The 57,671-nt window shown below is 47.5% G+C and carries 58 protein-coding genes (2 of these 58 cut by a window edge); 20 read left to right on the top strand and 38 right to left on the bottom strand.

What is annotated here, in order from left to right; all coding sequences use genetic code 11:
• Nucleotides 1-1,998, top strand: the 3' portion of a protein-coding gene (gene metG, locus AWU56_RS04065; RefSeq protein ID WP_286681824.1) for a methionine--tRNA ligase. The gene continues 45 nt to the left of window position 1, outside the view; 1,998 of the gene's 2,043 nt are visible here — the last part of the coding sequence; its start codon lies off the left edge, out of view; its stop codon occupies nt 1,996-1,998.
• Nucleotides 1,999-2,007: 9 nt separating this feature from the next.
• Here the strand turns inward: metG and AWU56_RS04060 are convergent, their stop codons facing one another.
• On the bottom strand, nt 2,008-2,292 hold the full coding sequence (locus AWU56_RS04060) for a PilZ domain-containing protein (protein WP_286681823.1): 285 nt from the start codon (nt 2,290-2,292) through the stop codon (nt 2,008-2,010).
• Nucleotides 2,293-2,385: 93 nt separating this feature from the next.
• On the opposite strand from AWU56_RS04060, the gene hspQ reads away from it, so the two are divergent.
• Together hspQ and AWU56_RS04050 are read left to right on the top strand one after the other, a co-directional pair.
• Entirely contained in the window at nt 2,386-2,709 is a 324-nt protein-coding gene (hspQ, locus tag AWU56_RS04055; protein WP_286681822.1) for a heat shock protein HspQ, read from the top strand.
• Nucleotides 2,710-2,774: 65 nt separating this feature from the next.
• Complete coding sequence (locus AWU56_RS04050) at nt 2,775-3,143, top strand: histidine triad nucleotide-binding protein (protein ID WP_006956003.1); 369 nt, start codon at nt 2,775-2,777, stop codon at nt 3,141-3,143.
• Nucleotide 3,144: 1 nt separating this feature from the next.
• Here AWU56_RS04050 and AWU56_RS04045 read toward each other — a convergent pair whose 3' ends face one another.
• Complete coding sequence (locus tag AWU56_RS04045) at nt 3,145-3,627, bottom strand: hypothetical protein (protein ID WP_286681821.1); 483 nt, start codon at nt 3,625-3,627, stop codon at nt 3,145-3,147.
• A gap of 3 nt (nt 3,628-3,630) precedes the next feature.
• The gene (ggt, locus tag AWU56_RS04040) at nt 3,631-5,430 is read right to left on the bottom strand and encodes a gamma-glutamyltransferase (RefSeq protein ID WP_286681820.1); all 1,800 of its coding nucleotides are present in this window, start codon (nt 5,428-5,430) and stop codon (nt 3,631-3,633) included.
• Between the two features lie 70 nt (nt 5,431-5,500).
• Between ggt and rrtA the strand changes: the two genes are divergently transcribed.
• Nucleotides 5,501-6,085 (top strand): rhombosortase, encoded by a 585-nt coding sequence (gene rrtA, locus AWU56_RS04035; protein ID WP_006956006.1) that lies wholly within the window; start codon nt 5,501-5,503, stop codon nt 6,083-6,085.
• Here rrtA and AWU56_RS04030 read toward each other — a convergent pair.
• From AWU56_RS04030 to pspA, 14 genes are all read right to left on the bottom strand, one after another.
• A complete protein-coding gene (locus tag AWU56_RS04030) occupies nt 6,082-8,577 on the bottom strand; it encodes a S9 family peptidase (protein WP_286681819.1) in 2,496 nt (831 codons plus the stop codon). The genes rrtA and AWU56_RS04030 overlap by 4 nt on opposite strands.
• An 11-nt stretch (nt 8,578-8,588) precedes the next feature.
• Nucleotides 8,589-9,227 carry a maleylacetoacetate isomerase gene (gene maiA / locus AWU56_RS04025; RefSeq protein ID WP_040488041.1) on the bottom strand — a complete coding sequence of 213 codons (639 nt, stop codon included), beginning with the start codon at nt 9,225-9,227 and terminating at the stop codon, nt 8,589-8,591.
• A gap of 2 nt (nt 9,228-9,229) precedes the next feature.
• Nucleotides 9,230-10,252, bottom strand: coding sequence for a fumarylacetoacetate hydrolase family protein (locus tag AWU56_RS04020; protein ID WP_006956009.1), 1,023 nt, complete (start codon nt 10,250-10,252; stop codon nt 9,230-9,232).
• A gap of 6 nt (nt 10,253-10,258) precedes the next feature.
• The gene (locus tag AWU56_RS04015) at nt 10,259-11,389 is read right to left on the bottom strand and encodes a homogentisate 1,2-dioxygenase (protein ID WP_286681818.1); all 1,131 of its coding nucleotides are present in this window, start codon (nt 11,387-11,389) and stop codon (nt 10,259-10,261) included.
• Nucleotides 11,382-12,455 carry a 4-hydroxyphenylpyruvate dioxygenase gene (hppD, locus tag AWU56_RS04010; RefSeq protein ID WP_286681817.1) on the bottom strand — a complete coding sequence of 358 codons (1,074 nt, stop codon included), beginning with the start codon at nt 12,453-12,455 and terminating at the stop codon, nt 11,382-11,384. Before hppD ends, AWU56_RS04015 begins: the two co-directional genes overlap by 8 nt.
• Before the next feature lie 252 nt (nt 12,456-12,707).
• Entirely contained in the window at nt 12,708-14,267 is a 1,560-nt protein-coding gene (gene tyrR / locus AWU56_RS04005; RefSeq protein WP_286681816.1) for a transcriptional regulator TyrR, read from the bottom strand.
• 128 nt (nt 14,268-14,395) lie between these two features.
• Entirely contained in the window at nt 14,396-14,734 is a 339-nt protein-coding gene (locus AWU56_RS04000; RefSeq protein ID WP_006956013.1) for a 4a-hydroxytetrahydrobiopterin dehydratase, read from the bottom strand.
• 20 nt (nt 14,735-14,754) lie between these two features.
• Nucleotides 14,755-15,549, bottom strand: a complete 795-nt coding sequence (phhA, locus tag AWU56_RS03995; RefSeq protein WP_286681815.1) for a phenylalanine 4-monooxygenase — start codon at nt 15,547-15,549, stop codon at nt 14,755-14,757.
• A 60-nt stretch (nt 15,550-15,609) separates the two neighbouring features.
• On the bottom strand, nt 15,610-16,833 hold the full coding sequence (gene megL, locus AWU56_RS03990; protein ID WP_286681814.1) for a methionine gamma-lyase: 1,224 nt from the start codon (nt 16,831-16,833) through the stop codon (nt 15,610-15,612).
• A 157-nt stretch (nt 16,834-16,990) separates the two neighbouring features.
• Complete coding sequence (locus AWU56_RS03985; RefSeq protein ID WP_286681813.1) at nt 16,991-17,968, bottom strand: TIGR01620 family protein; 978 nt, start codon at nt 17,966-17,968, stop codon at nt 16,991-16,993.
• Entirely contained in the window at nt 17,965-19,329 is a 1,365-nt protein-coding gene (locus AWU56_RS03980) for a YcjX family protein (protein WP_286681812.1), read from the bottom strand. Before AWU56_RS03980 ends, AWU56_RS03985 begins: the two co-directional genes overlap by 4 nt.
• The gene (gene pspC / locus AWU56_RS03975; RefSeq protein ID WP_006956018.1) at nt 19,326-19,709 is read right to left on the bottom strand and encodes an envelope stress response membrane protein PspC; all 384 of its coding nucleotides are present in this window, start codon (nt 19,707-19,709) and stop codon (nt 19,326-19,328) included. The genes AWU56_RS03980 and pspC overlap by 4 nt, the downstream gene beginning before the upstream one ends.
• Nucleotides 19,706-19,939, bottom strand: coding sequence for an envelope stress response membrane protein PspB (pspB, locus tag AWU56_RS03970; RefSeq protein WP_006956019.1), 234 nt, complete (start codon nt 19,937-19,939; stop codon nt 19,706-19,708). The genes pspC and pspB overlap by 4 nt, the downstream gene beginning before the upstream one ends.
• A 23-nt stretch (nt 19,940-19,962) precedes the next feature.
• Nucleotides 19,963-20,640, bottom strand: a complete 678-nt coding sequence (gene pspA / locus AWU56_RS03965) for a phage shock protein PspA (RefSeq protein WP_006956020.1) — start codon at nt 20,638-20,640, stop codon at nt 19,963-19,965.
• A gap of 204 nt (nt 20,641-20,844) precedes the next feature.
• Here pspA and pspF point away from each other — a divergent pair, with 204 nt between their 5' ends.
• The 7 genes from pspF to putP are packed head-to-tail and all read left to right on the top strand — an operon-like array spanning nt 20,845 to nt 28,803.
• Nucleotides 20,845-21,927: a phage shock protein operon transcriptional activator gene (gene pspF / locus AWU56_RS03960; protein WP_006956021.1), complete on the top strand. Its 1,083-nt coding sequence runs from the start codon at nt 20,845-20,847 to the stop codon at nt 21,925-21,927.
• 4 nt (nt 21,928-21,931) lie between these two features.
• Nucleotides 21,932-23,554: an ABC transporter substrate-binding protein gene (locus AWU56_RS03955; RefSeq protein WP_006956022.1), complete on the top strand. Its 1,623-nt coding sequence runs from the start codon at nt 21,932-21,934 to the stop codon at nt 23,552-23,554.
• Entirely contained in the window at nt 23,551-24,579 is a 1,029-nt protein-coding gene (locus AWU56_RS03950) for an ABC transporter permease (RefSeq protein WP_006956023.1), read from the top strand. The genes AWU56_RS03955 and AWU56_RS03950 overlap by 4 nt, the downstream gene beginning before the upstream one ends.
• Nucleotides 24,566-25,459, top strand: coding sequence for an ABC transporter permease subunit (locus tag AWU56_RS03945; protein ID WP_286681811.1), 894 nt, complete (start codon nt 24,566-24,568; stop codon nt 25,457-25,459). The genes AWU56_RS03950 and AWU56_RS03945 overlap by 14 nt, the downstream gene beginning before the upstream one ends.
• A gap of 1 nt (nt 25,460) precedes the next feature.
• Nucleotides 25,461-26,453, top strand: a complete 993-nt coding sequence (locus AWU56_RS03940) for an oligopeptide/dipeptide ABC transporter ATP-binding protein (protein WP_006956025.1) — start codon at nt 25,461-25,463, stop codon at nt 26,451-26,453.
• The gene (locus AWU56_RS03935) at nt 26,450-27,262 is read left to right on the top strand and encodes an ATP-binding cassette domain-containing protein (RefSeq protein WP_006956026.1); all 813 of its coding nucleotides are present in this window, start codon (nt 26,450-26,452) and stop codon (nt 27,260-27,262) included. Before AWU56_RS03940 ends, AWU56_RS03935 begins: the two co-directional genes overlap by 4 nt.
• 17 nt (nt 27,263-27,279) lie before the next feature.
• Entirely contained in the window at nt 27,280-28,803 is a 1,524-nt protein-coding gene (gene putP, locus AWU56_RS03930) for a sodium/proline symporter PutP (protein WP_006956027.1), read from the top strand.
• Nucleotides 28,804-28,883: 80 nt separating this feature from the next.
• Here putP and rssA read toward each other — a convergent pair whose 3' ends face one another.
• Nucleotides 28,884-29,858, bottom strand: coding sequence for a patatin-like phospholipase RssA (rssA, locus tag AWU56_RS03925; RefSeq protein ID WP_006956028.1), 975 nt, complete (start codon nt 29,856-29,858; stop codon nt 28,884-28,886).
• 87 nt (nt 29,859-29,945) lie between these two features.
• Here rssA and AWU56_RS03920 point away from each other — a divergent pair, with 87 nt between their 5' ends.
• Entirely contained in the window at nt 29,946-31,160 is a 1,215-nt protein-coding gene (locus AWU56_RS03920; RefSeq protein ID WP_286681810.1) for an EAL and HDOD domain-containing protein, read from the top strand.
• Nucleotides 31,161-31,173: 13 nt separating this feature from the next.
• The gene (locus tag AWU56_RS03915; protein WP_272978054.1) at nt 31,174-32,493 is read left to right on the top strand and encodes an anti-phage deoxyguanosine triphosphatase; all 1,320 of its coding nucleotides are present in this window, start codon (nt 31,174-31,176) and stop codon (nt 32,491-32,493) included.
• 67 nt (nt 32,494-32,560) lie between these two features.
• On the opposite strand, the gene recA is transcribed toward AWU56_RS03915, so the two are convergent.
• Both recA and AWU56_RS03905 read right to left on the bottom strand, forming a co-directional pair.
• Nucleotides 32,561-33,643 (bottom strand): recombinase RecA, encoded by a 1,083-nt coding sequence (recA, locus tag AWU56_RS03910; RefSeq protein WP_006956031.1) that lies wholly within the window; start codon nt 33,641-33,643, stop codon nt 32,561-32,563.
• A 63-nt stretch (nt 33,644-33,706) separates the two neighbouring features.
• Nucleotides 33,707-34,210, bottom strand: a complete 504-nt coding sequence (locus AWU56_RS03905; protein ID WP_006956032.1) for a CinA family protein — start codon at nt 34,208-34,210, stop codon at nt 33,707-33,709.
• A 35-nt stretch (nt 34,211-34,245) separates the two neighbouring features.
• Between AWU56_RS03905 and mutS the strand changes: the two genes are divergently transcribed.
• Nucleotides 34,246-36,807, top strand: coding sequence for a DNA mismatch repair protein MutS (gene mutS, locus AWU56_RS03900; protein ID WP_286681809.1), 2,562 nt, complete (start codon nt 34,246-34,248; stop codon nt 36,805-36,807).
• On the opposite strand, the gene rpoS is transcribed toward mutS, so the two are convergent.
• The 9 genes from rpoS to ftsB form a co-directional block, all read right to left on the bottom strand.
• Nucleotides 36,804-37,805, bottom strand: coding sequence for an RNA polymerase sigma factor RpoS (rpoS, locus tag AWU56_RS03895; RefSeq protein WP_006956034.1), 1,002 nt, complete (start codon nt 37,803-37,805; stop codon nt 36,804-36,806). The two genes, mutS and rpoS, sit on opposite strands and share 4 nt — an antisense overlap.
• A gap of 70 nt (nt 37,806-37,875) precedes the next feature.
• Nucleotides 37,876-38,769, bottom strand: coding sequence for a peptidoglycan DD-metalloendopeptidase family protein (locus tag AWU56_RS03890; protein ID WP_286681808.1), 894 nt, complete (start codon nt 38,767-38,769; stop codon nt 37,876-37,878).
• A gap of 13 nt (nt 38,770-38,782) precedes the next feature.
• On the bottom strand, nt 38,783-39,370 hold the full coding sequence (locus AWU56_RS03885) for a YqaA family protein (protein ID WP_286681807.1): 588 nt from the start codon (nt 39,368-39,370) through the stop codon (nt 38,783-38,785).
• The gene (locus AWU56_RS03880) at nt 39,367-40,005 is read right to left on the bottom strand and encodes a protein-L-isoaspartate(D-aspartate) O-methyltransferase (RefSeq protein ID WP_006956037.1); all 639 of its coding nucleotides are present in this window, start codon (nt 40,003-40,005) and stop codon (nt 39,367-39,369) included. Before AWU56_RS03880 ends, AWU56_RS03885 begins: the two co-directional genes overlap by 4 nt.
• The gene (gene surE / locus AWU56_RS03875) at nt 39,995-40,756 is read right to left on the bottom strand and encodes a 5'/3'-nucleotidase SurE (protein ID WP_286681806.1); all 762 of its coding nucleotides are present in this window, start codon (nt 40,754-40,756) and stop codon (nt 39,995-39,997) included. The genes AWU56_RS03880 and surE overlap by 11 nt, the downstream gene beginning before the upstream one ends.
• Nucleotides 40,734-41,795: a tRNA pseudouridine(13) synthase TruD gene (gene truD / locus AWU56_RS03870; protein ID WP_286681805.1), complete on the bottom strand. Its 1,062-nt coding sequence runs from the start codon at nt 41,793-41,795 to the stop codon at nt 40,734-40,736. Before truD ends, surE begins: the two co-directional genes overlap by 23 nt.
• Entirely contained in the window at nt 41,792-42,277 is a 486-nt protein-coding gene (gene ispF / locus AWU56_RS03865) for a 2-C-methyl-D-erythritol 2,4-cyclodiphosphate synthase (RefSeq protein ID WP_286681875.1), read from the bottom strand. Before ispF ends, truD begins: the two co-directional genes overlap by 4 nt.
• Nucleotides 42,277-42,993: a 2-C-methyl-D-erythritol 4-phosphate cytidylyltransferase gene (gene ispD / locus AWU56_RS03860; protein ID WP_286681804.1), complete on the bottom strand. Its 717-nt coding sequence runs from the start codon at nt 42,991-42,993 to the stop codon at nt 42,277-42,279. The genes ispF and ispD overlap by 1 nt, the downstream gene beginning before the upstream one ends.
• Complete coding sequence (ftsB, locus tag AWU56_RS03855; RefSeq protein ID WP_006956042.1) at nt 42,983-43,270, bottom strand: cell division protein FtsB; 288 nt, start codon at nt 43,268-43,270, stop codon at nt 42,983-42,985. The genes ispD and ftsB overlap by 11 nt, the downstream gene beginning before the upstream one ends.
• Nucleotides 43,271-43,347: 77 nt before the next feature.
• Here ftsB and AWU56_RS03850 point away from each other — a divergent pair, with 77 nt between their 5' ends.
• The 3 genes from AWU56_RS03850 to AWU56_RS03840 are packed head-to-tail and all read left to right on the top strand — an operon-like array spanning nt 43,348 to nt 45,424.
• Nucleotides 43,348-44,076 carry a sulfite exporter TauE/SafE family protein gene (locus AWU56_RS03850; RefSeq protein ID WP_286681803.1) on the top strand — a complete coding sequence of 243 codons (729 nt, stop codon included), beginning with the start codon at nt 43,348-43,350 and terminating at the stop codon, nt 44,074-44,076.
• Between the two features lie 6 nt (nt 44,077-44,082).
• On the top strand, nt 44,083-44,370 hold the full coding sequence (locus AWU56_RS03845; protein ID WP_286681802.1) for a hypothetical protein: 288 nt from the start codon (nt 44,083-44,085) through the stop codon (nt 44,368-44,370).
• A gap of 58 nt (nt 44,371-44,428) precedes the next feature.
• Entirely contained in the window at nt 44,429-45,424 is a 996-nt protein-coding gene (locus AWU56_RS03840) for a branched-chain amino acid aminotransferase (protein WP_286681801.1), read from the top strand.
• Here AWU56_RS03840 and AWU56_RS03835 read toward each other — a convergent pair.
• Entirely contained in the window at nt 45,421-45,957 is a 537-nt protein-coding gene (locus AWU56_RS03835) for a GNAT family N-acetyltransferase (protein ID WP_286681800.1), read from the bottom strand. The two genes, AWU56_RS03840 and AWU56_RS03835, sit on opposite strands and share 4 nt — an antisense overlap.
• A gap of 99 nt (nt 45,958-46,056) precedes the next feature.
• Here AWU56_RS03835 and AWU56_RS03830 point away from each other — a divergent pair, with 99 nt between their 5' ends.
• Complete coding sequence (locus AWU56_RS03830) at nt 46,057-46,332, top strand: autorepressor SdpR family transcription factor (RefSeq protein WP_006956050.1); 276 nt, start codon at nt 46,057-46,059, stop codon at nt 46,330-46,332.
• Nucleotides 46,329-46,991 (top strand): SdpI family protein, encoded by a 663-nt coding sequence (locus AWU56_RS03825; protein WP_286681799.1) that lies wholly within the window; start codon nt 46,329-46,331, stop codon nt 46,989-46,991. Before AWU56_RS03830 ends, AWU56_RS03825 begins: the two co-directional genes overlap by 4 nt.
• Here AWU56_RS03825 and AWU56_RS03820 read toward each other — a convergent pair.
• Both AWU56_RS03820 and AWU56_RS03815 read right to left on the bottom strand, forming a co-directional pair.
• Nucleotides 46,988-48,319: a sensor domain-containing diguanylate cyclase gene (locus tag AWU56_RS03820; protein WP_286681798.1), complete on the bottom strand. Its 1,332-nt coding sequence runs from the start codon at nt 48,317-48,319 to the stop codon at nt 46,988-46,990. The two genes, AWU56_RS03825 and AWU56_RS03820, sit on opposite strands and share 4 nt — an antisense overlap.
• Nucleotides 48,320-48,386: 67 nt before the next feature.
• Nucleotides 48,387-49,043 (bottom strand): Fe2+-dependent dioxygenase, encoded by a 657-nt coding sequence (locus tag AWU56_RS03815; RefSeq protein WP_006956057.1) that lies wholly within the window; start codon nt 49,041-49,043, stop codon nt 48,387-48,389.
• Nucleotides 49,044-49,126: 83 nt separating this feature from the next.
• On the opposite strand from AWU56_RS03815, the gene AWU56_RS03810 reads away from it, so the two are divergent.
• Nucleotides 49,127-49,936 (top strand): 4-helix bundle domain-containing protein, encoded by an 810-nt coding sequence (locus AWU56_RS03810; RefSeq protein ID WP_286681797.1) that lies wholly within the window; start codon nt 49,127-49,129, stop codon nt 49,934-49,936.
• Here the strand turns inward: AWU56_RS03810 and AWU56_RS03805 are convergent.
• From AWU56_RS03805 to rlmD, 6 genes are all read right to left on the bottom strand, one after another.
• Complete coding sequence (locus AWU56_RS03805; protein ID WP_286681796.1) at nt 49,933-50,607, bottom strand: hypothetical protein; 675 nt, start codon at nt 50,605-50,607, stop codon at nt 49,933-49,935. The two genes, AWU56_RS03810 and AWU56_RS03805, sit on opposite strands and share 4 nt — an antisense overlap.
• Nucleotides 50,561-51,853, bottom strand: coding sequence for a phosphopyruvate hydratase (eno, locus tag AWU56_RS03800; protein WP_272978067.1), 1,293 nt, complete (start codon nt 51,851-51,853; stop codon nt 50,561-50,563). The genes AWU56_RS03805 and eno overlap by 47 nt, the downstream gene beginning before the upstream one ends.
• Nucleotides 51,854-51,870: 17 nt before the next feature.
• The gene (gene pyrG, locus AWU56_RS03795; RefSeq protein ID WP_286681795.1) at nt 51,871-53,508 is read right to left on the bottom strand and encodes a CTP synthase; all 1,638 of its coding nucleotides are present in this window, start codon (nt 53,506-53,508) and stop codon (nt 51,871-51,873) included.
• A gap of 89 nt (nt 53,509-53,597) precedes the next feature.
• Nucleotides 53,598-54,377: a nucleoside triphosphate pyrophosphohydrolase gene (gene mazG / locus AWU56_RS03790; RefSeq protein WP_286681794.1), complete on the bottom strand. Its 780-nt coding sequence runs from the start codon at nt 54,375-54,377 to the stop codon at nt 53,598-53,600.
• 5 nt (nt 54,378-54,382) lie between these two features.
• Complete coding sequence (gene relA / locus AWU56_RS03785) at nt 54,383-56,554, bottom strand: GTP diphosphokinase (RefSeq protein ID WP_286681793.1); 2,172 nt, start codon at nt 56,552-56,554, stop codon at nt 54,383-54,385.
• 4 nt (nt 56,555-56,558) lie between these two features.
• A protein-coding gene (rlmD, locus tag AWU56_RS03780) for a 23S rRNA (uracil(1939)-C(5))-methyltransferase RlmD (RefSeq protein WP_286681792.1) crosses the window boundary here: on the bottom strand, nt 56,559-57,671 show its 3' portion. 228 nt of this gene lie beyond the right edge of the window; 1,113 of the gene's 1,341 nt are visible here — the last part of the coding sequence; the start codon falls outside the window, past its right edge — the gene reads right to left on this strand; it ends in the stop codon at nt 56,559-56,561.

Here is a 57,671-nt window from a genome sequence, read left to right as displayed (position 1 = left end):
TACGCGAACGGTCCAATTCATATTGGTCATCTTTTAGGCTATATCCAAGCGGACATTTGGGTTCGTTTTCAAAAACTCCGGGGTCATGAATGCCACTATATGTGCGCTGATGACGCACACGGCACGCCGATTATGCTCAAAGCGCAACAGCTAGGTATCACGCCAGAGCAGATGATAGGCGATATGCAACGTTCGCATGAAACAGATTTTGCGGGTTTTAATATCGGCTTTGACGACTATTACACAACCCACAGTGAAGAGAACAAAGCGTTAGCAGAAACTATTTACCAACGTCTTGATGACGCCGGTCATATCAAGACTGAAGTAATTGAGCAGCTGTACGACCCTGAGAAGAAAATGTTCTTACCCGATCGCTTCGTAAAGGGTGACTGTCCAGAATGCGGTGCTGAAGATCAGTATGGCGATAATTGTGACGTTTGCGGTGCGACATATGCTCCAACAGACCTCAAGAATCCGCGTTCTGTGGTGTCTGGTGCGACACCCGAGTTACGCCAATCAGAACATTACTTTTTCGACTTGCCTGCGTTTGGCGACATGCTGAAAAGCTGGACGCGTTCTGGTTCACTACAGGGTGAAATGGCGAATAAGTTAAACGAATGGTTTGAACAAGGTCTGCAGCGTTGGGATATATCGCGCGATGCGCCTTACTTTGGTTTCAAAATTCCAGGCACCGAAGATAAATACTTTTATGTCTGGCTAGATGCGCCCATTGGCTATATGAGTAGTTTTAAGCACTACTGTGATACAACCGGGAACGCCAACTGGGACGACTACTGGCAAGCTGATAGCACCGCAGAAGTGTATCACTTTATTGGCAAGGACATTATTTACTTCCATAGCTTATTCTGGCCAGCGATGCTAAAAGGTGCTCAGTTCCGTCAACCGACTAACGTTTGGGCGCACGGCTTTATCACCGTCAACGGTACTAAAATGTCCAAGTCTAAGGGGACCTTCATCAAAGCAAGAACCTACTTAGACCATTTAAACCCAGAATACTTGCGTTATTACTTTGCAGCCAAATTGACGAGTCGCATTGACGACTTAGATCTTAACTTGACTGATTTCGCCCAGCGAGTGAACTCCGACTTAGTCGGCAAAGTGATTAATATCGCCAGTCGCTGTGCCGGCTTTATTACCAAAAAATTCGATGGGAAGCTTTCGGCGTCGGTCGCTGACTCCGCTCTATTGGAAGATTTCCAAAATGCGGGTACTGAGATTGCTGAACTCTATGAACAGCGCGAATTCTCTAAAGCAATGCGTGAGATCATGACGCTGGCTGATCGCGCAAATCAGTACATTGCCGATAAAGAACCGTGGCAGCTGATTAAAAATCCTGATGCGGCCAGTGAAGTGCATGATATTTGTTCACTTGGTATCAATTTATTCCGCATCTTGATGGTTTATTTAACACCGGTAGTACCTGAACTATCCAAGTCGGTTCAGCATTTCTTAAATGACCAATTTTCGTGGGATAGCCACAAACAAGTGTTAACCAACCATCCTATTGATAAATTTAAGGCGTTAATGCAGCGCGTAGAAATGAAGGATATTGAGCAGATGTTAGAAGACTCAAAAGAGCAACAAGCGGCGAACGAATCGCCAGCAGTTCACGCCGAGCCCAATGACGAGCTCACCAAAGAACCTATTGCAGAAACCATTAATTTTGATGAGTTCGCAAAAGTTGATTTGCGCGTGGCACTGATTGTTAATGCTGAGCACGTTGAAGGCGCAGACAAACTGCTGAAATTGACATTGGACTTGGGTGGTGAGCAACGCCAAGTGTTTGCGGGAATAAAATCGGCGTACGCACCTGAGAAATTGATTGGCCAACACACTGTTATGGTTGCCAACCTGGCTCCACGTAAAATGCGTTTTGGTTTATCAGAGGGGATGGTACTGGCCGCCGGTCCTGGTAAAGATGAAATTTATATCTTAAATCCACACGAAGGCGCTAAACCCGGCATGCGCGTCATGTAGATCGTCAGGTTATGACACATCGATGAGCTTACATCCGTGTTCATAACCTTCGTCACCGGCATCGTCAACGCGAACGACCATGCCGGTGGCTCGTAAATCTGCAATTCCGCCGCCTGCGGCTTTTACCACTACATCAAAATGTGTTCCCACATTCAGTCGCTCAGGTAAAATTAACAGAACACCGTGTGCACTCAAGTCACTACAGGCGCCTGATACTCGCCGCCCATCCAACTCGATTGTCGCCGATGTTCTGACCGGTACTCGTCGGTCGCTTCGTTTATCGTCATCATGCATGAGCGCACCTCGATCATGTTTTATTATTTACATTCAGGAATAGCACAGACTTGCCGATAAGAAAATATAATTACACGAGTAGGGTGAGAAAAAGTGGCCTGTAACAAGCAAAGCTCGGTTGTTCGAGCGTCCTTTAATTTAGGGCAACCCATAAAGCACTGCCTATACGGCTATGAGGGTGTTATTGTCGATGTTGACGCAGTATTTAGTTTGAGCGATGAATGGTACCAACAGCGGGTTCTATCCGGCGCCGATAAGCAACAGCCTTGGTATCTTATTTTAGTTAAAAACTCATCGATTCAAACGTATGTTGCTGAAAGTTGTTTAATCCCATTAGCTGATCGCACAACCGTAAACCAGTCGTTATTGCGTCAAATTAGTGCGCCCGCATTGGCCGGCTTACAAAAACACAGTTGATCCATTGCCCTACCAACGACCTAAATGTACCATGAGGGTAACAAACTTATAAGGGATATAAGGTTATGGTAGAAGAAACGATTTTCACCAAAATTATCAATCGCGAGATTCCTGCGGATATTGTTTATGAAGATGATCACGCGCTCGCTTTCAAAGATATCAACCCGCAAGCCCCCGTACACTTATTAATTATTCCAAAGAAAGCCATTGCCACCATCAATGATATTGAAGAGGAAGATGCGGGACTTGTAGGGCATCTATACTTGGTCGCGAGTAAGCTTGCGGTTCAATTTGGCTTTGCAAAAGACGGCTACCGCTGTGTGATGAACTGCAACGAACATGGCGGCCAATCAGTCTATCATATCCACTTGCACCTACTTGCAGGTAAACCACTTGGATGGCCGCCGTACACAGACACACCCAAGCAAGTCTAGATTATGGTCGGTAACGTGGGTCAAGTATTTGATCCACTAACCAACCCTCTTTTTCTCTGACAAGGACAATGTCACGCCGATCTTTAACCTGCTCTCCGTTATAAGTTCCTTGGAAAACTAATGTCACTCGTTGTTCATTTTTGCGGTTCAAATATTGCGTAAACGATGTTGGGTCAATCTCTATTTCTACGCTATCAAAATAACGATTGAGGACATAGCGCTGTATCGCGCTCGCGGAGCCATAATGGGTTAACAACTTAGCCAGCCTATCAGTTGTAAAACTCTTGGCTTTGTTAATATCCCCTTCGCGATAAATCGCATAATAGAAACTCAATGCCGCGTGCATTTTACTCTGATTTTCTTGACTCGTTTTGTGCCCCATTCTATCGGTATAGATCTCTTGGTTGGCAGGCTCGCACCCTACCAACCCAAGCAATATCACGATAGCAGCAACATTAGACGATATTTTTAATAGATAACTCACGAATTATTGACCCATTACGATCCCTTCGCGACGAGGATCTGCCCCGCCTCGCAGTTGGCCGTTGGGCAAGCGGGTAATGCCGTGAATACCGCTATTCAAGTCGATAACTTTTATTTCATGGCCTCGTTTTTCTAATACCGCTTTCAAGGTTGCAATATCGCGCCCTTTTTCCAAGGCTGTGTAGTCATTTCGGTTAGTCACATGACCCAAGTCAATGGCCTGTTGCATGTTAAGATTCCAGTCAATCAAGCCAACCAAGGTTTGCGTAACATAATTAATAATTCGACTACCCCCCGGAGATCCCAACGCATGAACGACCTGGTCGCCCGATTGATTTAACACAATCGTTGGTGACATTGAACTGCGCGGTCGTTTACCAGGCTGCACACGATTCGCAATTTTACGTCCAGCTTCATCCATCGGCGTCAGTGAAAAGTCAGTCAACTGATTATTTAAAATAAAGCCTTCAACCATCACCGTTGAGCCGAACGCCATTTCGATACTCGTGGTCATGGAAATCACATTGCCTTCGCTATCGACGATTGACATGTGGCTCGTGTTAGGTCGTTCGTAAGCAATATCTTGTTGGTACTCAGGTTTGAGATATAAGCCCGGTTTCGCCTTAACCATATCTTCACGCCCGATCTGTTTCGCGCGTTTGCTTAAATATTCATCATTGAGCATCCCTTCCACTGGCACCGAAACGAAATCTGGATCGGCGATCCATTGGTTACGATCAGCAAATGCTAAGCGCGACGCCTGCGTAAAATAATGAGCAAATTCTTCGCCATTCACCTGCCACGATGAAACATCATAGTTTTGCAAAATACCCAATGTCTGTAGCGTCGTTAGACCGCCAGAGCTAGGCGGACCCATACCACAGACCTGATACTGGCGATAAGCATCACACACAGGTTCTCGAATGACAGCCTGATACTCGGCTAAGTCCTTGGTGCTCAAGACGCCTGGCGCAATAGCACTATGCCGTACGGCATCAACAATTTTTTCAGCCAAGGGGCCTTGGTAAAAAGCATCGGCTCCTTGTTCGGCTATCAAGCTCAGGCTTTCAGCATAATCCTTGTTGACCAATGTGGAACCCGCTTTAACAGGCTCTCCATTGGGAAATAAATAGTTGGCAATGATTGGCAGTTTCTTAACACCAGGATTAATCTCACTCTTAACGAGTTTGGCAAGTCGGGGGGAGACTTCGAAGCCTGTTTCCGCCAAATCGATGGCGTCTTTAAACAGCGGCTGCCAATCCAACTTTCCCCATTTATCGTGCGCCAACTCTAAACCACGCAGTACACCTGGGGTGCCCACTGAACGCCCGCCGACCACTGCCTCAATCCAAGGTGGCGCGTTACCGTCTTGGTCAAGAAACAAAGCTTCCGTCGCCTCTTTAGGAGCCGTTTCGCGAGCATCAATGGTATACAGTTTTTGTTGCTCGTTATCCCAGTAAAGAATAAACGCGCCGCCACCGATCCCAGAGGATTGTGGCTCGGTTAAACCTAACATGGCTTGTACTGCGATAGCGGCATCAACAGCGCTACCACCTTCTTTTAACACCTTATAACCTGCCTCGACTGCATGAGGGTTAGCAGCGGTGACCATAAACTGATCCGTTACGACCGCTTTTTTATCCGCAAACCCCGTAGCCATCTCAGGCTCACGCGCTTCTTGTTTCGGTTCTGAATCTTGTGGAGCAGCTGTTGCGCTGGCACCGGATTGAGCGGGTGAGCAAGCCGCGAGTAAAGCAGCCGCGATAGACGATAAAATCCAATGCGAGGTATTAATTGACTTCATGATAGCCCTAACATCTGGTACAAGTAGTGACTTCTATCATACGGAGCTACAGGGTAACAGGCAAACGCTTATGAATAAAAATCAGTCACTCACTAGTGGTGCGATGGCCGCCGCACTCATCATTTGTATTTCGGCGATTATCCAATGGCTGCCCGGTCATGACGTGCTCGCATTTAATAGTGCTGAATTGAGTGACAGGATTTGGAGTTTAGTAACAGCGCCCTTGCTCCACCTAGGTTGGAATCACTGGCTATTTAATATGGCTGGACTCGCATTGGTCGTCGGCATTTTTAATGACCAATTCGATATGCGTCAGTTATTCAATAACTACCTGCTGATCAGTGTAATAAGCGGTGGTCTGCTATGGCTGTGGCCAGAGACGATAGAATATGTCGGATTATCGGGAGTACTGCATGGTTTGCTTTTAGTGTGCCTCATCAATGCGACACTCAAGCAGCCTTGGTACCTCGCAGTCATTGTGGTTTTACTGGGTAAAGTAATTGCAGAGCTAGCAGGCTTTAGACCTGACCATTTTGTCGGCCCGGATGTCGCCTTGATTCATGCAGCCGGCATGATTGCTGGCGGAGTGACTTGGTTCCTGCAACGGCGTCGGTTAGCTGACGCCGTAAACAGGCAGAAAACACAGCAGGATTAATCCTGCTGTAAGTTTTCCTCAAACAGCTTGTAGATACGACGGTATTCGTTTAACCAACTCTCCGGCTGACGGAAGCCGTGCGGCTCCACTGGATAAATCGCGGTTTCCCAGTCGGTCTTTTTCAACTCAATCAAACGTTGCACAAGGCGTACGCTGTCTTGGAAGAATACGTTGTCATCCACCATCGGTGAGTTAATTAACAAGGCGTCCTCTAAACCGTCCGCATAATAAATGGGTGAGCTACGGCGATAAGCAATCGCATCATCCTGCGGTAGGTTAAGAATATTGGACGTATAACCCGTGTTGTAATGTGCCCAGTCGGTCACTGGACGCAGCGCCGAACCCGCTTGGAATAAACCAGGTTCTTTAAATAGCGCCATAAAGGTTAAGAAGCCACCATACGAGCCACCATAAGTACCCATGCGCTCGCCATCAACGTTCACATTGGTTTGTAGCCAATCCGTTACGTCGACCAAATCTTCAACCTCAGGTGTGCCCATTTGGCGATAGATAGCGGTGCGCCAATCACGTCCGTAACCTTTCGAACCTCGGTAGTCGAGATCGGCAACGACATAACCTTGCTTGTTAAGGAAGCTATGGAACATAAACTCACGGAAATAGCCGGACCAGCCCATATGCGCGTTTTGCAGGTAACCCGCGCCGTGAATAAAGACTACTGCTGGATACTCTTCAGCACGTTCGGCATCAAAACCTTCCGGCTTATATACTCGCGTATAAATCGGTTCATCTACGTGGGATGAAGCAATTGGCACGATTTCCGGCGCGGTCCAGTCAATACTTAAAAACTTCTCCGACACGGTGTGTGTAAGTCGCTGTGCTTCATCTGTCGCATCAGCATTCTTGACGTAAAGCTCAGGCGGCATCAAAGGAGTCGAATACGTGAGTAATAACCGTTCACTCGTTGGACTTAATTCGTAGCCCGTCATTCCACCTAAGTCAGTGAGCTGTTCAGGCTCACTTGAGCCATCCACCGCAACTCGGTAAATCTCATAAACACCCGGGTGGGGTTGATTGGCTTGAAAGTACAACTGACTGCTATCAGCCGATAGTGTCGGTGTTTCAACCACGTATTGCCCTTCAGTTAACTGCGTGGTTTGTTGATCAAGATCACGCGCATACAGATGTGAGTAGCCATCCGCTTCGGACATGAACCAAAGCGTATCTTCATCGACCCAACCAAACTCATTGTGTGTGTAATTAATCCATGCATCATCGTGTAAGCGATCTTGCTGCTCTAACTGTTTGGCGCCGAAGTCAACGGTCGCAATCCAACGATCCTTGTTGTCCCAAGCTTCGAGCATGACAGCCACTTCCGAACCTTCTTCGTTCCACTGAATCGCACCGTTTTCCCAGCCCCAGTCAGCCATCAACTGAATAGCACGAGGCTCGTTTTTGCTTTCGTATGACTGCCCTTCCGCCTTGGCATTTTCAGCTTTTACCGCGGCCAATACGTCTTCGTTCCAGCCGTCGAGCGTGTTGTAGGTCAAACTCGTTTGAGTATGCTTCTGCAGATCCAGTAACACTAACTGATGTTGCTGAGGTTTTGCATCGGCGACACGGCGACGCACTTTCTCCGGCTCAATGCGACCATCTTCTGTGATGTAGTTCGGCATGATATCGCCGTCATCGCGCCAACTCTGTGGCTCGGACATAGCAACCAACAGGTAACGTCCGTTCGGCGACAACCGTCCATCGACCCATTGCATACGTTTATCAAGATAAAACGCCTGCGGCGCTAATGTGTCATTTTGTTGCTGTAACTGCTGCTGATATTCAAACTGTTCGGCACGATTTTTACGCTCTTTCTGTACGAACTGAATCAGCTTCTGTTCTTCCTTAGCGATATAGTCAGCCGGCGCTTCATTAGCTTGTGGTTCATCAGCGAACTGGATATCAGCCATTTGCTGTGACAAACCTGAACGTACGTCGATACGGAAGAACTGCTGACCTTGTTGATAGCTTAGCGAACCATCCGCCATTGCTTGAAGGTTGTGCTGACGTTCGCTATCACGTGTGAGTTGCTTCACCTCACCATTACCAAAACGAACAAACACATTACCTTTATAGGTGTATGCTAACCAGTCACCCGCTACCGACGATTCTTTTTCGTCAGCGATATATAGGTGTTGCTCTGAGAGTGGCACAGCCTGCGGTTTACCTTGTCCACCCTTGATTATCATTAAGTCGCGAACTTCGCTACCTTCGCGCTTTTGGTAGAACAAGATATCTTGACCGTCTAAGCTCCAAAATGCGTTTTCAGGAAAACGACCCATCCAGTCGGGATCAGCCATGATTTGCTCAAGGGTAAGTTCAGCCACGCCTTCAGCCGAAGCCAGTGGATCGGCTTTTAAAGTCGCGGGTGTGGGCGCTTTATGAGTGGTTGTAGATTGCGCAACCGTGCTTTGAGTGGATGCGCAAGACGCAGTAACGAGCGCCGCGCTCAGTGCGATCACCAAACGGGATTTTTGCATACTGATTTCCTTTATTGTGCGTCGGGTTGATTTTCCGGTAAGGCTTGTTGAACCGCATCCAGCTTTAACAAATTGCTGTGCACACGCACTAGATTTGGATAGTCGTCTAGCGGCACGTTAAATCGGAGTGCATTGTATACCTGCGGCAACAAACAAATATCTGCTAATGTTACCGAATTTCCAAAGCAATAATCACCTGCATAATCGGCAAGACGCTGTTCAAATGCGGTAAAGCTCTTCGTGACCCAGTGATGGATCCACTCAACTTTCTGTTCATCACTGCATTTAAGCGTGCCCGTCAAATATTGCAACACACGCAGGTTAGTTACGGGTTGCAGCTCACACGCAAGATCATAGGCGAGCGCACGCACTTGCGCTTTGGCAACATGTTCCGTGGGTAACAAAGGATTATCGGGGTAACAATCATCGAGATATTCGAGAATGGCTAGCGACTGGTTGAGTTTTACGTCACCGTCAATCAATGTCGGGACGAGTTCAGAAGGGTTTAGTTTCCGGTACGCTTCACTATGTTGCTCACCGCCATCTTTGACTAGGTGAACCGGATGATAAGTATAGTCGCACTGTTTAAATGCGAGTCCTAAGCGCACACGAAAACTGGCGCTTGAGCGCCAGTATCCGTATAGTTCCATCATTATTGCGGTCCTTTGTATTGCACCACTTTTTGGTCGATAGCGCCGAAGATCGACTCGCCATCGGCGTTTTTCATTTCAAAATGAATGGTATCACCAAAGTCCATAAACTGGGTTGTGGGCTGTCCGTCACGAATAGTTTCGATCATACGCACTTCTGCAATACAGCTATACCCTACGCCACCTTCGGCGATCGCTGTCCCATGATCGGTGCCCTGCTTATTGGATACTGTACCTGAACCAATGATTGCACCGGCACCCAAATGGCGAGTTTTTGCTGCGTGAGCAACCAGCTGCGCGAAGTTAAATGTCATGTCTTCGCCCGCGTTCGGTTTACCGAAAGGCTTTCCGTTGTATTGTGATAACAGCGGTAAATGCACTTTGCTGTCTTGCCATGCGTCACCCAACTCGTCCGGCGTGACGGCAACCGGCGAAAATGCAGATGAGGGTTTGCTCTGGAAAAAGCCGAAGCCTTTACCCAGTTCACCCGGAATCAGGCCACGTAAAGATACATCATTGACCAACATCAATAATTTAATGTGTTGGCTGGCATCTTTGGCTTCAATCCCCATAGGGACGTCGTCAGTGATGACTGCGATTTCGCCTTCGAAATCGATGCCCCACTCATTGCTTGCCATCTCGATATCATCGTGAGGCGCGAGAAAATCATCTGAGCCCCCTTGATACATCAAAGGATCTTCCCAAAAGCTCGGTGGCATTTCAGCGCCGCGTGCTTTACGTACCAACTCAACGTGATTCACGTAAGCGCTGCCATCAGCCCACTGATAAGCCCGTGGTAGCGGTGACTCACACAAATGCTGCTCAAATGTCACAGCCCCTTCAACATCACCTTGATTCAGTGATTGATAAACCGCGTCAGCTTTTGGCGCAAGCTCGTCCCAGTTATCAACGAGCTCTTGCATACAACTCGCGATGGCTGGAATGGCTACTGCTTTGGTTAAGTCACGGCTGACGACCATCAGTTGGCCGTCGCGCGTACCATTTCGATAGGTTGCTAGTTTCATATTGTTTTACTTCTCCTTCCAACTGAACACGTAGTCGGGATTCTCAACACTCATTGCCGCGTCGGATGCTTCTAATGCATCACGCGTGTCGAGCATGACTGCGACTTCATCGGTGAATTTCTTTTTATGTTCTAGACCCGCTTTAAAGGCTTTTGGATGCGGTCCGTGGGTAAAGCCTGCCGGATGAAAGGTCACCATACCACGATCAATGTTGTCACGACTAAAGAAGTCGCCTTCGTGATAGAACAACACTTCGTCATAATCATCATTATTATGATAAAACGGAACTTTAAGCGCGCCTGGGTCACTCTCAATTGGACGCGGAACAAAAGTACACACGACAAAGCGCTCAGCAACAAACGTAGTGTGCGCTGAGGGTGGCAGGTGATAACGATGACTCATCAGCGGGCGAATATCACGCCAATTGAGTCGAACCGGTGCCAAATCGCCATGCCAACCCACCGCATCCAGCGGATTAAACGGATAGGTAATCACCGAAACCTGCTGGTGACGTTTGACGAAGGTTTGCGTCTGCTCTTCGCTATATTGTGCCTTAAAGACATCATCAATCGCCGGTGTATCCAGTACCGCCGGATCGAAAATCGCATGGTTACCGACCAATCCCTTTTCAGGTAACTGATACGCACCATTAGTCGCTTCGATCATCAACAGTTGCATAGGCTCTTCGGGCTCAATGCGCCAGCTCGTTGAGCGTGGAATGAGAAAGTAGTCGCCTTTAACCAGCTTGATATGCCCGTAATCACAAAATACATGACCACTGCCCTCATGAACAAACAGCAAGTCATCGCCATCGGCATTGCGCACCAGGTAGTTCATCTTGCTTTGGCAGTGCCATAAACGAAACTTACAGTTAGCGTTCTCAAGCAGATTATTTACCAACCACGGGTTTTCTTGGTCTAGGTCTTTCAATTGATTAAAGTCGAAGGCGCGCGGACGCAACGGTCCTTGCCAATCTGACCAACCTGTCGGTGCGTGCTGATGATGGAAATGAGTAGCAGGGCCGAAGAATCCACTTCGACCCGCTTCACGTTCATACATCGCCTGCTCAGGAAAGTCAGCATGAGCCTGTCGTGAATGCGCGCCTTCCTGTTTGGGAAAGCTGATCCACTTACGCATCGCTCAACACTCCTCGACGGATTTGGTCTTCTTCGATACTTTCGAATAAGGCTTTGAAGTTACCTTCACCAAAACCTTCGTTACCTTTACGCTGAATAATTTCAAAGAACACAGGACCAATCACGGTTTGGGTAAAGATTTGTAGCAAGATGCCATCTTTCATCGGCGCGCCGTCGATCAAAATACGCTGGTCGCGAAGTGCCTCAACGTCTTCTTCATGACCTTCTAGGCGCTCATTGATTTTCTCGTAGTAAGTATCAGGCGTATCCATGAACTCCATGCCGATACTGCGCAAATCTTTTACCGTTTTATAGATATTGTCACTGGTCAATGCAATGTGTTGAATGCCTTCACCGTTATACTCGCGCAGGTATTCCTCGATTTGCGATTTGTCGTCGTGCGATTCGTTAATAGGGATACGAATTTTTCCGCACGGTGCAGTCATTGCACGGCTTAACAAGCCCGTGAGTTTACCTTCGATATCGAAATAGCGGATCTCACGGAAGTTACCGATACGCTCGTAGAAGCCAGCCCAAGTATCCATATTGCCGCGGAATACGTTGTGGGTAAGGTGGTCAATTTCATATAGACCTGCGGCATGTGACGACATTTTTTCTTGCCAGTCAGGATAGAATTCAAAGTGGTCAGTATAAACGGCCATATCCTGATAGTTATCGATAAAGTACAGTGCACTCTCGCCAATACCGTATACCGCGGGGATGTCCTCAATCACGCCTTGGTCTGCTGGGAATGCTTTCGCACCATTATCTAACGCATGCTCGAGCGCTTTTTTTGCATCCGCCACACGCCATGCCATACCACATACACTCGGGCCGTGCTTTTTAGCGAATTCCTCGGCTTGTCCACCTACTTGTGAATTGATCACGAACTGAATATCGTTTTGCTTATACAGCCACGCTTCTTTGCTTTTGTGCTTAGCCACTTCGGTGAAGCCCAACTTATCAAACAAGTCTTTAAGAGCTGCGATACCTTTGGCGTCAGGGGCAGTGTACTCAACAAACTCAAAACCGTCGGTGTTGAGTGGGTTATAATTCATATCGCTCATAACTACTTCCTTCTGTATTCGATTACATGGGTGTTTTTTTGTTTTGTGTAATCGTTACTTTAGGGGGGTTAGTTAAATTGAGCGAGTAAAGCGTAAAAACTACCCATCGTTGCGCCACGTCAAACTTTGTAACCTTTTATTTACAAAAAAAGAGAGCGCGTTAAGACGCGCTCTCCTCATGGACTTTGATAAATAAGCCGTAAACTTAATTGTACACACTGTTGTAGCGTGTCGTAAAAAGTTTACAGCTATTTAAGACTGGCTTTTCTTGCGCTGCTTACCGATTCCGTAGTCACGCAGTTTATTAGCGACTGCCGTATGCGATAAACCCAAACGACGTGCCAGTTGTCGCGTACTTGGGAAACTTGGATACAATCGTTTAAGTACAGTACTCTCGAAACGGCGCACCGCCTCATCCAAACTGATATCTTCAATTTCAATGGCTAACGGATCATCGTCTACTTGCGCTTCGGGTAACTTAACATCATTTGCCTCGAGCACGTCGCCATCGAGCATGGACACCGAACGAAACATCGTATTCTCAAGCTGACGTACGTTACCCGGCCATTGATAGGTCTTAATACGGTCCTTAGCTGAGCGGCTCAGTTTAACCAAGCTGCGCCCGAGCGATTTACAAGCTTGCGAAATAAAATGCTCAGCCAATAACACGGCATCCGCTTTACGTTCACGGAGTGGTGGTACATTCAGCGCGAGCACATTGAGTCGATAATACAAATCCTCGCGGAAAGTCCCCGCCTCAACTAGCTCATAGAGGTGGTTTTGTGCCGTACAAATAACACGTACATCGACGCTAACCTCTTGTTCTTCGCCGATACGACGGAATACGCCGTGCTCTAAAAAGCGCAATAACTTGGCCTGTAAATTAATCGACATCTCGCCGACTGAATCGAGTAACACGGTACCGCCAGCGGCTTGTTCTAGCACCCCTGTCTTTTTAGCACTGTGCTCTGATAAGCTGCCTGCGCCATGCCCAAATAACTCACTCTCGGCAACGTTGTCCGGTAACGCGGCGCAGTTAATCGCCAAAAACGGTTTATCGGCGCGCGCTGATGCTTGATGACACGCCTTTGCCAACAACTCCTTACCGACGCCCGTCTCACCCTCTATCAACAGAGGCGCATCCAACTCAGCCATACGCTGCGCTTCTTTAATCACCTTCTTGAATGCGGCGTTTTCAGTGAGTAAACGATCAAAGGCAGAATCATTCTTATTGTTCTGCCACTGAGCGACATTAGGTTCGGTCTTGCACGTTAAGACAGCCCCCGCGAAAGAGCGACTACCGTCCTCGCCAGCGACCCAAATAGGTAATATCTGTGCGTAATACTCTGCACTGTTGATCACAACCGCTTCAAACACGGGTTCTTTAGGTTGTTTATCAAGCCAGCGCGCCAGTCCAAATCCAGTGATGAATTGCGACAAATAGTCGCCACTTAGGGTGTCCTTCGGGGCACCTAATAACTGTGCTGCGGCATCATTAATGATATCAATACGTCCTTTGATATCGATGGAAATCACCGGATCCGGCAAAGTACTTAAGAGTAAATCAAATTCAAAATGCTCACGCTCAAAAGGCATGTATGGGATGGTTTTCACATCGATAACATTTGGAATTCGACGTATTTGTGGCATTAAGTGGCTGAAGTCTTCAAACGCGAGTTCAGGAAAGTTTAGGTAAATCTTTCCGCGCGGATCAATTTCAATACCTCTTAAATCGATTTCTTGATCGCGAAGTATCTGCAATACATCAAGGCAAATGCCTAAACGGTCATCGCAGGTTATCTCTAGTCTCATGTCATTCGTTCAGGTTGAGAGATCTGTAAAGTATATCGTACAGGATATTCAAGCGCGGATACAGAAAAACCCTAGCGTTTGAGCTAGGGTTTTTGACGTTCTATCGAACTATTTGCCGAATCTTAAGCTTAATTTAAGATTTCGTCCGTTTTCGCAGCCATAACAAAATCGTTTTTGTGTAGGCCATTAATTGCATGGGTCCACCAAGTCACCGTCGCCTTACCCCACTCAGTGATAATTTCTGGATGGTGCTTCTCGGCCTCAGCAATTTCACCGACTTTGTTGGTGAATTCCAATGCTTGGCGGAAGTTTTTGAATTTAAACTCGCGACGTAACATCATCACACCGTCGTCACTCACCGGCGTCCACTCGGGGATCTCGCGCATCAACGATGCCAACTCATCATCACTGACCTTCGGTGCGTCTGCGTTACACGCTTCACAGTGTTCTTGATTTAATGCAGCCATATAAATACTCCTGTTAATTATTATGCCGCGTCTTTAGGCGGGAATTTTGGTTCAAAGAGTCCCAGTTCCATAGCCTCGCGTACCAACGCCATGATATCCATGTCTGAAATCTCAAATAATTCATCGACACTATTGATGGTGTAGTACACAGGCTGAATAATATCGATCCGATAAGGGGTTCGCAGTGCATCCAACGCTTTCAGTGGATGGCGTTCAGGCTTATCACTGTTCACCGCATATTCTGTCTCCGCTGGTGAGGATAAAATACCACCACCATAAATGCGGATGCCTTCGTCCGTTTGTAACAGGCCAAATTCAACAGTAAACCAGTATAAGCGTGCTAAGTAAACGCGTTCTTTCGGTGTCGCCGCATAACCCAGTTTGCCATATTGATGTGTAAAGTGGGCAAATGCAGGATTGGTCAACAATGGACAATGGCCGAAAATTTCATGAAAGATGTCGGGTTCTTGCAAGTAGTCGAACTCTTCCCGAGTACGAATAAATGTAGCGACTGGGAATTGCTTATTTGCTAACAATCGAAAGAATTCGTCAAACGGAATCAGTGCCGGCACCGCAGCAACCTGCCAACCTGTTTCACGCTCAAGTACTTCATTAAGCTCGTGCAGCTGCGGTATACGGTCTTTTGGCAAGTCGAGTAGTTCAAGTCGTTTCATGTACTCATCACAGGCTTTACCTGGAATGCACTTAAGTTGACGATCGACTAAATCGTGCCAAACCTGATTCTCCTCATCAGTCCAATGGATGATTCCCTCGGCATCGGGCTGTTTGGATACGTAATTACTCTCTTTACCCATAGTTATGCCTCTTCTTGCTGTTCTAATTTAAGTGTAGATCAATAATTAAAGTCTGTATGGCTATGCCGAATCACGCCAGCGGCTGGCAACACTATCAAGCGCTTGTTTGAGATCGGCAATGATATCGTTAGCATCCTCTAAACCCACGGCAATACGCAGTAACGTATCACTAATGCCCGCAGCTTGGCGTGCCTCCGGGGTATACGGTGAGTGCGTCATGGACGCTGGATGTTGAATCAAAGTCTCGGCATCACCTAAACTCACTGCGAGTGCAATCATCTCCAGCGCATCAAGAAATGCCCGCGCGCCCTCCTCGTCGCTATGTAGCTCAAACGCGATAACAGCGCCTGCACGTTGCATTTGCGACCCCACCAAATCGTGTTTGGGATGACTGGCTAATCCTGGATAATAAATTTTCTTAATGAGTTCGTGTTGTTGTAAGAAACTCACGACCTTCTCGGCATTATCGCAATGTCGTTGCATGCGAACGTCGAGTGTTTTAAGCCCTCGTAAAATGAGCCACGCATCATGCGGGCTCATCGTCGCGCCCATATCTTTCAGCGTTGTCATTTTGATATCGGCGATGGTTTCCTCGTCACCACATACGATACCTGCAACCACATCACCGTGGCCGTTTAGAAATTTCGTGGCGCTATGAATCACAATATCGGCCCCCAATGACTTCGGGTGTTGCAACAGGGGGGTCATAAAGGTGTTGTCGACAATAAGTTTGGCTGCACTAGCACCCATCGCCGTCTTAATTGCTGCGATATCGAGTAGTTTCAAATGTGGATTAGCGGGCGTTTCAAGAAACACGAAGCGCGTATTATCGCGCAGATGCTTTGTGACCTGACTTGCGTCAGCCATATCGATAAACTCGGCTTCTACACCAAAACGCTCAAATAAATCGCTGAACAATGCGAAGCTACAGCCATAAATTGCGTCCGAGACCAACACATGATCCCCCGAGCGTACGAGTGCCATGGTCGTCGCTGCAATCGCTCCCATGCCGGTAGCACTTGCGGCGGCTGCTGAAAAGCCTTCAAGCGCGGCTACACGAGTTTCTAGTTGCGTAACAGTTGGATTACCGAGGCGACTGTAAATATAGCCTGGCTCTTCACCCGCAAATCGGGCACTACCCTGGTCAGAATGACTAAACTTAAATGTCGATGTCTGATACAACGGAGCAACCAATGCACCCTCGGGATCCTGCGGTGCTTTACCGCCATGGATGACTTGCGTGGCTAGCTGATGATGTTCCGTTGACTGCTTATCTGCGCTCATTATTCCGTCCCAAAGTCACGACTAAAAAATATTCATTTGTCATATTTTTGTTATGGAATAAGAGTGCAGTGAGTCACTATCAAAAGGCAATGCTTCGGCCACCGACATTTATTTAGGCAGCTGTAACGCTATTTTTCCACTTAACTGGTCTAACCAGCTACAATGATTGACTGGTATCGCTTGGAGCGTGTTCAGATTTATTTTTAAACATTGTTGGAAACTGTTTTGCTAAATCCTTCACCAACAGCTTTTGCATGGATAGTAAGCTCGGTTTTTGCGTGTGTACGTAAGGTAAAGGTCTAACGAGTCGTATAGTTTGTAACCCTAAACGGGCTGTCAGTAACCCTGCACCGACGCCTTGTGCCGCTCGTGCTGAGAGACGTGCAACCAACTCGGTGCTTAACCATTGGCTACCCATATCAACGATAAGCTCACTCACGCCCGCATAAGCTAAGTTTGTCAGTATATGACGCCATAATTTAATGCGGCTCCAATAACCGAGCTTCACTCCGTAAAGGCGCGACAGTTCACTGATCATGCGTTGATTACGCCAAAGCAGCAGTAGCATATCGGCGAGGCTACTTGGACTGATAGCGACCAATGCGGCAGCTTCCAAGGACCATTTGCGAATTCGTCGCATCGCTGTCTGATCGACATTCGCTAAAATATCCTGCTCAAAGCGTGTCGCGATTTCTTGTTCGTTCCAGTGCGACTGACGCTGTTGCCGCCATTGTTGTTCTAAATCGGGCCGGTGTAATGCTTGGATGTGTGATTGCTCATCAAAGTGCGCCTGCATCTGCCAACGTTGCTTCAGCTTTCTTAACAACCACCATTCACGGATAAAAAATCCAAATAGCGTTAGGCATAGCAGTACACTCACGACAAGCCAGAGACTGCCAAGCCAGAATGACGATTGAAAGGCCCCATAGATGCCAAGTATCGTCTCGGTGAGCACCCCGATGAAAACAGCAACAACGGTCACCAGTGCCAATTTTCGTAGTTTAGTTTGACCTTTTCGCCGCGTTGATATCGCGATAGTTTCAGCAGCTTCGGCATTCATATCGGCAGTCGTATCTTCGACCTTATCAATCGGCTCATCAATGGCATAGAACTTTAATTGGGTATCCTGCTTCACTTCAACTTATCTCCTAACAGAAACTCGAGTAGCTGATCGAGCCGAATGTGCGGTAAGGGGGAATCAGCGGCGCTAAAGTGCGGAACGAATTGTGGAAATTCAAAGCCCTGCTGCCACTGATCGGCATTGGGTAACTGCGTAGGAACCGCAGGTGCGCCAATACGCACTTTTTGATTGCCTTTTAAGTAACCGTCTAACACCACGGTACCATCGCTTAAACGCCCTGCTTTACTGGTTGCAATACCGGCCACGGCGAATAGTTCATGTTCGATCCGTTCAAACTGAAAGTGCTGACGTGAACGACGTAACATCTCAGCTAACAATTGATTCAGTGCCTGTTGCCCATCCGGTCCCACATGGTCGACTTTGGACGCTACCAACGCTACTTTATCGATAGCGGGTGAAATTATCCGCCTCAACAGCGCGTTCTCGCCATATTCAAAACTATTTAACAGACCTGTGAGCGTTTCTATTAGCTCATCAAAGCGCGCCTTTCCCTGTTCGAGCGCGGTGAGCACATCGACCAAAATCACTTGTCGATTAAATCCCTGAAAGTGATTCTTATAAAACGGTTTGATGACCTGATCCTTATAACGCTCAAATACGCGCTTTAAATGTTCAAATTGCGTAGCGTTTTGATCGCTGAATGGCCAAGGGAAAAATGCCAATACAGGCGCTCCTTCGAGTTGTCCCGGAAGCAAATGACGACCTGGTTGCAGGTTGTAAAAGCCCGCTGCTTGAGCTGATTTTAAAGCCTGCTGGTAACCCTGTGCCAGCTCTCGCAGGGTCGTATCAGATACAGGTCCATTTTCAAGTTGCGATTGAGCCTGCTGATACCATGACGCAAAATGGTTGGCGCGTTCGCCGTGTTGATTCAATTGGTTCTGCTGAGCGGACCACGCACCGTAATGGCTTTGCAGTAGTGGTAAGTCTAATAACCATTCACCGGGATAGTCGACCAACTCAACCACGAGTCGACGCTCATCCATTAGATGTTTAGCAAGACCAGAACGTGGCTGATATTTGATTTCAAAGCGAATTTCACTCACGTCACGCGTAGACGAGGGCCAACTTGGATGTGCTGAAGTAAGCACTTTCACCGCCTCTTCATACGCGAACCGTGGCGTCGACCAATCACGATTCTCTATCAGACGACTGCCTAGCAAACGGCCAGAATGTTTAACTTGCCAGAACGCTAACTGCTTCGCATCGTAACCGTTCAGCACTTGCTCAAGCATACCGGTAATGAGTGCCGTTTTGCCCGCACCGCTGAGGCCTGTAACCGCCAGTCTAATATGACGATCAAACCCACGATTGATGAGATCGCGGGTTTGTTGTTGAGTCTTTTTCAGTGAAATCACAGCTGTTTTAATTCACGGTTCAAATTGTATTGTGTTGAAGTGACGTATTTTTCCATCCGTTGCACTTGTTCATCCAACGATTTCAACTCTTGTTCCATTTCTACAACAGCTTGGCTTGCGGGTTTACCACCACCATACACACGCGTCTTGATGTGCATATCAAGATGCCCTTCCGAGCGCGGCTTTTTATCTAAAATTAACCAACCCGCGATATACAGTATGAGAAAGAAACCTTGAGAGAAAATAAGGCCGGTGAAAAAAATCAGCCGCACCACCCAGGTTTCGATGTTTAAGTAGTCGGCAAGACCGGCGCATACGCCGGCAATCTTGCCTGTTTCAGTGTTGCGTTGGAGCTGACGTTTGCGTTCAGTAGCACTCATTTGTGTTCCCTCCAGCTAGGTGAGTCAGCATCTAAGATGCGCTCAAGCGTTTGTACGCGTTCACGCATTTTTTCTACTCGCTCACTCATTTGATTCAATTGGCTGCGTTCTTCTTCACTAATACCTTGGCTCGCATTTCGCTTGCTTTTGTAGTGAAGAATCAACCAAATGGGGGCGACAATCACCAAAAATATGATAATGGGCGCCATCAAAAACTCTAGAAAGTCCATGTTGCTTTGTCCTAAAGGCTAAGTTATTGACTGTTCTCGTTCTTTTTTGCGTTCATGCGCGCTTTTAAAGCCTCGAGTTCATCAGTCACTTTACTCTCATTTTCGAGCTCTGCAAATTCATCACGTAAAGTTCGCTTGCCCATATCGTAAGCATCAACCTGTGCTTCAATATCATCAATTTTGGCCTCGTAACGATCGAACTTCATCATCGCTTCATCTACTTTGCCGCTATCCACCTGTTTACGCACTTGCAAACGGCTTGATGCAGTTTTTTCTCGCATCATAATTGTTTTCTGACGTGCCTTGGCATCCGCGAGTTTTTCCTGCAACTGCGAAATTTCATCGTTGAGTTTCGACAAGCTTTCATCAACTCGCTCTAACTCTTGCTGTAATGAGTCGACTGCTTGCTGCGCTTTTTGCTTCTCGATCAAAGCCTGCTTCGCGAGGTCCTCGCGCTCTTTAGATAGCGCCAACTCCGCTTTATTTTCCCAGTCCAACACTTCGTGTTCGACGCGTTGCTGCTGACGTTGCACATCTTTCTTTTCAGCAATCAAACGTGCTGATGTCGAACGTACCTCAACAAGTGTGTCTTCCATTTCTTGAATGATTAGACGCACCATTTTTTGTGGATCTTCTGCCTTATCAAGCAGTGAGTTGATATTTGAGTTAACAATATCGCTAAAGCGTGAAAAGATACCCATAATTAATACCCCTTGGTGTTAAATACAAATTGGGTCTTACGACCGTGCCAAGATCCATTCAATATTTGCGCCAATTTATATTTTTTATGTAATGGTTTGATTTTATTAATGTTTTTCAATGCGTTCAATTTTTAATACTTGCCTTTTTATGTGAATTTGACTAATAATTAGCAAAAATAACTATAAAGCTGGAAAAATAATCAAATGAGCCGAAGCCGCCCCTCCGATAATCTGATAGGCCAATCCAATAGCTTCATTGAAGTGCTTGAGCATGTCTCTCAAGTCGCACCTTTAAATAAACCCATCCTTATTATCGGTGAGCGAGGAACGGGTAAAGAACTCATTGCCGCGCGTTGTCATTATCTATCCCAACGCTGGGACCAGAAATACGTTACGCTGAATTGTGCCTCGCTAAACGATAATTTGCTAGAGAGTGAGTTGTTCGGTCATGAGTCTGGTGCATTTACCGGCGCATCAAAAAAACACGAAGGCCGCTTTGAACGTGCCGACGGTGGCAGTTTGTTTTTAGATGAACTCGCTAATACGTCGATGTTGGTTCAGGAAAAACTACTACGTGTCATCGAGTACGGTGAATTCGAGCGCGTCGGTGGCACGCGCCCTATTAAAGTGGATACGCGTTTGATTGCCGCCACTAACGAGGATTTGCCCAGCCTCGCTGACGCAGGTCAGTTTCGTCATGACTTACTCGATCGTTTGGCTTTCGACGTTATCACTCTGCCACCACTGCGGCATCGTCGTGAAGACATTATGATACTGGCAGAACACTTTGCTATTAATATGGCGCGTGAACTTGAATATGAGTTGTTTAGTGGATTCAGTGAGCGCGCTAAGCGGGCGCTGATGGATTATCATTGGCCAGGCAATGTACGTGAGCTAAAGAATGTGATCGAACGCAGCGTCTATCGAACAGGTAATGGTCACATACCGGTCAGCGATATCATCTTCGACGCCTTTGATAGTCCCTACCGTCCAGCGCGTAGTCAATCGACCGAGGCAACTCGACCGGTACCAGAGACACAAAGCGTCGAGCAGGATGAGAGTCCAGCCGCGACGCAGTCGGCTAACGAATCAATCCTATCACCGGTCTCCATCGAGCAGCCCATCGATTTAAAGGAGCAATCGCAACAATTCGAGATTCAATTGCTGACCGAGGCACTCAAACTGTGTCAATATAACCAAAAACGCACGGCTAAACACTTAGGTCTTACTTATCATCAGTTGCGCGGTTACTTGAAAAAGTATCAACTGCTTGAGGGAACGCAATAAAATAATGTCTAAACAGTCGATTATAGTTACCGCACTGACTAGTTTTTTGCTGCTGAGTTGTAGTGAACAAACACAAGTGCCTGAACCGTTACAGGATGGTCTTATTTATTGCTCCGAGGGAAATCCTGAGAGTTTCAACCCTCAACGCGTCACCTCGGGCACCACGGTTGATGCCACAGCATCCCAATTGTATGACCGTCTAATCGACTATGATGCGGTACAGCAGAGCTTTGTCAGTGCACTTGCCACCGACTGGCAAGCGCTTGATAACGGTCAGCGCTATCGTTTTCATTTACGCCGTAATGTGACGTTTCACGATACCGATTACTTCACCCCATCGCGTTACTTCAACGCGGATGATGTCGTCTTCAGTTTCCGACGCTGGCTCGATAGCGATGCGCCTTATCATTCTGTTGGAGGCGGTTTCTATCCGTTCTTTGCGGCAACCGGCTTGGATCAGTTAATTTCCCAAGTTCAGAAAGTTGATCCATACACGGTTGATATCATTCTCACGCATCCAGATAGCTCTTTTCTTGCAAATTTAGCGACTGACTTTGCCATTATTTTATCCAAAGAGTATGCGGATCAATTGGCGAGCAATCGCCAACGTGAACTTATCGATAAGCGGCCCATCGGCACGGGCCCTTTTAAATTCGTTGCTTTTAAAAAGGATTATTACATTCGCTATCAACGCCACGAAAGCTATTGGCGTCAAGGACCGAGTATCGAGCGTCTAGTGTTCTCCATAACGCCTAACGCTAACAAGCGCATGCTGAAGTTGGTGACCGGCGAGTGTGATGTCATTCCTTATCCACTCGTCAGTGAGTTGAAGTCATTGAACCGGAAAGAAATTGAGGTTCGATCGGAGGTAAGTCCTAATGTGTCGTTCTGGGCTTTTAATACTCAACGACCTCCTTTCGACGACCCTAGAGTTCGACAAGCATTGAGCTATGCGATCAATCGCGAAGCCATCATTGATACAATTTACTACGGTAATGCCGAGTTAGCAGAATCCATATTACCGCCCACTTCTTGGGCGTCTTCAGATGCAGAACTTAAGTATCACTATAATCCAGAAAAGGCGCGCAAGATGCTCAGAGAAGCGGGAATCCCGCGTGGATTTAAAATGGATATATGGGCTATACCGGTACAGCGCGTGTACAATCCAAACGCGCGCCGTATGGCGGAGTTAATGCAGTCAGACTTGGCAGAGGTGGGTGTTGATGCACGCATTATAAGCTACGAATGGAATACATTCAGACGTCGGCTAAGCCGCTCGGAGCACGATACCGTATTGATAGGTTGGTATGCCGATAATGCCGATCCTGATAATTTTTTCCGACCCTTGCTAAGTTGTGCAGCGGTTGCAAGTGGCAGCAACCGCGCTAATTGGTGTCATAACGGCTTCGATCAGATTCTTTACCAAGCGATTTCAACTACGGATAATGCTCAAAGAAAGCAGCTTTATCACTCCGCACAGCAGTTGCTGATGCAGCAACAACCCTTGTTGCCGATTGCCCACTCAATGCGTTATCAGGCGCAACGAGAGTACGTCAAGGGCGTGGAGCTGCCACCTTATGGCGGTATCAGCTTTAGACTTGCAGGGAAGGAGCTACCTGCCCAATGACCCGTTATTTAATGACTCGCTTATTTTATTTCTTCTTAGCGCTTCTGGTGTTAAGTGTCGTCACGTTTTCACTTAATTGGCTGTTCCCGGGGGATCCGCTTACCAATATGAGCGGAATACGAGATGGACAGGCCGCTTACAATGCAACATTAGAGAGTCGCGCTTTTGACAGTACCGTTATTCAACAATATGTAAATTATTTGGCGCATATCACCCAATTTGACTGGGGGCTCTCACTGTCGACAGGTAACGACGTTTGGCAAGATGCGGCGACTTACTTAGTGGTGAGTGCCGAGCTGGTGTTGTTAAGTTTTGCGCTGGCGGTACTGATCGGCTTGCCACTCGGCATGCTGGCTGCTAATTATTTTCGTCACAATTTAGACAAGTTTATTTTGACTAGTGCCATGACAGGCTATTCGATACCCGTGTTTTGGCTCGCTCAGCTCTTAATTCTCTTGTTCGCTGTACAAATCGAATGGCTCCCCATCACTGGGCAAATCAATCCACTGTATGCGATCGATTCAATCACAGGTTCAGTCATTATCGATATTTTGCTCAGTGATAGCCAATACAAGCTGGCTGCACTCCAAGATGCGCTTTTACACCTTGTGCTGCCCGTGCTGACCCTCTCAAGTTTGCCGTCCATGCTGTTGCTGCGCATTACTCGAAACCAAACCATTGAGGTGTTGCAGAAACCTTATGTGAAAGCAGCCCGAGCACGTGGACTGAGTCAGAAACGGCTCTTATTCAAACATGCGCTACCCAATGTGCTGCAAGATGTTTTACCACAAATGACATTTATTTTTGGCTTGATGATGGCCAACTTAGTAATCGTAGAGCATATTTTTAATTGGCCAGGTGCAGGGGCTTGGTTGTTAAAGGCGATTATCGAGCGAGATTATCCCATTATTCAGATGGTCTTGTTTACTCTCATGGGGTTAATTTTAGTGCTGAATTTATTAGTTGAAATTTACCGCGGCTGGCGTTTTCCTATGACTCGAGAAGAACGATATGGCGGATATTGAATTATATTACCAAGATCGCAATCCATCGCCCTTACAGCTCGTTTGGTTTGCGTTCAAACGGCGCTTAGCGCCGATGATCTCGCTCTGGTTACTTGGCGCTTTATTAGTGCTGGTGATTCTTGCGCCTGTGATAACGCCCTATTCTGCCAATGTTCAATTTGTTGATGCCGTTGCCTTACCACCAAGTTGGACACATGACGGCAATATGCAATTCCTGTTTGGTACAGACGACTTGGGACGTGATATGTTATCACGCCTGCTAATTGGTGGGCGCTTCAGTTTTGGACTACCTATCATCATGGTGATTCTAGCTTCGACTATCGGAATTTTCATTGGTGCTATGGTCGGTGCAGATACAAAATCAAAGTTGCGTGTTTTGGGTCGGACGCTGGATCGATTACTAACAATTCCCTCTTTTTTACTCGCTCTAGTGCTTATTGCGATTTTAGGAGCGGGGCTTGGTAACGCGATTATTGCCATTACGCTGTCGCTTGTTCCGCAATTTATTTACGTTACTCGGAACGCGGTCTATCAAGAATGGCAAAAGGACTACGTCACGGCATCACGCTTAAATGGATGTAGTAACACGTATCTCATGTATCGGGTGATTTTACCCAATATTACGCCTATTTTGGTGATGCAGCTGACCGTCGCGCTATCGGTCGCGATTATGGATATTGCCGCACTCAGCTTTTTGGGGTTAGGTGTACAAAGCCCAACCCCCGAATGGGGGAGCATGCTTGCTCGTAGCCTAGATGAGGTATACCTATCGCCGTGGAGTATGGTGCTCCCTGGATTATCACTCTTTGTCACCATAATGGCCATCAACGTTGTAGGTGATAGCTTACGTCGCGCCATTAAACAACGCATGGACACCTAGTATGGACCTATTGGATATTCGTAACCTCACGATTGAAATGGATGGCCCTCACGGACGTGTGCGTGTGCTCGACAAAGTCAGCTTGCAGTTAAAAGAAGGTGAGGTTCACTCATTAGTGGGTGAATCGGGCTCCGGTAAGAGTCTTCTCGCTAAAGCCGTTATTGGAGTATTGAATCCGCTTTGGGACGTTACTGCTGACAGGCTTTGGTGGAATGGCAAAGATTTGCTGGCGATGACGCCCAAACAGCGTCGCGCGATAACCGGTCGCGATATGGCTATGATTTTTCAAGATCCATTAGCCTATCTCGATCCTAACTCAACCGTCGCAGAACAAATTACTGAAGCTATCCCTGCCGGAGACGTAACGGGCACTTTTATGCATCGCAGAATCGACCGCAAAACACGCGTTGCTCAATTGCTTCACCGGGTCGGTATTCGCGATCATGATGCCATAATGAAAAGTTACCCTTATGAGCTTTCGGAGGGTATTGCTCAAAAAGTGAGTATTGCCATTGCAATCGCCCACCGCCCCAAGTTGCTGATCGCCGATGAACCGACAACAGCAATGGAGCCTTCGACGAAGGATCAAATCCAACGATTATTGGGAAAGCTTGCGGTAAGTCAGAGCATGTCGGTACTTTTAATTACTCAAGATGTCGCCTCAATCTTACCCGCAACCCAACGTGTGTCACTGTTATACTGCGGCCAAATGATGGAGCACGGTGATACGGAAACTGTATTAAACCGCCCTGCTCATCCTTACACCGATGCGATGATAAAAATGAGTCTCCAAGCACACGCGGAACTTGAGCCTAAATCCAAGTTACCGAGTTTGCCCGGTGCCGTGCCTACATTGCGCCATATGCCCATTGGCTGCCGATTGGGACCTCGTTGTCCATACGCGCAAAAACAGTGTGTCAAAGCGCCTTTGGTCCGCCATCGCGATGAGCAGAGCTATTATTGTCACTTCCCTTTAAATGAGCCTGAAGCATGAGTCACTTACTCGAAGCGGTCGATTTATTTAAGACCTTCAGACCACGCCGTTCTTGGCCGTGGAGTAAGAAGTCAGTCGCTTTAGAACCGACTTCCTTCACACTTGAAGCGGGGGAAACGCTCGCTATTATGGGCGAAACAGGCTCAGGTAAATCCACGCTCTCTAAAATTATTGCCGGGGTCGAAGCGCCATCTGGCGGTGAACTGTATTTAAATGGTCAAAAGCTGAATTACGCACAATCCAAGCGTCGTTGCCAAAATATTCGTATGGTCTTTCAAGACAGCGATAAATCTTTGAACCAGCAATTAACAGTAGGTCAACAGCTTGAAGAGCCTCTCTTATTCAATCGCGAAATGTCCAATAGTGAACGAAAACAGCTGATTCACAGTACTTTACGTAAGGTGGGCTTGCTGGCAGAGCATGCGGCGTTTTATCCGCACATGCTCTCGACCGGACAAAAGCAACGTGTCGCGATTGCGCGAGCCATTATTTTGGATCCGCAAATCGTCGTAGCTGATGAGGCTTTGGTCGCACTCGACCCATCCGTTAGAGCACAAATTATTAATCTAATGCTCGATCTTCAAAAAGATATGGGTATTTCTTATATTATCGTGACACATTCGCCACAGATCGTGAAACATATTGCTGACAAGATCTTAATTTTATATCGTGGTAAAATGATCGCGTTTAATGAAACAGAACGTTTATTAACAGAGAAGCAACAACCTTACGTACAAGCCTTGTTGCATGAACACTTAATTAATCATTCTCAAATAACCGGTAACTCGAGCGCTAAGGTTACCGAATAACAAGACAGGAGTTTAATGTGGAAACAGGTACTCTGATATCGCTAGCGCTGTACTTCATTGTCATGCTGGGCATTGGCTTATATGCCTATAAGAAGTCAACCGACTCGGTTTCTGGCTATATGCTAGGTGGCCGTGGGTTAGGGCCCGCTGTGACAGCGTTGTCTGCAGGTGCGTCTGACATGAGTGGTTGGATGTTGATGGGTCTACCCGGAGCGATTTATGTTGCCGGCGTATCGCAACTATGGATTGCTGTGGGTTTGGTCATTGGCGCCTATCTTAACTACGTGATTGTCGCACCCAGATTGCGCACATACACTGAAGTAGCCGATGACGCGATTACCATTCCGGATTATTTTGCTAACCGCTTTAATGATAAAGGCCGTGCGCTACGTATTTTCTCGTCCGTCGTTATCATTATCTTCTTTACGTTATACACATCAGCGAGCTTAGTCGCAGGGGGTAAGCTATTTGATAGCTCCTTCGGCATGGACTACACGACAGGCTTATGGGTAACCGCTGGTGTTGTCTGCGCGTACACCCTGTTCGGTGGTTTCCTAGCCGTCAGTATGACGGACTTTGTGCAAGGCTGTATCATGTTTGTCGCACTGGTATTGGTGCCGATCGTCGCTTTTGCAGAGCTCGGTGGTTACAGCGACGTGGTTGGTCAAGTCAAAGACATCAACCCCCAATTCCTCGACTTCTTTATGGACGGCTCCACCGGGGAAAGTCTCGCCGCACTCGGTATCATATCCTTGCTCGCTTGGGGTCTGGGGTATTTTGGTCAACCCCACATTATCGTGCGCTTTATGGCGATCCGCTCAGTGAGTGATATCAAAAACGCACGTCGCATTGGTATTAGCTGGATGTTTGTGTCAATCATCGGTGCCATGGCGACAGGCTTTGTTGGTATTGCTTATGTGGCGGAAACTCAAATGACGCTGAACGATGCGGAAACGATTTTCATCATTTTCTCGCAGTTCCTATTCCATCCGCTGATTGGTGGCTTCCTGCTAGCAGCGATTCTTGCGGCTATCATGAGTACCATTTCTTCGCAGCTGTTAGTGAGCTCAAGTTCACTCACCGAGGACTTCTATAAAGCGTTCTTACGCAAAGATGCGTCTGATAAAGAGCTTGTAGCCGTCGGGCGAATTTCTGTATTACTGGTCTCTTTAGTCGCTATTTGGTTAGCGTGGAACCCCGAAAACACGATTCTCTCACTCGTATCTAACGCGTGGGCCGGTTTCGGTGCAGCCTTTGGTCCAGTCGTTATTTTAAGCTTATTCTGGCGTCGTATGAACCGTCACGGTGCACTTGCCGGTATGCTGTTAGGTGCTATTACTGTCCTTATCTGGATCTACGGTCCAACCGTTGGCGGCGAGCATCTAAGCGCGTACGTATATGAAATCGTTCCAGGTTTCATTATCTCGACTATCGCTATCATCGTCGGTAGCTTGGTAACGGCAGAACCCGACCAAAACCTCCGTGATAAGTTCGACGAAATGGAACAGATCATGGATGACCATTATCACACTGCCAAGTAAAGCTAAGTAGTTAGACGCTGCAGTTAGATACTAAAAAGCCACCTTAACGGTGGCTTTTTTATGTTTTCGAAAGTGAGGTTTCAGCCGCGACGCTCAGCATACAGTTGGATTTCGTCCATAATTAAGCCTTCCATCCGCTTAGTCGTTTCGTAGCCAATCTCGATACCCTCTTTACCGCGATCAAATTCCATGATGCCTATATGTCCGAGTTTGGGCTGAATTAAAATATCGGGCGGATCACCCGCCATTCGAGCCTTTGTAATACGCTCTTGCATAATATCAATTGCTCCTGACATGACGCTAAACATACCGGGTGGTTTATGAGGATTCGCCTTGAACCTATCTTTTAAGTTATCAATGTAGTGACTGCTGCTCGACCAAAAGTTCTCAAAGAAGCTATGCTCGGCGTTGCCCTCGTTTTCATCTATTTTTTCCTTTTGTACTTGCTCAGCTTCAGTTTGGGGTGGAATACTACGCCCTCGCTGCTCGGCGACACGCGCATTGAGTTGCGAATTGAGGTGTACAGCAATTACGAAATCCGCACCGAGTGCTCGGCATAACGAAACCGGGACTGGATTCACTAGCCCACCATCAATCAACCATCGCCCATCAAATGCTGTGGGAGCAAGAACCCCCGGCATAGCGCTGGAAGCACGTGAAGCATCGTATAAGTCACCTTTTCGCAACCAAATTTCACGGCCGCTGTAAAGATCGGTCGCCACAGCGCCATAGGTAATCGGTAAGTCTTCGATTTTTTTAGCCCCGAATTGCTCACGAGCGACATTGAATACCTTTTCTCCACCGATAAGTCCGCCTTGGTTGAAGCCAAAATCGAGAAGATTCCAAACTTCCCAACGACCCATATTCAAAACCCAGTCTTCTATTTCCTCTATGCGGCCCGAGGCGTAGCCCGCGCCCACCAACGATCCAATAGAGGTACCTGCAACCATATTGATATGCACGCCCATTTCTTCTAGCGCTTTAATCACACCAATATGAGACCAGCCTCTTGCGGCTCCCGAACCCAGCGCAAGAGCAACTTTAACTTCTGACATGTCGCGACTTCCCAATTGTTAACAATATGCGTAAACTGTTCACACTAACGTCAAGGATAGATTAATTACAAGCGTGGAGTCTACTCGGTGTTTTTTTACGTTGCTCGTCAGCCCATACTCAACGAATCAAAAGCTATATACGGATATGAGCTACTTTTTCGAGATGGGCCAAATAATTCGTTTCCTAATATCGCATCCGATGAGGCTACTATACGGTTAGTTGAAGGAAGTGAGTTCAACGCCGGGGTAAAATTATTAACCGATAATAATTTTGCTTTTGTAAATTTTTCTGAAAGCGCTTTACTCGATGGCTTACCCAGCCTGCTGCCGACAGATAAAACCGTGATCGAGCTTTTAGAGGATATCCCACCCACACCGGCCATTCTTGAAGCCGTCCAACGTTATAAAGGTGAAGGCTACCAAATAGCATTAGATGACTTTGAGTATCATCCAGGCTGGCATGAATTCCTGCCCTACGTCGACATTATAAAAGTCGATTTTCGTGCAATGAATACCGCTCATATTAATCAGCTGCTTAAGGATTTGCGTTTTTTTACAGGTCGTTTATTGGCTGAAAAAATAGAAACCTATGATGAGTATCAACAAGCCAAGTCGCTCGGATTCACACTGTTTCAAGGGTATTTCTTTGCGCGCCCAGAACTTATTCAAAAACGTGTGTTGAGCTCTTCACAGGCCGTTTGCATGCGCCTACTCGAACTCACCAGTGAACCTAATTATCATATCGACTCGGTCGCCGAGCTGATCGAGCAAGATATTGGCTTGACCTATAAACTGCTCAAGTTTGTTAATTCAGCCTTTTTCCGTCGGCAGTCAGAAATTAATTCGATTCAACAAGCGATTGTGCGACTAGGTCAAGTCGAAATTCGTAAGTTTAGCGCTCTGATTGCGGCCGCATCACTCGCTGACGGAAAGCCCGATGAACTAATAAAACTTTCGTTTATTCGCGCCCGATTTATGGAGCTTTTAGCACAACATAATGAGCAGTATAAAGTAGAACCTGCCAGTGCCTTTTTGACGGGTGTTCTATCGAAGCTCGATGCAATGATGGATAACGAATTAACGGTGATCCTGTCAGGCGTTGCAATTGCTAAGGAAATAAAACGTCCACTCATCGAAGGCACGGGTCCAATGGCTTTCTTCTTGCGTACCTGTGAGGTTTTAGAACAGGGAAACTGGACGCAGCTTGAACGATTAGCCCAGCGGTTACGTATAAAACCCGCACAACTGATTGAATATTACCAACAAGCACAACAATGGGGTCAATCCTTCGCAAAAACTTAAATAGGACGTCAGTATGCATTCATCAGCGTGGTTAGCGCGTCAAGCAGAAGCGCCTTCTCGACAAGGTGATACCCGCTCACCATTTCAGCGTGATAAAGCACGTATCTTGCATTCGGCGGCATTTCGTCGGTTGCAGGCCAAAACACAGGTTATGTATATTGGTATGCATGACTTCCCTCGTACACGACTCACTCATTCATTAGAAGCCAGTCAAATCGGTTCAAGCCTAGTCGCGCATCTTCACCAGCAACAACCCGATATAAGTCGCTCACTGGGTCTTTCGAAGTCATTAATCGAATCACTTTGTCTCGCTCACGATATTGGCCATCCGCCATTTGGTCATGGTGGTGAGATAGCACTCAATTATATGATGCGACGTCACGGTGGATTTGAAGGTAATGGGCAAACTTTTCGTATTGTGACGCAAATTGAAGCCTACACACCCGATGCCGGTATGAACTTGTGTCGACGTACCTTGCTGGGCTTGCTTAAATACCCTGTGTTGATGTCGGCGGCACGAAGAGCAATTTTGCCCGATGATGTCACTCATTTTCGCCACTTACCCACCCGCCAGTGGTTACCGGCTAAAGCCTTATACGATGATGATAGTATTGCACTCGATTGGTTACTTGAGCCACTTTCTGCATCCGACCGTGAACACTTGGGTCAGTTCAGCGAAATGCCCACCACGGATCGTCATGGTCGCAGCGCATTTAAAAGTGTCGACGCCTCCATCATGGAGATCGCAGATGATATCGCTTATGGTGTGCATGACCTTGAGGATGCAATCGTAGTTGGCTTAATCAATCGTGAACTTTGGCTCGAGCAAATGTTTCCTAAGCTTCAAGAACTTGCCTCTGCTCTCGTCGATTTTGACGCCGTAGAACTCACCGATAACTTATTTTCGAGTCATCATTATCAGCGCAAAGCGGCAATTGGTAGTTTAGTCAATCGTATACTAACCTCTACTCAACTCGTCTGTCAGAGTGAACAGTTTGAATCCGATTTACTATCTTACAAGGCGCAATTGGCCGAGACAGAACAACAGCTGTTAAACGCTTTGAAGCATTTCATTTTTACCTTTGTGATTCGTAAACCAGAAATGCAAGTGCAGGAGTTTAAGGGGCAACAAATTGTCATGGAGCTGTTCGATGCGTTATCAGTAGAGCCAGACCGATTATTGCCTGACAATACTGCAACACGCTACAAAGCGGCGAAGCAGCAAGGTTGGAACTCTGCACGCGTCATTTCCGACTATCTTTCTGGCATGACCGATGCTTATGCTGCAAGACTGCACCAAGAGCTATTTTCTGTTCAACCACCCCGAATATAAGCAGCTCGAGACAGATGATTTGATAAAAAAAAGCGCCCTGAGGCGCTTTTTTATCGATTGCTAAAGGTTAGCTCAATGACAAGTCATCATCGGTATTCGCTTTCGACTTACCCTTGTCTTTGCCATCATCAGCAGCGGCCTCATTCTTATCTTTCTTTGCAGGTTTAACCAAAAGAAGCTCACGCAATTTACTTTCGATCTCTTCAGCAATTGAAGAATTCTCTTGCAAGAACTTCATTGCATTCGCTTTACCTTGACCAATTTTGTCGCCGTTGTAGCTATACCAAGCACCCGCCTTATCAACAAGCTTATGCTTCACACCTAAATCAACCAATTCACCCTCTTTCGAGATGCCACGCCCATACATAATTTGGAAGTTCGCTTCTTTAAACGGTGGAGCCACTTTATTTTTAACGACTTTAACGCGCGTTTCGTTACCGACCACTTCGTCGCCTTCCTTCAACGCCCCGGTACGACGGATATCTAAACGCACAGACGAATAGAACTTCAATGCGTTACCACCGGTTGTGGTTTCTGGATTACCAAACATAACACCGATCTTCATACGTATTTGGTTGATGAAGATACATAAGCTGTTGGACTTTTTGATATTAGAGGTCAGCTTACGCAATGCTTGCGACATCAAACGAGCTTGCAAGCCAACGTGGCTGTCGCCCATTTCGCCCTCGATCTCTGCTTTCGGTGTCAGCGCAGCAACTGAGTCGACAATCACCACATCGACTGCACCTGAACGGACGAGCATATCGCAAATTTCTAGCGCTTGTTCACCCGTATCGGGCTGCGAAACTAGCAAGTCATCAACACGCACGCCTAGTGCTTCTGCGTAAATCGGATCTAATGCATGCTCTGCATCGACGAACGCACACGTTTTACCTGCTTTTTGCGCTTCAGCGATGACTTGTAAAGTTAGTGTTGTTTTACCACTTGATTCTGGACCGTAGATTTCAACTACTCGTCCAAACGGCAAACCACCGATACCTAAGGCGACATCTAGGCCTAGCGAACCGGTTGATACCGATGCGATATCCATCGTTTGGTTGTCACCCAAACGCATAATAGAGCCTTTGCCAAACTGACGTTCGATTTGGCTTAAGGCGGCGTCCAGTGCTTTTGAACGATCGTTGCTCATGCTATGCTCCAATTTGTTTCGTTTACACCTGTGAGTATACTGTATAAATTCACAGTATCAAGTTTATTTGTTTAAATTTTCCAGTAATCGACTTAACACATAGTCGATGGTCGCTAATCTGACTTCGCTGCGATCACCCTCAAATACCTGTTCATAAGTATCACAGCGCTTCTCGTCACAAATCGCCATCCACACCAAACCCACTGGCTTTTCGACACTCCCTCCACCGGGGCCTGCAATGCCACTCACAGCAATTGCCCAGTCGCTTTGGCACTGCTTCATAGCTCCGCGCGCCATTTGCTCAACACAGGCTTTAGACACCGCGCCTTGCTGTTCAAGTACCTCACTCGATACACCCAGCAACTTTTGTTTTAGTGCATTAGTGTAGGTGATGAGACCGCCATTGAACCAGCCAGAACTGCCTGCAATCTCTGTCAGAAGATAGCCTATTCCACCGCCGGTACACGACTCGGCCGTGGCTACAGTTTGACGCCGTTGCTTTAGTTGCTCTGCTAACGCATTTGCGTGTTTAATCAGTTGCGCCCAGTTTCCGCTGCTTGTTACCATAGACGCAGTCCTCGTTGAATAAAGATAATCATAGTATGCCAGTCTCACCGACCTCTGAACAGAGCATTCAGGCGCACACGCCGATGATGCAACAGTATCTAAGAATCAAAGCAGAACACCCCGATATGTTGCTGTTCTATCGGATGGGTGACTTTTACGAATTATTTTATGATGACGCTAAACGTGCGGCGCAATTGCTCGACATTTCGTTGACTAAACGAGGGGCAAGCAATGGCGAACCTATCCCGATGGCAGGTGTGCCCTACCATGCGGTTGAAAACTACTTGGCGCGTTTAGTCACCCGCGGTGAATCGGTCGCAATTTGCGAACAAGTGGGAGACCCTGCAACCAGTAAAGGTCCTGTCGAACGAAAAGTAGTGCGTATCCTCACGCCAGGAACCATTACTGATGAATCGCTACTCAATGATAAACAACAGAATCTATTGTCAGCTATTTGCGAGCTTAAATCGAGCTTTTCACTCGCGACGCTAGAGCTGAGCAGCGGTCGTTTTTGGCTTAGTGAGCCACAATCTCGCGAGCAGTTAGCCGCCGAGTTACAAAGACTACAGCCCGCAGAATTACTCTATCCCGAGGGAATGAGCTTAGCGCAGCTACCTTTGGCACATTGCCGTTGCAGAAAACGTTCGCCTTGGGAATTTGACGCCGATACTGCATTTAAACTTTTAACACAGCAGTTTGCGACCCGCCACTTAGCCGGCTTTGGGTTTAATCAACAGGAACCGATACTCGGTAGTGCCGGCGCTGTCATGCATTATGTGCAAGACACCCAACGTGCAGCCTTACCACACATTCGCTCAATTACACGTGAACCCACTGATGATGCCGTTATCCTCGACGCTGCAACACGTCGAAACTTAGAACTGAATCAAAGTGCTCACGGCGAATCGACTCACCTTACGGCGGTTCTAGATGAAACCGTCTGTGCAATGGGTAGCCGTAATTTTCAACGCTGGCTCCAGCGTCCTTTGCGTGACCATGGGATACTCAATCAGCGTTATGACGCAGTCGAGGCATTAATGACAGACGATCGATATCTCGATCTGCGTGAACACCTTAAAGCAATCACTGATATAGAACGAATCGTCGCACGAATTGGCTTACGTAGCGCACGTCCACGGGATTTTGCGAGACTGCGTGATAGCTTAGCGAGATTGCCAGAACTCAAAGCTGACTGTGGTGCTCCCGCATTGAGCTACTTAACTCAACGTATTGCGTCATTTGATGAGTTACTTGACGTACTCAATCGCGCTATCATCGAACAGCCTCCCGTGCTGATTCGGGATGGTGGTGTAATTGCGTCTGGCTATGATGCGGAGCTTGATGAATTGCGTGATCTTGCTACCGGTGCAACTGATTATCTGAATGCACTAGAACAACGCGAACGCGAGAGAACAGGCATAAGTTCACTGAAAGTGGGCTATAACAAAGTGCATGGTTACTTCATAGAAACTTCAAAAGCCGACGGAGATCAGGTTCCCGTCGAGTATCAGCGTCGACAAACTTTAAAAAATGCCGAACGTTATATCATTCCTGAATTAAAGGCGCATGAAGATAAAGTACTTACCGCCCAAGCCAAGTCATTAGCGCGTGAAAAAGCGCTATATGATGGGCTATACGACCACTGTCTACCGTTTGTTGACGAATTACAGCAAAGCGCATCGGCGATTGCCGAGCTAGACACGCTGTGTGCATTTGCAACACTGGCAGTCGAGCAAAACTACTGTCGACCTGCACTCGTCGAGCAAAGTGGCTTATTAAAACTCTCACAAGCGCGCCATCCCGTCATCGAACGATTAAGTGATGAGCCATTCATCCCCAATGACTTGGCAATGACTGATAAGCGGCGCTTACTGATGATCACGGGTCCAAACATGGGGGGCAAGTCGACGTATATGCGTCAGGCAGCGCTCATTGTCATCCTCGCGCACATGGGATGTTTTGTTCCCGCACGAGAGGCTGAAATTGGATTTGTGGATCGAATATTTACTCGTATTGGTGCATCAGACGACATCGCATCGGGTCGCTCCACTTTTATGGTAGAGATGACAGAGACCGCCAATATTTTGCATAACGCGACATCGGAAAGCTTGGTGTTAATGGATGAGATAGGCCGCGGTACGTCCACCTACGATGGGCTGTCGTTGGCTTGGTCGGTGGCTGAACAATTGGCGTCAAAACTCGACTGCCTTACATTATTTGCCACACATTATTTTGAATTGACTGAGCTTGCTGAACGTTTGGAGAACAGCTGTAACGTGCACGTCGAAGCGCAAGAGCATAACGATCACATCGTGTTTTTACACACCGTAGCGGAAGGTTCGGCCAACCGTAGTTTCGGCTTGCAGGTGGCTAAGTTAGCTGGCGTACCCAATAATGTAATCGAGCGGGCTAAGCGAAAACTCACGGAATTAGAGCAGCAGCCTAATAGCCCACAGATGGAAATACCTCTCTCCGAGACGACGACACCGGAGCCGACTGTAGACCCCCTACGTGAGGCACTAGAAGCGCTTGACTTAGATCAGATGACACCAATGCAAGCGCTAATGTGGCTCAATGAACAACGCAAAAAGCATTAATGCCCAGTGAATAGCGCTTCAAGCGTGAGCCCCTGTTGACGCAAGAAATCGCGTAGTTTACGCAACGCCTCAACCTGGATCTGTCGCACACGTTCGCGGGTCAAGCCTATTTCATGACCGACATCTTCAAGCGTCGACGGTTCATAACCCAATAGGCCGAAGCGACGCGCTAACACTTCCTTTTGTTTTGGATTGAGTGCATCCAACCATTCAGTGATGCGCTCTTTTAAATCACCGTCTTGTAAAACGCCTTCAGGCCCGTCATCAGCCTCATCAGTCAGAATATCAAGCAGTGCTTTATCATTGTCGCCACCGATGGGTGTATCAACCGATGTCACACGTTCATTGAGTCTCAACATTTTAGTGATGTCTTCGACCGGCTTATTTAAACTGGCTGCGATATCTTCAGCGGTCGGCTCATGGTCGAGCTTGTGAGCGAGCTCGCGCGCCGCGCGCAAATACACATTCAGTTCTTTAACCACATGGATGGGTAAACGAATGGTCCGTGTTTGATTCATAATCGCGCGTTCGATCGTTTGCCGGATCCACCACGTCGCATAGGTTGAAAAGCGAAATCCCCGCTCAGGATCAAATTTCTCGACTGCTCGAATAAGCCCCAAATTGCCCTCCTCGACGAGATCTAATAACGCTAAACCTCGATTACAGTAGCGTCGAGCAATTTTAACCACCAAGCGTAAATTACTTTCGATCATACGCTTACGTGCAGCAATATCGCCTTTGAGGGCTCTTCGAGAATAAAAAATTTCTTCTTCTGCAGTTAATAGAGGGGAAAAACCTATCTCGCTGAGATATATTTGCGTAGCGTCCATTTTACGCTGATATTGACCCGAGCTAACCAACGCTTCTTCGAGCGCCTGTTCCTCTTCTGAATTATCACGCACATCATCAGATAATGTTGAAGGATCGACTTCCCCTTCCTCCAACACATCGACTTCTTTCATGTCATCTTCAATTTCGCTTTTACGCTTACTACTCATGACGTTCCCCTTGCACTACTCTGCATACAGACCTCAACGTGTATCAGTCAAGGCCGAGCAGCTTACTTACCTAGTTGGGTAGGTAGTGTCTCGGGTTGACTGATTTGCCGCGATAACGCACTTCAAAGTGCAACATAACACGCGTGGTTCCTGAATCGCCCATTTCTGCAATTGGCTGTCCGACATCGACCCACTGTTGCTCAGAAACTAAAATTTTTTCGTTGTGTGCGTAGGCAGTAATAAAATCATCGTTATGTTTCAGAATGATTAAATTGCCATAGCCTCTCAGGCCACTTCCTACGTACACGACTTTTCCCGCAGCAGCGGCATGAACTGCATCACCTTTTTGGCCTGCAAAATCCAACCCTTTGTTACCTCGCTCGGCTAGCGAAAAATCACGTATAATTTTTTGCGTAACGGGCCAACGCCATTGGATGTCTTTGTTCTTAACTGACATCGTGTCTGGGCGTGAGACAACCGACTGACGTTCTTCTCGCCTCGGTTTAGCAACCACACGCTCCTTAACATTTGTTTTAGGATTTTGTTTTTCAATCGTTTTTTTACTGTATGTATTTTGAACATACTCTTTCGTATCAGGCTTGGCAACGGTTTGCGTTATATCTTTTTGATTCTCTGATGACGGTTTCTTAGAACTAGTAGTTTTGGGGCTGGGCACATCTAAACGCAGCATTTGTCCCGGAAATATAGTGTAAGGTTCGGCGATGTCATTAATACGCGCCAGCTGGTTAACATCCATGCTGGCGCGAAAAGCAATTGAATACAGCGTTTCCCCGCTCTGAACCTGGTACTGCTTAGCTTGCGCGAGGCTATCGGCTTCATAATCCTGATACGTTTTACCCGTATAGAGTGTCTCCACGGGCGCGGGTGCAGAACGTGACGAACAGCCAGCGACAATTAACTGTGCGCCAACTAGACTCAAAGTCAACACCTTATACAGGGTCATGAATAGCCAATCCTTAAGACATGAGTTTAACAATCAAGATTACAAGAATAGCGATAATAACGGTAGCCCAACCGATACGATCAACATACGTCCTCAGTTTGATCGCCATTTCAGGGCCTCCCCAGCGTAGCAGCCAAGCAACTAGGTAAAACCGTAATCCCCGACTCACTGCTGAGGCAAGTAAAAACGGTAAAAAAGCCATACTCAGCATACCGGCGCTCACCGTAAATAGCTTGTAGGGGATAGGTGAGAAGCCAGCGAGAAAAACAACCCAAATACCATAATGTTCGAACCAATTAACGATGGTTGCTAATTTATCCTCATAGCCCATCAATTCGACAAACGGTAAAACCGCAGCGTCATAGGCCCACATACCAAGCACAAACCCAACACAGCCACCCAACACTGAAGTCAGTGTTGTTATTCCCGCAAATCTGAATGCCCGCTTAGGCTGTGTCATTGCCATAGGCGCTAACATCACATCCGGGGGGATCGGAAAAAAAATAGCTTCGGAAAAACTCAACGCCGCCAGGATCCATTCCGCATGAGTATGCTGAGACCAGCGCAGCACAGCGTCGTACATCTTGGTAAATAGCTTCACTGAGTCGCTCCTTTAACTAAAGGCACAAACCGCACATCACCAATACGCTGCTGTTCGAATTCGTCGCCAAAACGCCTTACAACCGTTAGAGTTTGCTTAGTTTCACCCACAGGAATGATCAACACCCCTCCATCAGCAAGTTGCTCGAGCAATGCACTCGGCAATTCACTCGCTGCGGCGGTGACGATGATGCCATCAAATGGTGCCTTACTTGTCCAACCTTCCCATCCGTCACCGTGGCGCATCGAGACATTGTGGATATCGAGACTACGTAACCGGCGCTTAGCCTGATACTGCAGCTGGCCGATACGCTCTACGCTAAAAACCTGATCGACTAATTGCGCCAGTATCGCAGTTTGATAGCCTGAACCCGTGCCGATCTCTAACACGTGTTGGCAATGATGTTGAATCAGCAACTGTGTCATTGTTGCCACCATCAATGGTTGCGATATCGTTTGTCCATTCCCGATGGGCAACGCGGTGTTTTCATACGCTTTATGGGCAAGCGACTCCGGCATAAATCGCTCTCGCGGTGTCGCCTGAATGACATCCAGCACACGTTGATTAGTAATGCCTGCTTGCAACAATGTTTGTACTAATCGCTTCGCCATCCCTGAGTGATTTCTATTGAGCATCTTCCCGTTCCGCTAACCATTGATCTAATGTGTCTTGATGACGTTTTGCGGTCATATCCAGACTTAATGGTGTAATCGATACATAGCCCTCATGAATGGCTGCAAAATCAGTGTCTGGCGCATCATCTAAATGATGACCGATGGGCCCATACCAGAAGATCTCACGACCAAAGGGATCGCGATCACGCACCATAGTTTCAGCGCGGTGTCGACGGCCTAACCGAGTTACTCGTGTGCCTTTAATATCATTATAAGGCCCGTAAGGAACATTAACATTGAGCACGGTATCTAACTGAAGAGGCTTCGATTCCATACTTTCAACCAACTCGGCAACGACTTGCGCCGCCGTATCATAGTAGTCATGTCCGCGTCTCCCCATCGACACGGCAATGGCAGGCAGACCTTTAAACCGCCCTTCCATTGCAGCAGCCACTGTACCTGAATAAAACACATCGTCGCCCATGTTAGGTCCGTCATTAATGCCTGAAACCACTAAATCAACCTCTTCGGCAAACGGCGAGTTAGTGCCAATATGAACACAATCAGTCGGCGTGCCATTGAGCGAGTAAAAGCCATTATCGAGCTGTTGCAGACGCAGTGGATTATGCAGGGTCAGTGAATTACTCGCACCACTACAATTTCTATCTGGTGCTATCACGCGGACCTCAGCAATAGATTTTAAGGCTTGATACAGCGCGTGAATACCGGGCGCATGAACGCCGTCATCATTACTCAACAGAATCTTCATCATTTTCAGTCACCGACAAATCAATTAGTTCACTAATACACGCAGTTGCAAAACTGCCTTTAGGTAATTCAAAATAAATAACCGCATCGCTACCATCCCAACATAACTCAGGGTCAGTCGGTTTAAGACGCATAGCACGGCGGCTGGCTTTAACCTTTTTTGACGCTAAACAGTCAATAATGTCAGCCCACGGACTTACACAGTCGGTTTCAAACTGCTCAGCTTCCCCAGAAATGAGCGGCTTAGAAACCCAGCCGGGTTGACCAGCCGTCAACTGAATATCGCCAGTGGTAAGACGCTGTTTCAGCTCATCATCCCACTGCTCAACATGAAAAACTGATTGTGACCCGGATAGCATCACACAGTCACCTGCAAGCGTTTCAAAACCGTACTGCTGATAGCGTGAAGACGCTATTTGGTTGAATAGGAATGAGCGTACAGAGGACAACAACCGGCTTTGCTCTGGCTTTTTCACACGTTTGTTGCTGCCACCCGCTCGCAGCCATTCGAATCCACGAGCTAAGTTATTCTGGTCATGACCGAATCGTTGCGGGCCAAAATAGTTAAGCGTGCCGTCGGACACAAGCGAATTCCAGTTTTGCTCAAACAGTCCCTTATCGACAACATCACGCAAGCGGATCTTAAACTGATTCGCTTCATGTAAGCCGAGCTTGAGCTTCTTTTGTCGACGAATCACCTTCAGGACTTGGAATTCTTCATTGTTGAGCTGTTGCCAATCTAATGTCTCTTGCCCCGGCAATTGCACCGAAAACCATTGCTCAGTAACTGCGTTACGGTCTTTTAAACCCGCATAACTGACGTTTTTAGGTGAGGTATCAGCAAATCGGGCAAGCTGACGCGCAACAAACTGCGTATTGGCACCCCGCTTACGAATCCACAACCACTGATGTTCACCCTCTCCGTCGTCCGCGACATCAAGTCGTTCGGTCACAACGAAGTCTTCGGGGTGAAGTTTAAACTGTGCTTGCGTGCGTTTTGAATTGAGCCTAACTGGGTTAATTGCCGCATCTAACTGACTCATGACTGACCCGCCATTAATACCACTGCATGGCACGCTATACCTTCATTCCGACCCACAAAACCTAGCTTTTCCGTCGTTGTCGCTTTCACATTCACCGCATCACTCGCTACATCCAGTAGATTCGCAATACGTTGTCTCATCGCGTCGATGTGAGGTGCCATTTTAGGCTGCTGTGCCACGATAGTTACGTCGATATTTCCTACACCAAATTTACGTGAGGCAGCCAACTGCATAATATGAGTCAGTAGCCCACCACTGTCTGCGCCCGCAAATTGGGCATCGGTATCAGGGAAGTGACGTCCAATATCACCTAAACCCAATGCACCTAACACTGCGTCACTAATTGCGTGAAGCACAACATCACCGTCTGAGTGCGCCAAAAGACCATCAGCGTGCGGCACTTCAACACCACCTAGCATTAAGGGCTTATTCTCTGCGCCCCAGCGGTGCACGTCATAGCCATGACCAACACGAATATTCATCATGAGTGATTAATCTCTTCGTTTAAATAGTAACTGACCAACTCGATATCTTCCGGGAAGGTCACTTTGATATTTTTATATGAGCCCATGACCAATCGCGGTTGATAGCCAGCGAACTCCATAGCTGACGCTTCATCGGTTAGGCCTGGATGAGCGACGCCCATCTTGTTAATAGCCGCTATCAAAGGCTTAATCGCAAACACCTGAGGCGTTTGCGCTTGCCACAATCGCTCACGGGAAACCGTGCTGCTTATCGTCAAACTATCGGCTTGCGCTCGCTTTAAGGTATCGCGTACCGGCAACGCCACGATAGCGCCTTGATCTTGTAATGTGCCTTGTTCAATTACGTCCAGTAAGACGCTTAATGGCAAACAAGGTCGTGCTGCATCATGTACTAACGCATGACTAAAACCTTGTCGTGCTGCCTCTTTTAGACCCATCAGCACAGATTCAGCGCGCGACTCGCCGCCGGAAACCGTTTCAACCGCCTCAGGCCAGCGCGGATATAGGTTGATAGCCGTTGGGTTAACAGCAACGAAAACGCGTTGCACTTGAGGGGCACGCTGAATCGCAGCGAGCGTGTGAGAGAGTATTGGTTGAGATTGGATCTCAATAAATTGCTTAGGTTGCTCGCTTTGCATCCGGCTCCCGGTACCTGCTGCGGGAACGACGGCCGCGAGCTTAATCCCCGACGAAGATGACATATTACTGCTCAAGCCTCCTCGGGTGCACAAGACGGAAAAACACTTCTTCTTTTTTTATCATACCGAGTTCGTTGCGCGCGCGCTCTTCCAGCGCGTCTTCGCCCTCACGTAAGTCTTTAATATCCGCGTAAAGCACTTCGTTACGCCGCGCCAAGTTGTCATTCGCTTTGCGTTGATGTTGCACTTCTTGTTGCAAGCGCCAATAGTCTGGCAAGCTGTTCTTACCAAACCAAAGACGGTATTGTAGCGCTGCTAATACGCCAACCAGCAAAATAATGACAATTCGCATAAAGTGCTCTGGGGAAACATGTATTAGTGCCATTATGAAGTCTAAAACTGAGTATGCAAAGCCATTGAGGTGTTTTTTTGGAATATATCTATGCTGCAGTGATTATTTTCTTTGCCACCACCTTACAGGGGATCAGCGGCTTTGGCTCTGGCCTTGTGAGTGTGCCTTTGTTAGTGCTGTTTTTACCCATGACGACCATTACACCCACGTTGTCGATCGTGAACGTATTTTTAAGCGCAATTATCTATTACAAGAACCGAGACGCCGCGCATCCCCGTCAGTGGCTTTGGTTACTCGGGGCGGGATTCGCGTTTTCCATTGTTGGCAGCTTGCTCTTGGTCGAGGTCAACGAACGAGCAATCCAATGGCTGTTAGGGTTGCTCATCTTAACAGTCGTAGCTGTGTTGGTAAGTGGCCGCAATTTACCGACTTTTAATCATCGCCCCGGTCATGCCTGTGTCGGGGCTGCCTCGGGGGTACTTAACGGGCTCATGACCTTAGGTGGTCCCCCTATCATTCTCTTTCTTGCCAATGCCCGAGTTGACAAAACAACCTTTCGTGCCACCTTAGCGCTGTTCTTTTTGGTCATTGCCGTTGCCAACGTACTTACCTTTAGCACGCAAGCTGTATATCAAGCCCATCACCTCAAACTACTATCGGCGATGGTACCTTGCGCAGTGCTCGGCGCGATGTTTGGCCATTACCTACAACAGTTTGTCGTTGAACAGCAGTTTAAACGACTGACGCTAGGATTAATGTTATTATCCGGCGTATCTGTTTTATTTCAGGCGATATGGAGTAATTGAGTCGAGATGTTACCCGCTGAACTAGTAGTTTTATTACTCAATCTTGCGATCCTTTTGGTGTGTTATCTACACGTATTTCCGCGGGTTGCAGGCAATTCGCTGGGCAAGTTGGCACTCGCAAGCGCCAGTGCTATTGCCTTCGCGCTTGTAATTGTAGGCTGGAAATACATGGGATTGGGCTATCCATTTTTATTATTTGGAGGCTCATTAAATTGGTTTTGGTATACCCTGATTACTTACGCACTGATGGAAATTCCCATCGCCATTTGGTACTTGAAAAGAAACCCTTCTTAGCTAAATTACGTAGCTTTCGTGTTAAACTAGCCGCGATTTTAATGTAAAGGAGTCTCATATGGCCGCTTTTGGCACCGTTTTCATGCCTGAAATGAGTATTGCAGAATACCAGGATGGGCAGTGGCATTCCCCTCAAATAAGTACCGCGAATAGCTTGTCTTTGCATCCTGGTGCACATGCTTTGCATTACGCTAGTACCTGCTTTGAAGGATTAAAAGCGTTCAAGCATGCTGATGGTTCGGTTCATATTTTCAGGCTTGATCAAAATATCAAACGCATGCGTCAGAGCAGTAAATTGCTGGCTTTACCCGAGATCGATACGACGCTCCTTGAGGATATGATCGTTGATATCGTAAAGCATTTTAAAAACGAAGTGCCTAACCCGCCAGGCTCCATGTATATACGTCCAACGCATATCGGCACCGAGCCCGCGATTGGTAAAGCAGCCAGCCCAGCAACTCAGTCGTTGCTGTATGTGTTGTTATCGCCGGTGGGCGACTATTTTGCTGGCGGCACGCGTCCGTTAAAACTGTTGATTGAAACTGACGGCATGCGTTGTGCACCACATATGGGTATGATTAAAAGTGGTGGTAACTACGCCAGTGCATTAAGTCCAATTATGCAAGCACGCGCCCAATACGATGCTGACCAAGTACTGTTTTGCCCAAATGGGGATGTGCAGGAAACAGGCGCTGCCAACTTCTTACTCATCGACGGTGATGAGGTTATTACCAAAGATTTGGATAGCAGTTTCTTACACGGTATTACCCGTGACTCAATTCTGACACTCGCTAAAGACATGGGCATGAAGGTGAGTGAGCGTGCCTTGTCAGTTGATGAACTCCTCGACCGTGCACAAAAGCCGGCTACCGAAGCGGCGTTGTCTGGCACAGCGGCAGTGCTGACCCCCGTTGGTTCGCTGATTCACAATGAGCAAACTATCACCATCGGCAGCGGCGAAGAAGGCCCCAAAACGCAATTATTGCGTCGCGCGTTAAATGAGATTCAATGGGGTGAACGAGCAGATTCATTTGGCTGGTTAACTACCGTTTAACCTCGTCCATCGCGCACAACAAAGGTTTCCAAGAGCACCACGGGTTGCCCATCGTCGGGCAACTCAATGATGCCCTGTTCAATAAAGCCGAGTTTATCTAACAATGTTAGCGAAGCGGCGTTGCTCGGGTTGCAAATGGCACTCAGACGCGTGAGGCGTGTACTCTGAGCTACGCGCTCCATCAGCGAGCGTGCTGCTTCAATGGCGTAGCCCTGTCCTGTATACACGTTTGATAACGCATATCCGATATCTGGGTGATCGAGAAAGTCACGCTTTAACAGCCCCATTAATCCTATCGGTTTACCATCCTGCTTACGCACCATCAACATCAGGCCTAAGTCATAGTGCCGGTACTGCATTTGCGGCCCTGTCTCGATATAGTTGATAGCGTTATCAATGGTTCTGACCTGCTTATCAGCGATTTGTTTAATGAATTCAGGCTCATTGAGTAATGTTAATATAAACTCCGCATCCGTCCCTTTAAGCGGTCTAATCACGAGCCTTTCTGTTTGCCAAGTCGAAATCAGTTTCATAGCACGTCCTTAATCATGGGCTATTAGCATAACTCAAACTTGCAACTTTAGATATTTAGACTATTATCTAAATATCTAACTAATGGTAATATCTTCATAATGAAACAACAACTGGTATTCAAAGCGCTTGCCGACGGCACTCGCAGAGATATTCTTCGTGTATTGCGCTCTGGCTCTAAAAGTGCGGGTGAGCTAAGTGAGGAGTTTTCAATTACTAAAGCTTCTCTCTCACATCATCTAGCGTTATTGCTGAGTGCCGAGTTAGTGCGCCGCGAGCGCCGCGGGCAGCAGCTCATATATTCGCTTAATAGTTCAGTCGCCGAAGAGGTCATGGCGATCTTATTTGGTCTATTTTCTCACAAGGAGGACTCATGACCTTTACGCTCCCTTGGAAGCATCGTTGGATTAGCTGGTTACTGATTGTATTAAGTGCCGTTTTTGTGGGCGCGCTCTACAACCAGCTACCGCAAGAAATCCCTAGTCACTGGAACTTTGAAGGTGAAATCGATGCCTATCAGTCAAAACCTCTTGGCGCCTGGCTGATGACACTGATTATGGTTGGACTTTGGGCGTTCATGGAATGCCTGCATGTGCTCTCTCCTAAAGGCTACAAAATAAATAGTTTCCGCACGACTGTCGGCTTAATTACCAACTTGATGCTAGGCTTTATTTTGCTGATTCAAGTAGTCCAACTGAGTGTTGCGCTCGGAGCTGAACTTGAGTTACCAACAATCATCGTTGTCGGTGTCGGCGTCTTATTTATCTGTTTGGGTAATTACTTAGGTAAGCTGCGGAAGAACTTCTTTATTGGTATTCGCACGCCTTGGACCTTAGCCAGCGATGAAGTCTGGTATAAAACACACCGTTTGGGAAGTTACTGTTTTGTCATTATTGGCGCGATACTCGTGTCGAAAGCCTGGTGGCCTATGCCACCGACTATGCTCATCGCGCTCATTGTTGTGCTTGCACTTGTGCCCACAGTTTACTCGTTCGTTATATACCGACGACTACACTCGGGTGATAACGAAGACTAAGTGTTTTTATTTTTATCTTCATACATGCGTTCATCAGCTACGTGCAGGAGTTCTTCAAGCGAGCGTCCCTCAGCCGGGAACTCCGCACGGCCAACACTGGCGTGAATGGTTAACTCGCCCTTCTCAAACACAAAAGGGTGCTCGCGCAAGTGTTCAACGATGTCTTTAACACTATCGCTGTTACCAAGCTCACTCGTTTTGAGAGGACGTAACACGACAAACTCATCACCACCGATGCGCCCGGCTTCCTTGGCATTCACGTAGGTGTTCAATATTGACGCAACATGCATGAGAAACCGATCGCCGACCGCATGCCCGTACTGGTCATTAATAGGTTTAAACTTATTCAAATCAATATAAATGACTTCTAATGGCTTATCATTGCGCGATGCTAACGACTTAAAACGTTGCGTTAGTGCTCTTCGATTGAGTAATCCTGTCAAAACATCCGTTTGTGCTTGTTGATGCAACGCACGATAACTGCGGCTCAGTAGCGCGATGACGGCGGCAAGTACAATGACCCCGGCGTAACCGAAGAAGCGCAGCCAACCCATGCCACTGACTTTTGTATTCGAGTGTTTTGCGCGCGCATGGATCTGCCAAGTTTCATTAAACACATCAAGTTCAGTCGTCGCATCCGCCGTGTTTAAAATATCAGGATTGCCGAGAAAAACCTCCTCACCCAGCTTTTCGACCGAAGCGCGACTTAACGCAAGCTCGTAGTCCGCAGCGCTCCCTTCACGAACGCGTCGCATGATTTCTGATATATCCACCAATAACCGTACCGAACCCCAGTAAAATCCTGAGAAAGTGAAGTGTCGAGTATAGATTGGTAATGTCACATCTAACGCCAGTGCACCATTTTCTAATAAACGTGGGGAGGAAACTTGATAGTTTTCAAATAACTGTGCAACTGGCGATGTGAGGTCGTATTGCTTGGGTGCTTGGCTTGTCCATAACGTCATAGCCGGCGTTATTGGATAGGCAAACAATAAGTCTTGGTTACGCCAAACCGATACTCGTTTGACCACAGGACTCTCTTTAAGAATAGACACCGCGAGTAAGCGCGTGTTAACCGGTTCAGTGACAGGCTGCACAGAGAAATAGGAAGAAAATGCAAAGGCTGCACGAGACGCTTCACCAAACAATTGCTCCATTTGAGAGCGAATACCGACTAATTCAGTCGTTGCTCGGTTACTTTTAAGCTGCTGATACTGCGATGAGGTTAAATTAATAACCCACTCAACACAGGCGATGCCGACCAAAAATACAACGACTAACAAACCATGAAGAAAATTAAGTTGTAATCCTTTAAACCTATCTAGCAACAGCAAATATCCTTAATCACAATCAGTTAGGCTACCTAATGAAGTGCATTGTATCGTGAATTCATAATTAATCCATCCACATTCGCAACAGGTTTTGATAGCTTTTAGAGAGCAGAAGGTATTGTTCACTGCGTCCCTTCGCCTCAAACTCCTGCATGACGGCTTGCTGCATATCAAACAGTAAAGCGCGTTGCTGAGCATCCCTCACCCAACTCTGACACCAACCAACTAACGCAGTGCGTTGACCTGCTGTCACAGGCTCTACCTGATGCAAAAAGTGACTTGGATAGATCAGCACATCCCCCGCATCTAAGCGCCAGCTTCGCTCGCCACTATGTTCGTCTATCGTTAATGCACCACCTTGATACTCGTCAAGCGCAGATAACGAGAGTGTAAAAGAGATATCGGTGCGCGCTTGATTCATGAGTGCGTCATCCACATGAACACCGTAACTTTGCTCATTTTGATAGCGATTGATCATGCTTCGTGCAATTGTTTTCGGACGTAAAGCAGCCTCCACCCAGGGGTTTCTCAGCATGCGCTGAAGCGTAAAATCAACCAGTCCTTGCGCTTTTTGGTCAACACTCAATTGCTGATTGTTTTTAACAGATTTAGCCCCTGCCCCCGCGGATAATTTGCCATCAGTGAAGGTATGCTGAGCAAGTTTCTCGTTAATTACATCAATGGTGGGTTTATCGATGACTTGCTGTAAGTGGATAATCATATTGAGAACATACCTTTTATTTGCGAATAGTTATCATTTTTGAGATTATAACTGAAATAACATTGAGCAAAAACAAGGATTCCATGATGAGAGAAAAACGCAAGAGTTGGATTGCGGTCAGTTCGGCGATTGGTGCCTCGGTGGTCATCAGTCAAGGTGCCGTTGCGACAACCAGCCCTCATACCAGCCTAGCCCCCGCTACATTACTCACTGCGCCGGGTCCAATGATGGAAGGCGAAGGTGAAGGCGCTGTAAGCGTGGATTTAACCACCAATGATTCAGCGTTTTTAGCGCAACTTGGTTTAATACGTGGTCATTTATGGGTCGGCATGAAGCTTTATGAGCAAGGTCATCTAGAAATGGCGAAGACCCATATGAAACACCCCGGTGATGAGCTCTACGCGGGCTTAGTGAGTGCCTTCGAAGCGCGCGACCTACCGGGCTTCGCAAAACCATTGAGCGATTTAGCCGATAGCGTCAATAATGATGCCGATAAGGCCGTCGTAATGGAAAACTACGCCGCATTGAAAGACGCTATTGCGGCTAATGAACCTTTGGCATCAATGACCGCAGCTGAAGTCCTAAAAAGTATCGCCAGCATGTTACTCACCTCAGCCGATGAGTACGCCATTGGTATCAAACAAAACCAAGTGGTTAATGTGCATGAGTTTCAAGACGCGTATGGATTTCAGCAAATCGCGTTGAGCCGTCTCGATGCGTTGTCTGAAGCACAACGAGCAGGTGCCGAAGAGGCTATCTCAGAAACGCGTAAGGTTATTCACGGACTTGACGAGCTTTGGCCAACCACCACACCTGAGGGTGAGCTCGAAGGTGATGCAAGCCTGATTTACGGTGCGGCATCACGCATCGAAATGGAAGCTAATGGCATTTAACGCGCGATTTTGAGTGCCACTTTAAACTGACGCCAGTCTAGAGTGGCTACCAGCAATAGTTCGCGTAAGGTGAGCGTTCGGGGGTTAACGCGCCCCCGATGATTCCATTGATGACCGCAACAGGCTGCGGTCATAATACGTTTGGTCGGCTTCAGCAAGGTTAAATCAGATGACTCACCCTCACCGCTAAAGCTAAACCACCCCTGATAGTTTAAATGCACACGATGGTGCTTACTATCGACGCGGTCAATACTATCAAGCACAATCGTCTTAAACTCACTCGTTTCGTAACGCACGGGAACCACGAGCCCGAGTGCCGCATGCTGTTTAAACCACGCGTGTTGCTTTTGCGCTGTGCCTGTTCCTGCTGGGCAGGTTGTTGCCTGAGGCGCTTGCCAACTGGCGTTCTGTGCATCGAGTTGTAACGGACTGTGCTGTGCCGCTTGCAATGAACCGTGTGCGGCATGGCGCACGTAAAATGGAAGGCTCGCTAAACGTCGGCGCAATAAGCCGGCATCTAGCTCTTCTTGTGAGAGTTGTATTAATGTTCTTTCATACAAAGCTGAGCAGAGCTCAGCGATATCGCTGTGCTCTGCTATCGGCTGAAAAATGTCGGCCTGCGAATTATCCAGCTTTGACTTCTTGTCGACCGCGGTATGGCGCTTTGCCATCCAACTCACCTTCAATGCGTAGCAATTGATTGTATTTGGCTACACGATCCGAACGGCAAAGCGAGCCGGTTTTAATTTGACCGGCGGCTGTGCCAACTGCTAAATCTGCAATGGTTGCGTCTTCAGTCTCACCCGAACGGTGACTGATAACCGCAGTGTAACCTGCTTTACGCGCCATCTCGATCGCTGCCAAGGTTTCTGTCAGACTACCAATCTGATTAAATTTAATCAAAATTGAATTTGCGATACCCTTGTCGATACCTTCTTGCAAGATACGCGTGTTAGTCACGAACAGGTCATCACCCACCAACTGTACACGGTCACCTAGCTTTTCAGTCAACACTTTCCAACCATCCCAGTCGGACTCGTCTAAACCGTCTTCAATGGAAATAATCGGATAACGATCACATAACTCAGCAAGATAGCTGGCGAATCCCTCTGCATCAAAGGACTTGCCTTCGCCGCTCAGGTTGTACTGACCGTCTTTGTAAAATTCAGATGCAGCACAGTCTAACGCAAGCGTTACATCGTCACCCATGCGATAACCTGCTTTTTCAACCGCTTCGACGATGACTTGTAGCGCTTCTTCGTTAGAGCCTAAGTTCGGCGCGAAACCACCTTCGTCGCCCACTGCAGTGCTCAAACCGCGCTGCTGGAGCACTTTTTTCAGCGCATGGAAGATTTCAGCGCCCATACGCAAGCCTTCTTTAAAGCTTGACGCGCCAACCGGCTGAATCATGAACTCTTGAATATCGACGTTATTGTCCGCGTGTTCACCACCGTTAAGGATGTTCATCATCGGTAGTGGCATGCTGTAGGTCTCAGGCGTATTATTGAGTTCAGCAATATGCTGGTACAACGGCATGTTTTTATAGGCTGCAGCTGCTTTAGCGACGGCCAAAGAAACGGCCAAGATAGCGTTGGCGCCCAGTTTTTCTTTGTTATCGGTGCCGTCTAAACGCAACATAATTTCATCAATCGCGTTTTGGTTAACCGCTTCAGCGCCACGCAAGGCTTCGGCAATCGCGCCATTAATATTGGCAACCGCTTGCTCAACACCCTTACCTAAGTAACGGTTTTTATCACCGTCGCGTAACTCAAGCGCCTCTCGTGAACCTGTTGAAGCACCGCTGGGTGCGGCAGCGCGACCCATGTGGCCTGACTCTAAATAAACGTCTGCTTCTACCGTCGGGTTACCACGCGAATCCATAATCTCACGCGCAACAATACGGGTAATTGTGCTCATTATAAAATCCTTATTAATTAACCTAAACGCTCTTTATTAAACTGACCAGCGGCCTCGATAAAGCCTTTAAATAAGCCATGACCGTCGCGCGGTGTCGAAGTAAATTCAGGGTGAAATTGAACCGCAATAAACCAGCGGTGTTCAGGAATTTCAACCACTTCAACAAGACGTTTATCATGCGAGAAGCCTGAAAATTTCAATCCTGCTTTCTCTAACGCTTCGATGTAGTTATTGTTGACTTCGTAGCGATGGCGGTGACGTTCTTCGATCACTTCAGCACCGTACATCTTGCTTGCTTTCGAGCCTTTCTCTAAATGACATTCCTGTGCACCTAAACGCATCGTGCCACCTAAATCGGAGCTTTCGTCGCGCAACTCTTTTTGACCGTTAGCATCCATCCACTCGGTAATCAAACCCACCACCGGTTGTTTGCAATCGGGCTGAAACTCAGTGCTGTTCGCATCCTTCATCCCGGCCACATTGCGTGCGTACTCGATAAGCGCGACTTGCATACCTAAGCAAATACCTAAATACGGAATATTATTTTCACGCGCATACTGCGCGGCTTTTAGCTTGCCATCGATACCCCGATCACCAAAACCACCCGGCACTAAAATAGCGTCGACATCAGCTAACTTACTGGTGCCTTTGGTTTCGATGTCTTGTGCATCAATATAGCGAATATTAACCGTAAGACGGTTTTTTAAACCTGCATGCGCAAGGGCTTCATTAACCGATTTATACGCATCCGGTAACTCAACATACTTACCAACAAAACCGACGGTCACTTCGCCGTTAGGATTCGATTCTTGATACAGTACTTGCTCCCATTCGCTCAAATCAGCCTCTGGGCAATCAAGACGGAAGCGATGTGTCACGATCTCATCGAGTCCTTGCGACTTCAGCATCGATGGGATCTTATAGATACTGTCGACATCACGCAGACCAATGACCGCTTTCTCCTCAACATTGGTGAAAAGCGCGATTTTTGAACGCTCTGAAGGTGGCAGCGAACGATCCGAACGACAGACTAAAACATCCGGCTGAATACCAATCGAGCGCAGCTCTTTCACGGAGTGTTGCGTGGGCTTGGTTTTTACCTCGCCCGCAGCACCCAAGAAAGGCACTAACGTCAAATGCATAAACAAGGTGTGATCACGGCCGACTTCAGTGCCAAGTTGGCGAATCGCTTCTAAGAAAGGTTGTGATTCGATATCACCCACGGTACCACCGATTTCGATAATCGCGATATCCGAGCCTTTGCCGCCTTCAATAATGCGACGTTTAATTTCATTGGTGATATGCGGAATGACCTGAATGGTCGCACCGAGGAATTCACCTTTACGCTCACGACGGATAATGTCTTCGTACACGCGCCCGGCAGTAAAGTTATTATGACTGGTCATACGTGTGCGGATAAAGCGCTCATAATGACCTAAATCGAGGTCTGTTTCTGCGCCATCAACGGTGACGAAAACCTCACCGTGTTGGATCGGACTCATAGTGCCTGGATCGACGTTAATATAAGGGTCGAGCTTTAGAATGGTGACATTCAGGCCCCGTGCTTCAAGAATCGCAGCCAGTGAAGCTGCAGCAATACCTTTCCCCAGCGAGGATACAACGCCGCCGGTTACGAAAATATAATTTGTCGCCATGTGTTACCCAGTTGGTCAGGTCAATGTAGGGATTTCTTAAGACGGGAAAATAGTATACCTAAGCGCGCCCATTTCTACAAACAAAAGCATCACTTTTGCGCCGATTTTACCTCTTGCCAAAGTGCTTCAAGTTGGTCCAAACTCAGTTCGTCCGCCGCTTGTTCACGGGCGCTTAGCATCGCTTCAATCGCTTGAAAACGCTGCACAAATTTATTGTTCGCTCTCTGAAGCGCACGTTCTGGGTTCACCTGCTTATGGCGAGCAAGGTTAATCACCGCAAATAATAAATCACCGATTTCTTCTTCCAAGTGGTCATCGTTTTCGGCAGTGCGAACCTCATCGATCTCTTCATAAACCTTTGCATAAATGGGTTCTTCTTCCGTCCAGTCGAAGCCGACAGAAGCCGCTCGCTTTTGAAGCTTAGCGGCTTTTAGCACACTCGGTAACTGACTTGGAATATCTTTAAAAACAGTTTCTGCTTGCTGGCTTTTACGCTCTTGTTGCTTTATCGCTTCCCACTGCTGCTTTATCTCGGCATCGGATAAAGCACCGTCGGTTTGCTCGAACACATGGGGATGACGGCGTATCAGTTTATCGGCGGTATGCTGAGCAATAGCCTCAAAATCAAAGCTTCCCTCTTCCTCACCAAGTTGAGCATAAAATACGACTTGAAACAGTAAGTCACCGAGTTCATCTTTCATCGCTGCGCGATCGCCCCCATTGATCGCGTCGACCACCTCATAGGTTTCTTCGATGGTATAGGGTAGCAACGACTCAAAAGTCTGTTTGAGGTCCCACGGACAGCCGTGTTGTTTGTCGCGTAGCTGCTGCATAACCTGTTTGAGCGCCTCGATACCCACTGCTTGCATGATTGTTAACTCCTTTGAACTTGTTCAATGCCGGGTAATTGGCGTAAATGCTGAATGATCTTTTGCAACGCCTGGTTATTTTTAACCGCTAACTTCAGCCAAATGGTCGCCGACTGCGACTGCGCATCTGACTCACTATCCATTTGTAATACCGCTGCTTTTTCGTTGGCCAGAACACTGGTGATATCGTGCAACAAGCCATTTCTATCCAACGCTGAAATACGAACCGACGCGCGATACTCTTTCTGCGTGCGAGCAGACCAAGACACTTCAATGCCCCGTTCAGGATGTTGCGAGAGCAGATGCTGTAATTGATCGCAGTCTTGCCGATGAACCGAAACGCCACGCCCTTGGGTTATAAATCCACGAATCGGTTCGCCGGGGATCGGTTGGCAACAGCGTGCAAACTGCATCATTAAGTTACCAATCCCTTCAATAGTCACTTCGGAGGTACCACCGACGGGCTTACTTGACTGTGCGGTGCGCTTTTTAATCCGTGCGAGCTGCTGCTCTTCCGTCGGTGCCGGCTTAATAAAGTTGACCACTTGATGAAGTCTAATATCGCCTGCGCCAATAGCGGCTAGCAGATCATCTAACTGGCTCACATTAAAGCGTTCAAGCGCTTTAGTGGCAGCATTTAAACTCAAACCGTGCTTGCTTAGCTCTTGCTCGAGCAGTTCTTTACCGGCTTGTAAATTCTTATCGCGATCCTGCTTTTTAAAGTAAGTATGTACTTTACTGCGCGCGCGTGAAGAATGCAGATAGCCCATTTGCGGATTTAACCAATCACGACGTGGTTGCGCACTTTTCTGAGTTAGTATTTCAACTTTGTCACCGTTTTGCAGTTGGTACGTGAACGGTACGATGCGACCATCAATTTTCGCGCCGACACAGCGATGACCGACCTGACTATGGATATAATAGGCAAAATCCAAGGGTGTAGAGCCCGCGGGAAGATCAATGACCTCACCTTTCGGCGTGAACACATAGACCCGATCTTCAAATACCTGGGAACGTATCTCTTCGACTAACGAATCGCTCCCAGCCATATCTTCATGCCAAGCCAGTAGCTTACGCAGCCATGCGATCTTTTCTTCGAAACCATGCCGTTTACCGGCTTGCGCGCCTTCCTTATACATCCAGTGCGCGGCAACCCCGAGTTCTGCATCATCGTGCATTTCATGGCTACGAATTTGAATTTCGACATTTTTGTTGTCGGGACCGACCACCACCGTATGGATCGATTGGTAGCCATTCGGTTTTGGCGTTGCCACATAATCATCAAACTCTGAGGATAAATGGCGCCAACGTGAGTGCACAACACCTAAAGCGGCGTAACAGTCTTTCAAAGAATGCGTCAAAATTCGTACAGCGCGAATATCAAATAACTGCTCAAAGCTAAGATGCTTTTTCTGCATTTTGCGCCAAATCGAAAAAATGTGTTTGGGACGACCGTAAACGTCAGCGATGATGCCCTGCTCCTGCAAGGAATGTTGCAAGTCCTCGACAAAGTCATGGATATAACTTTCTCGATCTAAACGCCGCTCATCGAGCTGCTGTGCGATGCTTTTGTAGGTTTTGGGATGCAGGTAGCGAAAGGCGATATCTTCCAATTCCCATTTGAGCTGTCCAATACCCAAACGATTGGCTAATGGCGCGTATATTTCTGCGCACTCCTTAGCCGCTAATACGCGTGTCTCCTCATCCGCATTTTTCACCTCGCGCAGAAAGCAGATACGCTCGGCGAGCTTAATAAGCACCGCGCGAACATCTTCAACCATAGACAACAGCATGCGCCGCACGTTATCGATTTGCGCGCCATCAGGTTGGCCATGTTGAAAGGACTGTAACTCAGAAATATTCTGCATTTGCTGGACGTTGCGCAGTAACACTTGCAATGAACGTTCGATCGGCAAGTCGTCAATATCAAGCATCACCTTATCGACCAGGGGAGCGTACAATGCTGCAAGCAACGACTCAGTATCAAGATTGAGTGGAGCCAAAATCTCCACCATCTCTTTGCCTTTGAGTAAGGCATCAGCGTGGTCCGAATAGCGCTTGGCGAGCATGTTCGCGGTTTCTTCCAGTGTGCTGACATCTTTGACACTGACTAACCAGTGTTGTGCCGCATCCTGATACTGCGGATCATCAACATGTGTACTGCGAACATGGACCATGACTTTATACTACCTTTTTGAAGCTCACCATTGTTTCAATGTGATGCGTTTGTACAAACATGTCAACTAAACTGATATGCGTAATCTCATAGCCGTTATCCAATAACCAACGACTATCGCGAGCCAGTGTATCCGGCGAGCAAGAAACGTACACAATTTGCACAGGTTGTTTATCTGCTTCGAGTTGTGCGATGCTCTGACAGACCTTTTCGGCACCGGCCCGTGCCGGATCAAGAAGAACACGTTGAAAGCCCTTTTTGAGTAAACGACTCACTTGATCAGTACTGAGGTCAAAAGTCTGTGCGTGAACATTACTGAGATCTGCAGCCGCCGCGTTAGCAGCCAATTGCGTGGTCATTGCTGATACACCTTCGACTGCGGTCACCGATTTTACACGCCGTGCGAGCGGCAAAGTAAAATTACCAATGCCCGCGAACAGATCGAGGATTTCATCCTCGGCTTGTGGTGCCAACCAATTCAGTGCCTGCTTGACCATTTGCTGATTAACTTTCGCGTTCACCTGTATAAAGTTCCCAGGCATGAATACCAGTCGATCGCCATCAATGGTCTCATCGAAGCAGACTACGTCCTCCGCCAATGAAGTAATTTGCTGACCATCATCGAGCCAAAGCGTACACTGACTGTGACTCGAAAAGGCTCGGAGGCACTTTTCTTGCTCCGAACTTAAAGACTGAGTGATACGCAGACACAGGTGTACATCGCGCGCTTTGATCAACTCGATATGACCCAACTTAGGGCCTATTTGAGCTTCGTAAAGTACTGACCGAAGATCATCAAGCACACGATTAAGAGCGCTATCTAAAACCGCGCACTGCGGAATATCAACAATATGTTTGCTTGAGCGCGCCCGAAAACCTAACCGCATCGGCTCTGCTGTGTTGCGTTGATAAATCGCCAAGCGTGCCTTTCGACGATATTGCCAATCATCGGCGATTAACGTCTCATGCCAAGGTAACTCGTCTCGCACACCTGCCATTTTAGCGAACAATTCAGTGACTACCTGCTGTTTATGACGCCGCTGGTGTGTCTCATTAATATGCTGTAAATCGCATCCACCACAGTCTTCATAGTAGGGACATGGCGCCTGACGCCTCTC

The organism is Idiomarina sp. T82-3, from assembly GCF_001577655.1.
GTDB classification, from domain to species: domain Bacteria; phylum Pseudomonadota; class Gammaproteobacteria; order Enterobacterales; family Alteromonadaceae; genus Idiomarina; species Idiomarina baltica.
The sequence above is the reverse complement of the archived record's forward strand: the minus strand, read 5'-3'. Positions and strand labels throughout refer to the sequence as shown.

Coding starts and splice junctions, on each gene's coding strand:
- AWU56_RS04060 (WP_286681823.1), bottom strand. CDS start 2,292: ATGCATGATGACGATAAACGAAGCGACCGACGAGTACCGGTCAGAACA.
- AWU56_RS04050 (WP_006956003.1), top strand. CDS start 2,775: ATGGTAGAAGAAACGATTTTCACCAAAATTATCAATCGCGAGATTCCT.
- ggt (WP_286681820.1), bottom strand. CDS start 5,430: ATGAAGTCAATTAATACCTCGCATTGGATTTTATCGTCTATCGCGGCT.
- rrtA (WP_006956006.1), top strand. CDS start 5,501: ATGAATAAAAATCAGTCACTCACTAGTGGTGCGATGGCCGCCGCACTC.
- AWU56_RS04030 (WP_286681819.1), bottom strand. CDS start 8,577: ATGCAAAAATCCCGTTTGGTGATCGCACTGAGCGCGGCGCTCGTTACT.
- maiA (WP_040488041.1), bottom strand. CDS start 9,227: ATGGAACTATACGGATACTGGCGCTCAAGCGCCAGTTTTCGTGTGCGC.
- AWU56_RS04020 (WP_006956009.1), bottom strand. CDS start 10,252: ATGAAACTAGCAACCTATCGAAATGGTACGCGCGACGGCCAACTGATG.
- AWU56_RS04015 (WP_286681818.1), bottom strand. CDS start 11,389: ATGCGTAAGTGGATCAGCTTTCCCAAACAGGAAGGCGCGCATTCACGA.
- hppD (WP_286681817.1), bottom strand. CDS start 12,455: ATGAGCGATATGAATTATAACCCACTCAACACCGACGGTTTTGAGTTT.
- tyrR (WP_286681816.1), bottom strand. CDS start 14,267: ATGAGACTAGAGATAACCTGCGATGACCGTTTAGGCATTTGCCTTGAT.
- AWU56_RS04000 (WP_006956013.1), bottom strand. CDS start 14,734: ATGGCTGCATTAAATCAAGAACACTGTGAAGCGTGTAACGCAGACGCA.
- phhA (WP_286681815.1), bottom strand. CDS start 15,549: ATGGGTAAAGAGAGTAATTACGTATCCAAACAGCCCGATGCCGAGGGA.
- megL (WP_286681814.1), bottom strand. CDS start 16,833: ATGAGCGCAGATAAGCAGTCAACGGAACATCATCAGCTAGCCACGCAA.
- pspC (WP_006956018.1), bottom strand. CDS start 19,709: ATGAGTGCTACTGAACGCAAACGTCAGCTCCAACGCAACACTGAAACA.
- pspB (WP_006956019.1), bottom strand. CDS start 19,939: ATGGACTTTCTAGAGTTTTTGATGGCGCCCATTATCATATTTTTGGTG.
- pspA (WP_006956020.1), bottom strand. CDS start 20,640: ATGGGTATCTTTTCACGCTTTAGCGATATTGTTAACTCAAATATCAAC.
- pspF (WP_006956021.1), top strand. CDS start 20,845: ATGAGCCGAAGCCGCCCCTCCGATAATCTGATAGGCCAATCCAATAGC.
- AWU56_RS03955 (WP_006956022.1), top strand. CDS start 21,932: ATGTCTAAACAGTCGATTATAGTTACCGCACTGACTAGTTTTTTGCTG.
- AWU56_RS03950 (WP_006956023.1), top strand. CDS start 23,551: ATGACCCGTTATTTAATGACTCGCTTATTTTATTTCTTCTTAGCGCTT.
- AWU56_RS03945 (WP_286681811.1), top strand. CDS start 24,566: ATGGCGGATATTGAATTATATTACCAAGATCGCAATCCATCGCCCTTA.
- AWU56_RS03940 (WP_006956025.1), top strand. CDS start 25,461: ATGGACCTATTGGATATTCGTAACCTCACGATTGAAATGGATGGCCCT.
- AWU56_RS03935 (WP_006956026.1), top strand. CDS start 26,450: ATGAGTCACTTACTCGAAGCGGTCGATTTATTTAAGACCTTCAGACCA.
- rssA (WP_006956028.1), bottom strand. CDS start 29,858: ATGTCAGAAGTTAAAGTTGCTCTTGCGCTGGGTTCGGGAGCCGCAAGA.
- AWU56_RS03915 (WP_272978054.1), top strand. CDS start 31,174: ATGCATTCATCAGCGTGGTTAGCGCGTCAAGCAGAAGCGCCTTCTCGA.
- recA (WP_006956031.1), bottom strand. CDS start 33,643: ATGAGCAACGATCGTTCAAAAGCACTGGACGCCGCCTTAAGCCAAATC.
- AWU56_RS03905 (WP_006956032.1), bottom strand. CDS start 34,210: ATGGTAACAAGCAGCGGAAACTGGGCGCAACTGATTAAACACGCAAAT.
- mutS (WP_286681809.1), top strand. CDS start 34,246: ATGCCAGTCTCACCGACCTCTGAACAGAGCATTCAGGCGCACACGCCG.
- rpoS (WP_006956034.1), bottom strand. CDS start 37,805: ATGAGTAGTAAGCGTAAAAGCGAAATTGAAGATGACATGAAAGAAGTC.
- AWU56_RS03890 (WP_286681808.1), bottom strand. CDS start 38,769: ATGACCCTGTATAAGGTGTTGACTTTGAGTCTAGTTGGCGCACAGTTA.
- AWU56_RS03880 (WP_006956037.1), bottom strand. CDS start 40,005: ATGCTCAATAGAAATCACTCAGGGATGGCGAAGCGATTAGTACAAACA.
- surE (WP_286681806.1), bottom strand. CDS start 40,756: ATGATGAAGATTCTGTTGAGTAATGATGACGGCGTTCATGCGCCCGGT.
- truD (WP_286681805.1), bottom strand. CDS start 41,795: ATGAGTCAGTTAGATGCGGCAATTAACCCAGTTAGGCTCAATTCAAAA.
- ispF (WP_286681875.1), bottom strand. CDS start 42,277: ATGAATATTCGTGTTGGTCATGGCTATGACGTGCACCGCTGGGGCGCA.
- ftsB (WP_006956042.1), bottom strand. CDS start 43,270: ATGCGAATTGTCATTATTTTGCTGGTTGGCGTATTAGCAGCGCTACAA.
- AWU56_RS03845 (WP_286681802.1), top strand. CDS start 44,083: ATGTTACCCGCTGAACTAGTAGTTTTATTACTCAATCTTGCGATCCTT.
- AWU56_RS03840 (WP_286681801.1), top strand. CDS start 44,429: ATGGCCGCTTTTGGCACCGTTTTCATGCCTGAAATGAGTATTGCAGAA.
- AWU56_RS03835 (WP_286681800.1), bottom strand. CDS start 45,957: ATGAAACTGATTTCGACTTGGCAAACAGAAAGGCTCGTGATTAGACCG.
- AWU56_RS03830 (WP_006956050.1), top strand. CDS start 46,057: ATGAAACAACAACTGGTATTCAAAGCGCTTGCCGACGGCACTCGCAGA.
- AWU56_RS03825 (WP_286681799.1), top strand. CDS start 46,329: ATGACCTTTACGCTCCCTTGGAAGCATCGTTGGATTAGCTGGTTACTG.
- AWU56_RS03815 (WP_006956057.1), bottom strand. CDS start 49,043: ATGATTATCCACTTACAGCAAGTCATCGATAAACCCACCATTGATGTA.
- AWU56_RS03810 (WP_286681797.1), top strand. CDS start 49,127: ATGATGAGAGAAAAACGCAAGAGTTGGATTGCGGTCAGTTCGGCGATT.
- AWU56_RS03805 (WP_286681796.1), bottom strand. CDS start 50,607: ATGGCAAAGCGCCATACCGCGGTCGACAAGAAGTCAAAGCTGGATAAT.
- eno (WP_272978067.1), bottom strand. CDS start 51,853: ATGAGCACAATTACCCGTATTGTTGCGCGTGAGATTATGGATTCGCGT.
- pyrG (WP_286681795.1), bottom strand. CDS start 53,508: ATGGCGACAAATTATATTTTCGTAACCGGCGGCGTTGTATCCTCGCTG.
- mazG (WP_286681794.1), bottom strand. CDS start 54,377: ATGCAAGCAGTGGGTATCGAGGCGCTCAAACAGGTTATGCAGCAGCTA.
- relA (WP_286681793.1), bottom strand. CDS start 56,554: ATGGTCCATGTTCGCAGTACACATGTTGATGATCCGCAGTATCAGGAT.